Below are 44,750 nucleotides of genomic sequence, written 5' to 3'. Positions count from 1 at the left end.
ATGTATGATCTGTTTTTTATTGACAGGTTTTACTTTTAAAGGAGAGGAAAAAGAAGCGAGGGTAAAGCGCGTTATCGATGGCGATACCTTTGTCATTGAAAATGGAACCTCAAAAGGGGAGAAAGTTAGGCTGATAGGGGTAGATGCCCCGGAAACAAGACGGACAGCACGCAAGGAAATCGGTTACTATGGTCAAGAAGCAAAGCAGTACTTAACAGCAATGTTGAATGGAAAAAGTGTTAAGTTAGTCTTTGACATAGGAAAACGGGATCGATATGGAAGACTTCTTGCCTATGTGTATATTGGAAAGAAATTCGTCAATCGGGATTTGGTTGAACAGGGTTATGCAGTATCCTATACGCTAGCACCAAATGTACAATATGCAGATTTATTTGTAAAATTGGAACGTCAGGCTCGTCAGGAGAAACGTGGCCTTTGGAAATAAATGAATTTTGAATCATGATTTTTGTTTTATTAAGTGTCATCTGCAGCGTAACCGTTGCTGTTTTATTAAAATTGGCAAAACAAAATGGAGTCGAAACTAAACAAGTTATTGTTTGGAATTACCCCATGGCGGTTGCGCTGACCTATTTTGTATTGCAACCGGATCTAAAATCGCTCGTATGGGATGCTATGCCGGTTACGCTGTATACGAGTCTGGCGATACTACTTCCAGGGATGTTTGTTTTTATAGCTTTGTCCATTCGCTATAGTGGTTTGGTCAAGACAGAGATTGCACAACGCTTATCGTTGTTTATTCCCCTGCTTGCATCATTTTTCTTCTTTCATGAAAAAATGGAGGGACATAAGATGCTTGGAATAACCCTTGGTTTATTGGCTATCCTATGTTCTATTGGCTGGCAAAAAAATCAGCATAGTAGCTCGATGGGAGATAGTCGTTATAAAGCGCTTTATCCATTATTGGTATTTATCGGTATGGGTATAATTGATATCCTCTTCAAACAGGTCGCCTTGCATGTTAATATACCTTATATCAGTTCCATGTTTATTATCTTTGTGATGGCGATGTTTATTGCAATGGTGCTGTTGCTGTATTTCCTTTTTGTGGAAAAGCAACGTTTTTCAAGGCAAGCTGTGGGATATGGATTGGTTTTGGGAGTATTTAACTTCTGTAACATCCTATTCTATATGAAAGCGCATCGTGCCCTACCAGACAATCCATCAGTCGTATTTACTGGGATGAATATTGGTGTGATCTCATTGGGCGCTCTAATTGGCGTCTTATTTTTTAAAGAAAGGTTATCATTATTGAATTATTTAGGCATAGCGCTTTCTATTGTTTCAGTTTTAATCATAGCATATCTATGAGTTTATTTGAAGATACTTACCGGACTATTGATGCAAAATACGAGGGAATTTTTAGGGATAAGGGCAGTAAATTTATTGCTTATGCTTTTCCATTTAAATCCGAAGACCAATTAAAAGATCTGATCTTGGAAGTGAAAGCGATTCATCCGAAAGCGAGACACCATTGTTGGGCTTATCGTCTCACGCCAGATCGTGCTGTCTTTCGTGTGAATGATGATGGAGAACCGTCAGGGACAGCAGGACGCCCAATTTTGAACGTTCTCCTGTCGATGGATGTCACCAATGTTATCGTGATTGTCGTTCGCTATTTCGGTGGTACATTATTGGGTGTCCCAGGCTTGATTAATGCCTACAAATCAGCAACGCAAGATGCTTTGACCCAAGCAGAAATTATCGAGCGTACAGTGAATGACCATTATGGTATTACCTTCGATTACCTCCATATGAATGATATTATGCGGATCATAAAGGAAGAGGACGTCGAAGTTGAAAAGCAGGAATTTGATAATCAGTGTTATTTGGAGTTTGAAGTCCGAAAAATGCAAGTCAATCGAGTTGTCGATCGGTTTTCCAAAATAGAAGGTTGTCAGTTAACTTATTTATATACGATATGATCAACGAATCGGAATTGATTTTAAACGCAGATGGCAGTATATACCATCTGAATTTGTTGCCGGAAGATCTGGCAAGTACAGTAATTACGGTTGGTGATCCAGACCGTGTAGCGAAAGTCTCGAAACACTTTGATCGTATTGAACTCAAAAAAGGGAAACGTGAGTTTATTACGCATACCGGCTATCTGGGAAATAAACGGTTGACCGTAATCTCAACAGGTATAGGTACTGATAATATAGATATTGTGTTGAATGAACTGGATGCGCTGGCAAATATTGATTTTGCCAATAGAACCGTAAAGACTTCGCTGACTTCATTGGATATTATTCGCATTGGAACTTCTGGAGCGGTACAACAAGATGTTGAGATGGGAACTATTTTGGCCTCTGCGTATGGAATAGGTCTTGATGCATTGATGAACTATTATCAGGGATCTTACGACGGCGAGGAGCAGGCGCTTCAGGTTGAGCTAGCCGAATATTTTTCCGCATTAAACCTAAAGCCCTACGTTGCAAAAGCTGGCGCAAGCCTTCTGGATCGAATAGCCTTTGATTTACCGAAGGGAGTCACCTTGACTGCGCCCGGATTTTATGCTCCGCAGGGAAGGACTGTCCGATCAACTAATACGATTCCCAATTTTATAAACTTGATCAAGTCCTTTCAATATAAAGATCAGCGTTTCACCAATCTGGAAATGGAAACAGCGGGTATTTATGCATTGGCTAACATGTTTGGACATCAGGCTTTATCCATCAATGCAATTTTGGCAAGTCGGGTAGATGGTCGGTTTTCTTCCGCACCTGAAGAAGTTGTGGATAAAGCTATACAGCTCGTTTTGGAGCGTATTTAACCGTTTATCTGCGCCATGCCGGGGAGTCTTTGGTTTTTTCTCAAATGATACAGTCAAAGAGTTGAGAAGAACTAAATAAGGCTATAAATAGAAAAGGAGTTGTTTTTAGACAACTCCTTTTCTATTTGAATCAAATTTAAGCATGATAAACAGTAAAATGGTGAAACTCCATAAGGATGAACCACCGTAACTGATAAAAGGCAGCGGAATCCCGATAACCGGAACAATACCTATTGTCATACCGATATTGATAAATAAGTGAAAAAAGAGGATGGAGGCTACACCGTATGCATATATCCTGGCGAAGGCTGAACGCTGTCGTTCGGCGATATGAATAATGCGTAGCAGTAAGGTGAGATAGATAAGTAATAAGGTAACCGATCCAACAAATCCCCACTCTTCTCCAACGGTGCAGAAAATAAAGTCCGTACTCTGCTCAGGTACAAAGTTGTATTTTGTCTGCGTTCCCTGTAAGTAACCTTTGCCTAGAAGCTGCCCAGATCCAATTGCAATCTTCGACTGATTCAAATTATATCCTTTGCCTTTAGGGTCTTCCATTTTGCCTAGGATAATGTCAATACGGTCGCGTTGATGGGGTTGTAGCACATGTTCATAGACCAAGTCCACACAGAGAATAAATACAGCACAGGCTGCAAAAAGTATACTTAGATTAATAATGTATTTCCTTCTCTTGCGGTAGTTCCACATGACAAGGCCAATGAGCAATGCTAAAATCAAGATAAGTATCCATGGGTTGACCAATAAAGCAAGGACAAAAAGTAAAATGCAAAGACCGCCAAATATAAGTAGCTCATTATTTACATAGCCCTCACGGTAGAATACAAAAATCAACGAAAAGAACGCAAGGGCAGATCCCGTATCGGGTTGTAACATAACCAAAAATACAGGGAATAAGACAATACCGGCTCCCATTGCCAGTGTCTGCATGGTCGGAGCTTTATTACTTTGAGAACTTAAAAAGTTAGCCAAGAGCAGACAGGTTGAAAGTTTTGCAAACTCAGAAGGCTGCAAGCGGAAAAAGCCTAAGTCAATCCATGCCTGATTTCCGCCGACATTTCGCCCTACAACGAGCACGATGACAAGCAGGACTGCTGTTATACCATAAAATATCGGTGAGGCGGAACTGAAAAATTTAGCATCTATGATCAGAATGGATACTCCTAGAATAATTGCGGAAACAAGATATAAAGATTGTTTTCCATAATTGGTTCCTAAGGTAAAGAAATTGGGTAGTTCAGGATTAAATACAGCCGCACGGATATTGAATAAGCCAATTAAGCATAGCGCAAGCCAAAGAGTGATGGTTAGCCAGTCTATCTTTCCAAAGAAACTAGTTTTTTGATTATTCATATCTTCTCTTTATCTCGCTATGGTGAACAATTGTTTCCTTTGGTTTTGTTAAGGCCGCCAGCTGACGTTTCGATTTTAAAGTGTCGGTTTTCGATTTGACTGAGTCCGTTTTTTTTACTTCTTTGGCCTTTGGATCGACAACCTTTTTTGGTGCAGGAAGAAAATTCGCTTTATAAATGCGGTCCTGAATATATTTTGGTGCAGTTATCGTGTCTTTGAGGTATTTCTCAACCATCATACTTGCGATAGGTCCTGCCCAGGTTCCACCGTAACCTGCATTTTCAACAAAGACAGCAATGGCAATTTTAGGGTTTTCTCGAGGCGCAAAAGCAAAGAAAACGGCATGGTTTTCTCCGTGTGGGTTTTGTGCTGTACCTGTTTTTCCGCACATTTCGATGCCGGGGATACGATTGGCCCAAGCGGTACCTTCGGGTGTATTGACAGCATCACTCATCCCTTGGATAACAACAGGGTAATACCGCTCATCCACGCCGGCACTGACTTTTTCGGTGAATTCCTTCTTGGCAATTTTCTGTGCGCCAATACCTTTAATCAAATGGGGTCTGTAATAAAAACCTTTGTTGGCAACGATAGCCATAATATTAGCCATTTGCAAGGGTGTTATACCCATTTCCCCTTGTCCAATAGATAGGGAGATATTGAAACTTGAACGCCATTTATCGTTACCATAGCGTTTGGTATAAAAATCTGACGTAGGTAGTAAACCTGGTTTTTCACCCGGCAGATCAATGCCTAGTTTATGGCCAATTCCAAACTGTGTTACTGCATTGCGCCATAGATCGTAAGCCTTAGGTCCCGAAAGCCCACGTCCGTCGATCATCTTAGCATAGGTAAATCCATAGTAGGTATTACATGATACAGCTACAGATCGCTGTAATGTAGTTGATCCATGATAGTGCGTACAGCCCATCCAACCGCGTCCACCACCATAGCTATATCCATGCGGGCAGAAAAATACCGTATTGCGATCAATAACACCGGCTTGCTGCGCAGTCAGTGCTGAAACAACTTTAAATACAGAGCCTGGGGGGTAAGAGGCTTGAATAGGACGGTTAAAAAGCGGTTTGGTGTCGTCTTTCAATAATTTCATATAATTATTGCCAGATTGTCTGCCGACCATCATGTTTGGATTGTAACTCGGGCTACTTACATACGCCAATATTTCACCTGTTGCAGGTTCAATAGCGACAATGGACCCCAATTTATTTTTCATGAGGTTTTCCCCTAGAATCTGAAGGTCCTTATCCAAAGAGGAAACCAGTCCTTCCCCTGCAACAGCAAGTGTGTCGTATTTCCCCTCCATAAATACCCCTTTCGGGCGGTTCAGTGCATCAACCATTAAGTTGTTGACACCACGTTTTCCGCGAATAAGGTCTTCATAAGAACGTTCTACCCCACTGCGACCAATATAGTCACCACTACGATAAAAGCCATTGGAACGTTCAATATCTTTATCATTTACCTCACTCACATAACCCAAAAATTGAGCCGCTATGCTATCGGGATAACTTCTGATTGTTCTTTTTTGGACATAGAAACCACGAAATTGATATTGGTATTCCTGATATTGGGCCCATGTCCGTACAGAAAGCTGTTTTTCAAAAATGGATGCACGGTAAGGCGAGTGTACTCTTGCCTTTTCCATCCGTTTAATAAAGCCTTCCTTGTCAATGTCTATCAATTTGCAGAACAAAGCGGTGTCGATTTCTTTCACCTCACGTGGAGTAACCATAAGGTCATATACCGGTTCGTTTTGAACTAATACCTTTCCCTTTCGGTCCAATATAACCCCTCTGGCCGGGTACACAATGACCTTGCGCATGACATTGCTGTTTGCGGAATGTATATAGGAATCGTCTATGATCTGTAAATAGAATAAGCGGGCCACCAAGGTCAATGTGATGGCAATAAAGATTCCCGAAACGACGTACTTACGCGCAAAAAAACTGTTCATAGAAATGAATTTCTATCCATCGATCTACTACAACCGATCTTTCTTTTTGTAGAATAATATGCTAAATAATAGCATGATAATTACTGTAAATATACAACTTAAAACTATACTCAATAAGGTGTATTGGATGTGCTGGAAGGAAAAAGATTCCAAGAGATACAAAAATGTATGATGGATCAATGTTCCGAAAAAGATGTAGGAAAAGAACCAGCGAATATTCATGAACCCCAACATCGGGGTGAAAAAAGATTCGCGTTCTTCAACTTCGAGCGTAATTTTCATGAAGAAAATACGGAAGGCGGCCAATGCAACACAGGCTGCGGTATTGACACCAAGGGTATCATAAAATGAATCTACGGTAAGTCCCGTAAGAAATGCGATCAAATACACCAGGAAATTAGGTGTTCCTGTCGGAAGTAAAAAAATAAATAAGATATAAGGAAATGCAGCGACCAGATTGTAATAACCGATATTTTGAAATAGGAAAACTTGCATGCCTATCAAAACGATAAATCGAATAATATTAAATATTAAAATCCTAGCCATTGTCCTTTGTCGATTCTTCTAGTGTCTTTAATTCTTTATTTAACAGGTCTTTTACAACGTAGACATGTTGCAAATTGGAGAAATTGGTGCTCAACAATAATCTAAGATCCAAAAAAGCATCTCCTGAAGAAATACCTGTCTGAATGACCGTTCCGACAAAAATTCCTTTTGGAAAATGTCCTGAATATCCGGAGGTATACACTTTATCTCCTTTGTTGACTTTGATGTGGTTTGGAATTTCCTTGACCATTGCCGCGCGGTAATCCATGCTATTGCCCCATACCAACGAGCCAAAGACCTCGGTGTGGCCCAGTGTAACGGATATACGCGTATCTGGATGCAATAGGGATTGAACTGTCGAGAAGTTGGGGGAAACATTCAATACAATACCAACTACCCCGTTGGGAGCGATAACACCCATACCTCGCTCTATACCGTCTTTACTGCCTTTATCGAGTGTAATCGTATTTGCCTTTTGGTGAATGCTATTGTTGATGACATTCGCAATAATAAATTCGTAACGCCCAAACTCACTGCTATCGATTGCTGGGACAGGACCGATCTTGATGCTGTCAGTTGATCGATAGGCTTGTAAGTCCTTTCTTAATTGTGCATTTTCCTTTGCAAGTGCATCATTAGTCTCCCCGAGGTGCAGATAGCTTTTCCAGGAATTGACCTTTGCATACAGGCCTCCGATGATACTATTTGAAGAATTTAAAACAGAATTACGTTGGAAAGAATTGTTGGTGATCACCAAAAATAACGAGAATCCAAAAAATAGGATAAACCAGAAGAATGCATTGTATCGTCTCAGGAATAACCAAAGGTTTCTCATTTTTTAATGTGGGTATTTAATAAGCAAGCGATATAATAGTTTTGCATATTATATCGCTCTTTAATAAAATATTGTTATTAATTATCGAACGTTATGATTGCATCAAGAATTTAAATCGTCCAATATTTTTAAGTGCAATACCAGTTCCTCTTACGACAGCACGTAATGGATCTTCGGCAATATGTACTGGAAGTTTAGTTTTCGCTTGTATACGACGGTCCAAACCGCGCAATAATGCACCACCACCGGTAAGATAGATACCTGTTTGATAAATATCCGCTGATAATTCTGGTGGGGTGATTTCAAGTGCTTTTAAGATCGCCTCTTCAATTTTTGATATGGACTTATCTAAACAATGCGCTATTTCCGTGTAGGAAACAGTAATTTGCTTCGGAACACCTGTCATCAAATCACGGCCTTGAACAGCAAAATCTGCCGGTGGTTCCTGCAATTCAGGTAGAGCAGCACCCACTTCAATTTTGATTTTTTCAGCCGTACGTTCACCGATCATGATGTTATGTTGTCTTCTGATGTATTGAACGATGTCAGAGTCGAAGTTATCACCAGCAACACGAATGGACTGGTCACATACAATACCCGATAAAGCGATGACAGCAATTTCAGTGGTACCACCACCGATATCGATAATCATATTACCCATTGGTTCTTCCACATCAATTCCGATTCCTACAGCAGCAGCCATGGGTTCGTGAATTAAATAGACTTCTTTGGCACCCGCAATTTCTGCTGAATCGCGAACAGCTCTTTTCTCTACTTCCGTAATACCGGAAGGAATACAAACAACCATACGTAGGGAAGGGAAAAACCAGCTCTTACCATTGTTTACCAATTTCACCATCCCTCTGATCAGGTGTTCAGCTGCTGTAAAATCAGCGATTACTCCATCACGTAAAGGACGTACTGTCTTTATATTGTCGTGTGTTTTACCCTCCATTTGCATGGCCTGGCGACCAATGGCGATCACTTTGTTTGTGGTGCGGTCAAATGCAACAATAGAAGGTTCATCCACTACTACTTTGTCATTATGAATTATTAGGGTATTTGCAGTACCCAAGTCAATCGCAACTTCTTGCGTAAACCAATTAAATAAGCCCATCTGCTAATCCTTAAGCTATTTTAAAATAATATGCAAACCTACACAAAAAAAATTAATCTTTTTGAGGTTATACATCAAAAAAAACTACATTCTGAAAGTAAATTCTATCTGGAAAAAACTGTCTTTAAATTTAACGAATATAATCTGTAATTCTTACGTCCCTGATGAAGTTATTTTTAATTGGATGCAGTGTTAAATAAGAATTAAGCAGGTGTTTTTGAAATCATTGACCGCGAGAAGAAAGAATCCAATCGGGAAAAGGTGGTTTTGACAACTATCTGGAGAGGGCTGTTGTTTTGAAGTGTTTCTACAGTCTGTTATTACATGTTTTTAGCGAGTGGATTAAACAGGTAAAATAGGGGTGAAAAAAACAGCGCCATTATCGTTTGGGATAATGGCGCTGTCGGGGTATTGAAATAGTTTATATAGACTCCTATTGAAAGTTATTGGGCTGTTTCTGCCTGTTGTTCTTCCGGAGTCGGCTCATCATATTTGTGGAAGATCAAACGCACACCACTGTTTTTGGTGAAAAATTTGACCGACCAGTTTACGAATGTGATCAATTTATTTCTGAATCCATAGATGGACATCAAGTGGACAAACATCCAGGTCATCCAGCCAAAGAATCCATTGAAATGAATTTTTCCCATGTCAACGACAGCTTTATTACGACCTACCGTAGCCATGGATCCTTTGTCGAAATAGTTGAATTTCTCTGTTGGTTGATTGGACATTGTTTGAAGAATGTGTTTGGCAACATATGCCCCCTGCTGTTGCGCTACCGGTGCAACACCAGGTAAGCCACGAGGAAGGTCATCTGTGATAAATGCCGAAACATCACCAATGGCATAAACACCTGGCATATCGATAACACGACATTGATCATCTGTCTGTATACGGTTACCACGTTGGATAATCTCCTTTTTGAAACCATTTGGATATTGCCCAGCTACACCTGCTCCCCAGATAACCGTTTTTGTTTCAATGCTTCTGCCATCGGCGAAAGTAATTGAATTGCCATCATATCCTGTTACCTGAACATTCAATAATACTTCTACACCTAAATCTTTGAGGTACTTTTCTGAATCTTTAGAAGATTTTTCAGATAAGTTAGCCAATACTTTTGGAAGTCCTTCAACCAGGTAAACCGACATCTCAGATTTTTTCAATTCTGGATAATCCTTCTCAAGAACATTGTTTTTGATCTCTGCGATTGCCCCCGAAAGTTCTACACCTGTTGGACCACCCCCAACAATTACAAAATTCAAATTAGCTTTACGATCAGCAGGGTTTTCTATACGTACTGCTTCTTCGAGGTTCTGTAAAACATAGCTTCGAATATTTAATGCTTCTTGTATGTTTTTCATCGGCAAAGCATATTTTGTGATTTGTTGATTGCCGAAGAAGTTCGTCGTAGCACCTGTAGCAACAATTAAATAATCATAGTCAAAATCGCCAACATCTGTTCTTACAATCTTAGCCTCGTTGTCAACGCTTTTTACGTCAGCAAGTCTAAAATGAAAGTTGTCTTGGCCTTTGAACATTTTGCGGACAGGGAAGGAGATAGAGTCAGCTGAAAGAGTACCCGTGGCAACTTGGTACATCAATGGTTGAAAAGTATGGAAGTTATTTCTGTCCAGCAACAGAACTTCAACTTCCTTATTTTTAAGCTTTTTAGCAACTTCAATTCCTCCAAATCCAGCACCAATAATGATTACTCTTGGGAATTTTCTATTTGAACTATTGCTTGGCATATTTTTAATAGTTTGTTGTAAAAATTCGGTACAATCGAATTAAGCTGCAAATATCTTAAATTTTGACTCAAAAAGCTAAAAAATATTTATTTATTGTGCTGATATGTTGTGAATTTTATTGTTAAGTAGCTAATTCTTTCAATAATATGTTTTGTACTCATTTGATTTTTAGTTCTTTATGGTAGATATTGCTATCTCAAAAAAAAATCGATTAATAGTGTTATCATTGTGTATTTTATACACAATGATAACACTATTGTAGCGCGCCTTTTATCTTGATTTTCATACCGTTGTTGCTATTCTGCAGATAAAGCTGACAGGCAAGGCGGCTTTGATCATCGGCATCCGGAAGCGTGTCCAGCATGTCGAGTTCCTGATCACTCGCTGAAGGAAGCGTATCCAGGCCTTCGACAACTTCGACATGACAGGTGGCGCACAGCGCCATACCTCCACAAGTGGCCAGAATTTCATATTCGGATGCCTTTAAAATCTCCATGAGTGAAAGATTGATATCGGTAGGAACTTCCAGCGTATTTTCGGTCCCATCACGATCAATAACAGTGACTTGAATTAAATTATCGTCCATGGCTAGAATGTATTTATACCGTTTACAGTGGTGTATTTGAATGTCAATTTTTGATCTGGGTAGACAAATTTAAAAGCACTCTGACACATCAGGGCAGCCTCATGGTACCCACAGAGAATGAGTTTCAGTTTGCCTGGATAGGTGTTGATATCTCCAATAGCATAGATCCGCTCAATATTGGTTGAGTAATCAAACGTATTGACCTCTATGGCATTTTTATCGATATTTAATCCCCAATCTGCGATTGGACCAAGCTTCGGCGTAAGACCATATAAAGGAATAAAATAGTCTGCATCTGTTGCCGTGACTTCTTTTTCTTTATTTGTTGTTTCAACATGGGACAAGTAGTCATTGCCATGAATATTGGTCAGATTGTGGGACAATAATAAGTTGATCTTACCTTGTTGGGCCAATTTGAAAACCTTTTCAGCCGAGTCTGGAGCGCCTCTGAAGGAGTCACTTCGGTGGATTAAAGTGACCTGTTGCGCAATATCTGCGAGATGGAAGGTCCAATCGAGCGCGGAATCACCGCCACCGGCAATGACGATTTTTTTATCCCGGTACTTGGCTGGGTCCTTTACCATATAATCTACGCCTTTTCCTTCAAAGAGGTGAAGATTTGGAATTTCGGGCTTGCGCGGTTCAAAGCAACCTAAGCCCCCAGCGATGACAATGACCTGTGTATGAACCGCCGTATGATCATTGGTTTCTACAATAAAAGAACCGTCGTCCTGTTTTGTTATATGTTCCACACGCTCGCCTAAGGTGAATGTGGGGTCAAAGGGTTTAATCTGTTCAAGTTGTTTATCGATCAACTCCTGCGCAGTGATACTTGGATAACCAGGAATGTCGTAGATAGGCTTATGGGGGTAAATCTCCGAAAGTTGACCGCCCACTTGGGGTAACACATCAATCAAATGGCAGCGCATTTTTAAAAGCCCAGCTTCAAAAACTGCGAATAGGCCAACAGGTCCTGCTCCGATGATACAGATATCCGTATTTATCATAGCTATTCTATATTTAAATTGTTATATATTGTATTCAAAATTCTTGTGAAAGCTTCGAAATCTTCGTCCGCTAGATTTTCCCAGGCCTTCATACGAATCTCCGTAACAATTGGCGTAAGCGATGCTACTTTCAATTTTCCTTCTTCTGTCAAATGGAGGTATAGACTCCGACGGTCTGTTTCGTCAGTGATCCGCTCAGCCAGATTCTTTTTAAGAAGGATATCTACGATCCGTGTCAGTGTGGGCTGGTCTTTTCCGCAGCGCTTTGCCAGTTCTTTTTGTGAAAGTTGATCTGTTTCGTATAAAGCCTTTAAAACGGTCCATTGGTCTACAGTAATATCAAATCCTTTCTCGGCAAAAGAAGATTGGGCGAACTGTTTTACTTTCTTGGCTGTTTGGTCCAAGATGAAGGAGTAGCGGTCAAATTTTTCGTTTAGCATACAAATATTTAGTACAACAAATATATTTAAAATATTTAGTGTGACAAGTAATTTGAATGCAATAAAAAAGGGCGTTCGAATGAACGCCCTTTTTTATTTTATCGATATCAGCTATTAAGGTCTTACGACTTCAGCTTTTTTAGCAGTATTACCTTCTGCCAAATGCTTTCCTTTACGTAAGTCATATACTGAAGGTGCAGCTAAGATAATAGATGAATATGTACCTACGATAACACCGATTAAGATCGCGAATGAGAATCCACGGATAACTTCACCACCAAAGATAAACAATACAGCAAGAACAAACACGATTGTCAATGATGTAATAATTGTTCTACTTAATGTCGAGTTGATCGCATGGTTTACGACATCGCCAAGATCTTCATTATGTGCATTTGGTTTCGATACGAATTCACGTAAACGGTCAAATACAACCACTGTATCATTCACCGAGTAAGCAATTACGGTTAATATTGCTGCTACAAAGTGTTGGTCAATATCAAGTGAGAATGGTACGATACCATCCAAGATAGAGAATAATCCCAATAAAATGATCGCATCGTGAATTGTTGCAATAGCTGCTCCAACTGAATATTCCCATTTATGGAAACGGATCAAGATGTAAGCTGCAACAATAATGATAGAGAAAATTGCTGAGCTGGTTGCTCTAGATTTGATGTCGGTAGCGATACTTGGTCCAACTTTTTGAGACGAAAGAATCTCATGTTTATTGGAAGCATCTACTTTCGATAGACCTTGGTTTAATTTGTCTAATACTTCTTTATCAGCAGTGTCCGAAGTTTCTTCAATATGGTAAGTTGTTGTAATACGCAATTGATTGGCTGCACCGAATACTTTTACCTCTGTTGTTTTCTTGAAGATATCATCCAAGTTTGTACGTACAGCTTCTAAGTCCACAGGTTTATCATAACGAACAGTATAAGTACGTCCACCTTGGAAATCCACACCTAAACTGAATCCTTTTGTGAAAATTGATGCAGCGGAAATTAACACAGCAACGATTGAAATCGCGTAAAAGATTTTACGTTTCTGCACGAATTTGAAGTTTGCGTTATGCAAAGTGTTTGCAGACCAAGGGAAAGAGACTTTGATTTTGAAATCTTTCGCCAACATCCATTCAAAGATAACACGTGTAACTAAGATCGCAGTAAACAATGAAGTAATAATACCCACCATTAACGTTGTTGCGAAACCTAAGATCGGACCACTACCAAATAAAAATAGGATAATACCAATTAAGAAGGTTGTGATCTGCGAATCCAGGATGGACGGTAAAGCATGTTTGTAACCATCGGCAACAGCCTGACGGATCGATTTTCCTAAGCCCAGTTCTTCACGGATACGTTCATAAATCAAAACGTTTGCATCGACAGCAGTACCCATTGTCAATACGATACCGGCAATACCTGGTAGGGTCAGTACAGCATTTAAGGATGCCAATACCCCCATAATGATAAATACGTTTAACAATACCGCGATGTTTGCTACGATACCCGCCGTATTGTAGTAAGCGATCATAAAGATCATTACCACGATAATACCGATAACAGCAGAGTTTACACCGGCATCGATGGCAGCCTGACCCAAAGTAGGACCCACAACAGCTTCTTCAACGATTTTAGCCGTTGTAGGAAGACGACCTGCCTTCAGTACGTTCGCCAAATCTTTGGTATCTTCTACCGTAAAGGATCCAGAGATTGATGAGCTACCATTTGGAATTTCACCGTTTACAGAAGGAGCAGAATAAACCACATTATCAAGAACGATAGCAATCGCATCTCTGTTTTGAGCTGCTTTTGCTGTAATTTTCTTCCATTGATGAGCACCTTCACTGTTCATTTGCATACCAACCACAGGTTGATTTTTCTCATCAAAGTTTGCTGTTGCGTCGGTGATCACATCACCCGTCAATACAGCACCATTGTCCTGTCCAGACCCTTTAATTGCGTATAATGATAGTTGCTCAGGTGTTTTTTGCTCTGGTTTAACAGCCCATAAAAGCTTTAAGTTTCCAGGAAGGATTGATTTCACCTCAGGACGTTGCAAGTAAGCATTTACTTTTGCCGTATCTTTTAATGAAGCAATACCTACCAATGGGCCTGGGCCAAGTGTTGGCTGCTGGTTTTCGTTTAGATATGCGTTTGCTCTTAAAATTTCAAATAATGGATTTTTCTGACCTAGATTGACAGCAGCACTGTCTTTCTTTGCATCTTTTTTACCACCAGTTAGATTAGACAATAAATCATCTGATTTTTTGCTTGTATCTGCTGCAGCATTTGTCGTAGCAGCTGGAGCAGCTTTTAACGTTGATGCTAAAGTTTTATCAATATTTTCCAGTATTGGATAAACTTCCTGGTTTGTATATGTTTCGTAGAATTCCAATTTAGCCGAACCTTGTAATAGGTTACGAACACGGCTTTCATCTTTCACACCAGGTAATTCGATCAAAATACGGTTTGTACCTTGTTGAATTTGAATGTTTGGAGATGCAACGCCAAATTTATCGATACGTGTACGAAGTACTTTGTATGAATTTTGGATGGCATTGTCTGCTTCTTTTTGAAGGAATGATTCAACTTTGGAGTCTGAATCACCAGGTTTAATTAGAGCAGCGTTATCTTTTGTTGAAAAGAATGTCGAAAGTGGAGTTGTAGCACCGATGGATTTGTACTCTTCCATAAATAAAGCAACGACTGTTTTTGCACTCGTTTTGCTTTTTGCTACTGCTTGCTCCAACGCTTTGTTGAATTTCTCATCTTTTGGATTGTTCGCCAAATTGCGGATCAATTCGTCCAATGAGATTTCCATGGTCACGTTCATACCACCTTTCAAATCCAATCCCAAAGCGAGTTCATTTGCTTTGGCTTCCCGATAGGTGTATTTTGCAAAACCTAAATTGTACACTACTTCACCGGCCATTGAGTCGAGGTAGCTTTTCTCTTTCGCCAAGTCTCCTTTGGCAAAATTCTCAGCATCTCGCTCCACATTGCGGGTCACCCAAGTAAATGATAGGGAGTATAGACACGCTAATGACACCACTATCACTAAAAGTTTAATCAGCCCTTTACCTTGCATCGTCTGTTATAATTGTATTAATTTTAATGTTAAATACTGTTTATGTAATTGATAATTAGTTCTCGTTTAATCACATTTTACCAAGAATGGCAAAGGTATAAAATTTTTGTAGAATGAAAAGTTTTATTTACGCCAATCAGGTCAACGGCATAAAAATAGGAGAATTGAAGAAAAAAAGAAATATTTATTGATTTTATTTATAAAAAAAGGCCCTGCTCAAAATAGAGAAGGACCTTTTATACTGTTTAGTTGTTTTATATTATTTCAATGTGTATTTGATACCAAACGAGAATGTTGAAGCATCAAAATCACTGTTGTGGTTCAATCTCCAGTCAGGTTTCCAGTCTGCGTGGAACGCAATCGGAGCAACTGGAATTTTAAATTCCAAACCTAATTGCGGGCGTAATGCAACGTTTGTAATGTTATCACCTACGTCAATAAAAGTCAATTGTGCACCAACACCTGCATACCATCCCAAACCATTAACGCCTTGGAAAGGTCTTGCATATTGGTAATCCGCACCAACAGCAACAACATGGTCGTCAAACATCACTTGTGCTTGCCCCATGTTGGCACCACCAAAAGATTGCTTATATTGAACACCCCATAAGTCAGTTGTTGTACCATCGAATACAACACCTATCGCTGATCTAAATGGAGACTGAGCTTTCGCTTCCTGTGCGCCAAATGCTAATGCTGCGACGGCAGCTAATGAGAGTAATGTCTTTTTCATAATTATCTTATCTTTATATTTTCATTAATTAAAATAACTTTTCGTGTTACCAAAAGCAAATAGCCTGCCAAAAAATGATAAAGGCCGGGACGTACTCTACGTGAATGCTTAATTCATAACGTTTCTAATTTGTCTTCCGATTGTAATTTGTATCTTTTATTTTTTATTATTGCTTATTTTTCTTAAATTTGCCTGGCAAATAGAAAACCCAATACATATTTGCCATGCAATTAGATCCACAAAAATTCGTAGCAGAAGGTCTCACTTACGACGACGTCTTATTAATTCCAGCTTATTCTGAGATTTTACCCCGTGACGTTGATACGAGCACTTCGCTAACAAAAAAAATCAAATTAAATATTCCATTGGTTTCTGCAGCAATGGATACGGTAACCGGTGCTGATTTGGCGATTGCGATTGCTCAAGCTGGCGGTATTGGTATGTTGCATAAGAACATGACGATTGCAGAACAAGCCGCTGAAGTACGCAAAGTAAAACGTTCGGAGAGCGGTATGATTCAGGATCCAGTAACGTTATTGGCAACAGCAACTGTGGGTGATGCCTTCAATATTATGAAGGAGCACAAAATCGGTGGAATTCCTGTTGTGAACGAAAAAGGTCAATTGGTTGGTATTGTAACGAATCGTGATCTTCGTTTCCAAAAAGATATGAGCCGTCCAATCAACGAATTGATGACTAAGGAGAATCTTGTTGTCGCTCCCGAGGGAACGGATTTGGTGAAAGCGGAAGAGATTCTTCAAAACGAAAAAATCGAAAAACTTCCTGTAGTTAATGAAGAAGGTATTTTGAAAGGCTTGATTACCTTTAAAGATATCCAAAAATATAAACATTATCCCAATGCTGCCAAAGATAGCCATGGCCGTTTATTGGTTGGTGCGGCAGTAGGTGTTACACCAGATACCCTTGACCGCGTTGAGGCTTTGGTGAAAGCAGGTGTGGATGTGGTTACAATCGATACGGCACACGGGCATTCTAAAGGTGTAATCGATAAGTTGAAATTGGTGAAATCGCAGTTCCCTGAGCTACAGGTAATCGTTGGAAATATTGCGACAGGTGCTGCAGCAACAGCTTTGGCTGAAGCAGGTGCAGATGCCGTAAAAGTAGGTATCGGACCAGGCTCAATTTGTACAACCCGTATTATTGCTGGTGTTGGTGTTCCTCAGCTTTATGCTGTATATGAAGTTGCCAAAGCACTTAAAGGAACTGGTGTGCCATTGATCGCAGATGGTGGTATCAAACAAACCGGTGATATTGCAAAAGCAATTGCAGCCGGAGCAAGCACAATTATGGCTGGCTCTTTATTCGCTGGTGTGGAAGAAGCTCCAGGTGAAACAATTATCTATGAGGGACGTAAGTTTAAATCTTACCGCGGTATGGGCTCAATCGAAGCCATGGAAAAAGGATCTAAAGATCGTTATTTCCAAGACGTAGAAGATGATATCAAAAAATTGGTTCCTGAAGGTATCGTTGGGCGTGTTCCTTACAAAGGTACATTGGCTGAGGTCGTTTATCAATATATTGGCGGATTACGCGCTTCTATGGGATACTGCGGTGCTGCGACAATTGAAAAATTACAGGAAGCACAATTTGTCCGTATTACAGGAGCAGGGTTGAGAGAGTCCCATCCACATAATATTTCCATTACGAAGGAAGCACCGAATTATAACAGCAGAGGCTAGATGTTGCTTGGATGATATAAAAACCGATAATCTTGATTATCGGTTTTTTTTGTGTAAAAATATTAGCAAGATAGCCCCAGTGATCAATAGGAAATTTGTACTTTTATACCCTATTCTCAGGTTTTAAAATTTAAGGAGTTAATTTGGATTATTTAGCGGGTTTAAACCCTTCACAACGAGGAGCCGTAGAGCAAACAGAAGGTCCTGTGATGATTGTTGCGGGAGCTGGTTCAGGAAAAACACGGGTAATTACCTATCGTGTAGCACACTTGATTCGAAAAGGTGTTGATCCATTCAATATCTTGGTATTAACATTTACCAACAAGGCCGCCAAAGAGATGCGCGCACGTATCGTTTCTGTTGTTGGAAGCGAAGCGAAAAATATTTGGATGGGAACATTCCACTCGGTATTCGCAAAGATACTCCGTGTCGAAGCAGAATTGATCGGTTATCCCAGAAACTTTACCATCTACGATACGGACGATACCAAAAGTTTGTTGCGTGCCATTTTAAAGGAAATGAATCTCGATGATAAGCTGTATAATGTCAATCATGTGTATGGACGTATCTCACAGGCAAAAAACAACTTGATCTCACCGCAGGAATATAATAAGAATGAAGCCATACTGGCCGAAGATATTTCCAATGGTCGTGGTCAATTGGGGCAGATTTATATGACCTATGCACAACGCTGTTACCGTGCTGGAGCAATGGATTTTGATGACCTCTTGTTTAAAACAAATGTCTTGTTAAACAAGCATCCAGAGGTATTGCATAAATATCAGCATCAATTTCGCTATCTGATGGTCGATGAGTACCAGGATACCAACTTCTCCCAATACCTTATTGTCAAACGCCTGGCAGCAGTCAACGAAAATATCTGCGTGGTTGGTGATGATGCACAATCGATCTATGCATTTCGTGGTGCAAATATTCAGAATATCCTGAATTTCCAAAAGGATTATCCAGATGTGAAGATCTTTAAACTGGAGCAGAATTATCGATCGACTAAGATGATCGTGAATGCGGCCAATTCGGTGATTGCGAATAATCAGAATCAATTGGAAAAAAATGTTTTCTCGGATAATGAAGAGGGCGAAAAGATCAAGGTTTCACGTGCTTTCTCTGACAATGAGGAAGGTAAGATCGTTGCTGACCAGATCATCGAAGAGAAATCGTTAAAAGGACTTAATTATAAAGATTTTGCTATTTTGTATCGTACCAACGCCCAATCCAGGGCAATGGAGGAGGCCTTACGCAAAATTAATATTCCCTATAAAATATACGGTGGTACTTCTTTCTATCAACGGAAAGAAATTAAAGATCTGATTGCGTATTTCAGACTCACCTTTAACCCAAATGATGAGGAAGCACTAAAGCGTGTTATCAATTATCCACGTAGAGGGATCGGGGATACGACGATAGAGAAGATCATGATTGCTGCAGATCAGAATCAATACCGTATATGGGATGTTGTTGCAAATGCAGCCCAGTTTCTAGACGGACGTAGTGCAACTTCTGTCGGTGGTTTTGCACAGATGATACAGAGTTTTCAGGCTCTTGCCAAAAACAATAACGCATTTGATACGGCAATGCATATTGCGCAGCACTGTGGTATTCTGAAAGAATTGTATGAAGACAAATCGGTAGAGGGGTTGGCGCGTTACGAAAATATCCAGGAACTCCTCAATGGTATCAAGGAATTTTCGGAACGGGAAGATATCGAAGAGCGTGGACTTGATGTCTATATGCAGGATATCGCCCTGTTGACAAACGACGATAATGATAAAGATCCAAATGCTGATACTGTATCATTGATGACCATTCACTCTTCCAAAGGACTGGAATTTCCGATTGTTTTCATTGTAGGCTTAGAAGAAAACCTATTTCCTTCCCAGTTGTCGTTGAATTCCAGGTCGGAATTGGAAGAGGAACGAAGACTTTTTTATGTCGCTGTTACGAGAGCTGAAAAAAAATTACTACTTTCGTATGCTACTTCGCGATATCGTTGGGGAACGCTGAATAACTGCGAACCCAGTCGCTTCTTGGATGAATTGAATCCTGCATGTCTTGCATTGGATTTTAAACCACGACAAACTTCTGCCTCAGCCGGAAGTTTTCAAGGCGAACGAATTGCATGGCAACAAAAGGATAGTGATGATACGTTTTCTAAACCTAAGCCTAAGCCGATGGTTAAAACGACATCAATACTACCGAAAGCCCACAAACCTACTGCGGGTTTTGCTCCTTCAGATACATCAAATCTTCAAGTCGGCATGGAAGTTGAACATGAACGTTTTGGATTTGGGAAAGTAGTTAATCTCGAAGGAAACAAAGGAGATATAAAAGCAACTATTTTCTTTAAAGAGTTGGGACAGAAACAATTGTTGCTTAAATTTGCAAAACTTAGAATAATTCAATAATAAAATACCAAAACGGCATCTTGATCGTTTAATTAGGTACTTATATTAGCTATATGAACTTTGACTACAACAGCACTAGACCAAAATTGATCCTTGCAGAATATGGTCGCAATGTGCAAAATATGGTAGATTACATCTGTACTTTACCCACAAAGGAAGAAAGAAATAAACATGCGCAGATTGTAATCGATATGATGGGGGTATTGAACCCACATTTGAGAGACGTGTCTGATTTTAAACATAAACTGTGGGATCACCTACAGATTATCTCTGATTTTAAATTGGATATTGACTCACCTTATCCAATTGCTACAGCGAAAAGTGTGAAACACGAAGTTGAGCATTTGGGCTATCCGCAGCATTCCATTAGATTCAAGCACTATGGTTTTACCGTAGAGAAAATGATTGAAAAGGCTTTATTGGCTAATGACGAGGCTAAAAGAGAGCAGATGGTTATTGGTATCGCCAATTTTATGAAAATGGCTTACCTGACCTGGAATAAGGATTCTGTTTCGGATGAGTTGATCATCCAGGATCTCAAAGAGTTGTCAGGTTATCAATTGACCTTACCAGAAGGTACTGTATTGACCAAACTTGACTTTAAAACTCCGCCTCCAGGAAATCGCGTTAAAGGTCCGGCTAATAGTAACTCAGGCGGAAATAATAACAATAACAATAATAATAATTCCGGTCACCAGTCGAAAGGTGGAGGCAAGCCTCGTATGACAAGTAACAACAACAATAATACGAAGCGCAATAACTACGGGAGCAATAACAACAGCTACAGTAGGGATAACAATAACAACAGCTACGGTAGGGACAACAATAACAACAATAACAGAAACAGAAAGCCGCAGGGTAATTATAATAATAAACGAGGCTAGTTCTTAAAGATTTTGTTTAAAGAAGCAGGCAATTGCGAAGTGATTAACAGATTTCTTTACAATTGCCTTCTTTTTTTAAGAATCGCGCTGTTTTAATAAAAAACAAGGTTCTTTGGTCTCCGATCCCTGTATGTTAGGCGGAAGGCTGAATATCCCAAGGCTAGTACAAGAACTGGGATAAGATACTAAGAAGATATCACTTATATATAAATGAACGCATTTGAAATAATCGGTGGAAAACCGTTAAAGGGAGAGATTATTCCTCAAGGAGCAAAAAATGAGGCCTTACAGATCCTTTCTGCAGTTTTACTGACAGAAGAACCTATGACCATCAGTAATATCCCAGATATTAAGGATGTCAATAAGTTGATCGATCTATTGGCTGCTTTAGGTGTTAAAATTGATCGCATAGATAAGGACACATACGTTTTTGAAGCTAAAGATATAAATATAGACTATTTCCAGTCACCCGAATTTAAAGAAAAAGGTGGTGGATTGCGTGGCTCTATCATGATTGTCGGTCCTTTGTTGGCTCGATTCGGAAAAGCCGCTATTCCGAAACCGGGGGGTGATAAAATCGGACGTAGACGATTAGATACCCACTTTTTGGGCTTTGAAAAATTGGGCGCCAAATTTGTGTACGATGCGACTACCCATTTTTTTAACGTTGATGCAACGGAGTTAAAAGGAAGTTATATTCTTCTGGACGAAGCTTCTGTAACGGGTACGGCGAATATCGTGATGGCTGCTGTATTGGCAAAAGGGACAACAACGATATACAACGCTGCTTGTGAGCCTTATTTACAACAACTATGTAAGATGTTGAATCGCATGGGGGCTAAAATATCCGGTATTGGATCTAATTTGTTGACCATCGAAGGAGTAGAGCGTCTGGGGGGAACTTCACACCGCATGTTGCCTGATATGATTGAAATAGGTTCTTTCATCGGACTTGCAGCAATGACAGGCTCAGAAATCACCATTAAAGATGTCTGTTTCGAAGAACTTGGCGTTATTCCATCTGTATTTTCGCGCTTAGGCATCAAGTTTGAATTACGTGGTGATGATATTTTTATTCCGGCGCAAGAATCGTATGAAATCGATACATTTATCGATGGATCTATCCTGACGATTTCAGATGCACCTTGGCCAGGTTTTACGCCCGATTTATTAAGTATAGTACTTGTTGTGGCGACTCAGGCAAAAGGAAACGTATTGATCCACCAAAAAATGTTCGAGAGCCGTTTGTTCTTCGTGGACAAATTGATCGATATGGGGGCTCAGATTATCTTGTGCGATCCGCACCGCGCAACCGTTATTGGACTGAATAAATCACACCACCTGAGAGGTATTGAGATGACTTCGCCAGATATTCGTGCCGGGGTTTCTTTATTGATTGCAGCCCTATCTGCTAAAGGAAAATCTGTGATCCACAATATCGAACAGATTGAACGTGGCTATCAAGATATCGAAGAACGCTTGCGTAAATTAGGAGCAGATATTAAACGTATCGATGCCGAACCAAAAGGTCATTAATTAAGAGAATAGCCTATGTGCTAGTGTAAGATAAAAGAAGCTCCGGATATAAATTCTGGGGCTTTTTTTGTGATATCTGCGTCAAATAAGGTAAATTTGTCTATACTACATTTAAACAGCGATAGATATGAAAAAATATCTAAAAAAGTACGCCTTAGTTTTCCCATTATTAGGCATAGTACTTCTTTTTCACAATTGTCAATCCTCTACACCTAAAGAGGTTAAGCTACATGAAGAATCAAATACAACAACGGATATCCGCTCTTCTAAACGGATCAATGCTGCGGTAATCGTACAAAAAGTTACTTTTCCCAATATGCCTTTTGCTGAACTAATCAGGTTGATGAATCTGACCAAAGATAGATCACCTGCTGCATTGTGGAAGGCAATATCCACGCTACCCCAGGCGGAACAAATGAAGAAAGATAGCTTTGATATTGAAAATCCCCTGCAGCGTATGGAGCTGATGCTTGCCCCTTTACGTAAGATGGAAATTAAATTTGATCAACAACAGGCGAAATCTGATGCTGCGGGCCTGACGTACCGCCTGGAAAATTATGTGAATTATAGCAAAGGTTCAGGCGAGGCTTTTTTAGCAAATAGTGGCAACGAGACTATCAATGTAGGACTGAACTATCCAGAAGGGAAACTTAATGGATTGGCGAAAGTGCAGATACGAATAAATCCCAAAGAGTATATGATCGATAAGACCGGAAAAACAAAAGTAATTGCCGGAATTACCTGTCAGCAGGCCATTTACAATAAAATTGATGCAATGGATAAAACGCTCCCTAAATTTGTCGTTTGGAAGAGCCCACGGATTCCGAAAGGAATCAATCTGCTGCACCCCTATGTGTTTGATGAAAACGAAGGGATTCTTGAAATTGATGCCTATCTCAATGAAGATGAAAATTCCCTATTGCGCTTTACAACCACATCTGTCGTCGAAAAGCAATTTGAACCCAAAGAATTTGAAGTTACAAAAGCCCATGCTAAACTTGACGGGGCCAAAGATCAAAACAGCATCGAAAAAAATGTACTTGATGTCGTGTTTCATTAGAAAACACCATAAAAAAGGAGTTGATCACATGATCAACTCCTTTTTTATTTGGGATATATGTAAAAGTTTACATTAAAGGAGCAGGTGCTTCTTCTTCAAATAAAGGGAATTCCTTGATAATGTTATACCATGTGATAACCTTTTTAATATCCGAAGAATAAACACGTGATTCATCATGGCCAGGAGCTACTTCACGGAAGAAATCTCTTAATGTTGCGCCATCAGATTTTGTATCTGGCAGAGCGATGCCTTTCTCTTTGATTGTTTCAAAAATATTCAACAGACGAATTTCTTCTTCTTCACCATAGATGGTGATATCTTCCAAAGTCGCCATTTTTGTAGAAGATAAACTTACTACAGTTTTAATTTTTGCCTGATCAAGGGTTTCTAAAATAAAACCACCTTTATTTTGTCCAACCAATTTGAACAATCCTGGTTTACCAGTTACGGATACTAATGCTCTTAAATTCATTTTAATACTATTTAAATCTCCAAGAATTAATCTTCGATAACTTCAATTGATAAAATACGGTCACCTTGTCTGATATCGTCAACAATGTCTACGTTTTCGATAACTTTTCCAAAACAAGTATGGTTACGATCTAAGTGAGCAGTGTTGTTACGGCTATGACAGATGAAAAATTGAGAACCACCAGTATTACGGCCTGCATGAGCCATAGACAATACACCTCTATCGTGGTATTGGTTTTCGCCTGTTAATTCACAGTCAATTTTATAACCAGGGCCACCTGTGCCAGGGATTCCTGCAGCTCCTTCACGTGAATTTGGACATCCACCTTGGATAACGAAATCAGGGATCACACGGTGAAATGCCAATCCATCATAATATCCTGATTTAGCAAGTTTGATAAAATTGGCTACTGTATTTGGAGCATCAGCTGTGTAGAACTCCACAGTCATGTCGCCTTTTTCTGTTTTAATAATCGCTTTACTCATATTCAAAAATTTTTATGAAATACAAAGATAACGTTTCAGAGTGAAATGTGAAGTAAATCCCTATTGCCAATTTTTTTTAATTGATAGATTGTGTATTTCTCAGGATATTAAGTAACAGTATTTTTGTATATTTATGTACGCTAGCCAATTATAATTAACTGTAGATGTCAAATCCGTACAAATTAGTCATTCGGGAGTGGGCAGAGGCCGATCGTCCGAGAGAGAAACTATTGAGCCAGGGCCGTAGGGCGCTTACCGACGCCGAATTACTGGCTATCTTAATCGGATCTGGTTCCAAAAATGAAAGTGCTGTTGAATTATGCCGGCGCATATTGGCCGATGTCAATAACAACCTGCAGACGCTTTCGATGATGGAGGTTTCAGAACTGAGCATGTATAAAGGGATAGGCGAGGCAAAAGCCATCGCTATTCTTGCCGCATTGGAACTCGCACGCCGGAAAAACGATCTGCCCGCAGAAGAACGTAAGCTCGTAAATAGCAGCCGCTTCGTTTACAACTTTATGAAACCCATACTTCAGGATCTGCCTCATGAAGAGTTTTGGACTCTGTATCTCAATACGGGGTATAAAATATTAGACAAACAACTGATCGGACGCGGCGGTAATGATTTTACGCCAGTCGATGTCCGGATTATATTACGATCTGCACTTAGCCTTAAAGCACATGCAATTATATTAGTTCATAACCACCCCTCGGGCACCTTGTATCCAAGCAATGCTGACAAAATTCTGACGCAAAAAATTGTTGAAGCCTCTAAAATTATGGATATTAGAGTTGCCGATCATTTAATCTTTACCGATAACGGATATTATAGTTTTAAAGATGAAGGTATAATCGACTAGTTACAGCAATTCTTAGTATGAACAAAAACAGTATTGATAGATTCACAGACAGGGTTGTCGATTACGAGAAATTTAGACCTTGTTATCCAAAAGAGATTATTCAGGTGCTTAAAGAACAAATAGGGCTGGATAAAAAATGGTTGGTTGCCGATATCGGTAGTGGTACAGGGCTATCTACGCAACTTTTTCTCGAAAATGGGAATGACGTTTTTGCTGTTGAACCCAATCGGGAAATGCGTGAATCTTTACTGCATCATTTTAAAACCTATCGGAATTTAATCGCGCTGAATGCGACTGCCGAAAATACATCTATTGAGTCTGGATGCGTAGATCTCATTTTTGCAGGGCAATCGTTTCATTGGTTTGACCGGGAAGCATGTAAAAGGGAGTTCGCTCGCATTCTCACAGAAAATGGACGTATTGTACTGGTCTGGAACCAGCGTGATCCCGGCGACGCTTTTCAACAGGAGTACGAAGATTTTCTGCTCAGTCATATACCAAGTTATCAATCTGTCAGTCACAAAAATATCAGTGATGATGATCTCAAACAATTTTTTGGATCACGCTTAATGACCAAGGTAACCTTACCAAATCAACAGATATTGGACCTTCGGTCGTTTTTGGGAAGAGTACGTTCATCATCCTATTTTCCAAAAGAGCAGGCTGAAAACAAAACGCTCTATGACGATCTCCGTACACTTTTCGATAAGTACGCAATCTCTGAGCGTATCGTATTCAAGTATATTACTGAAATTTATATCAGTTAACTAAGAAATAGGAATTTGCAAAGCTTCTTTCGTTGCATTTTTTCTCTTCCAGTCGAAAACTCTTCGTATAGGCGAAGAATGAAAAGGGAAGATTAAGATGAATAACGTTAGGATTACCCCGATAATAAATAGCCCGGAGTAGGCGTCGCGTATGGATAGTAGCGAGGCTTGGACTTGGACCGATTTCATTATATTTCCTCTTTGTAGCGCCAAGCTATTTGTTCGATCGATTATACCAGCAAGATTATTGGCATTAAGGATCTGTAGGTGGTAATACCAATTAGTAATGATGTTTGACCAGACTACAGGCACCAAAAATGAACGTGTAAGAATCAAAAATACTAAGCCAGAGAGGTAATATTTGCTGGGAATATTACCGGCCATATATACACCTATTCCAATGTAGGAAGTGATCACACCCATTCCTCTTAATGTCAAAGGGAGATAGAACAAAGCCGTGTTTGTTTGTTGGTCGATAATCCTTGCAAAGAAAAAGCAAGATAGGGCATAACACGCTGCGGAGAATGCCAAAATGAACTTGCATTTCTTTGTTATTTTGAAATATATATAAGCGATTACTGCGCCGATCATATAACCAGGAATTACATAGGTATTTATTTCGGCGACTTCCAAGGGGTTTGTACCAAGCGTAATTCCCAAAAGGGAGGAGTACAGCGAGGTCGAGCTATAAAAAATGCCGAAAATAAAAATTGTTCCAATGGAGATAGGCAGAATCCGTGTTGAAAAGGCTTCAAAATTTAAGAGTGATTTTCGGATTAGTACACTTCTATTTATAAAAAGTATAAAAAAACAGAGCGATGCGATTCCGGTGACCAAAATAAACCTGGAATGAAACCAATTTTGTGTCAGACCATATGTGCTGAAATAGGCAAAATTCAATAATGAAATACAAAGTAAAATACTTCCAAACCAGTCATATTGATACAGAGGTACCTTTTTAAAATCTGACGATTTCATAAAGATAATGCAGATTAACAACGCTACTGCAAGTAGCATATTTTGAAATAAAAAGACAGTTTCCCAATAGAAACGTGTTGCAAATAGAACAGATACATAACTTGCCAAGGCAGGAATGATCATTGTCATGGGGTAGTAGACCGCATATAATTGATACCGTTCTCCACGTGGCATGAGAAAAGGGATCATTTCCCCAATGATAGCCATAGTGACAATAATCTTGGCACTCCCGATAAAAAATGAGGCCATACAGATGTTGACACCATTATTGGCATGTTCCAAAACCGCATTGGAAGCGAGGATAATGAAGATAGACACGATTAATATCGTCTTTTTGGAAAATAATTTCAACAACCTAAATACCAGTGGTATGGCACATACCATTCCAGCATAATAACAATATGTAGCCATACTCAAATCTGCGGTGATACCGGCGTATCCATTCATGACATACGTGTTAATGGATGTTGGGATTCCATTATTGAACGAAAATAGAATATTGAGTACAAACAGAAAGAACAATTCCCAACCTGAACTCAACCAATCTCTGAATATACGATCTTTCATGATTATTTAATACGTATGATAGCATTCATACCTACGCGAAGCATGGCGAGATCTTTTGGGGTATTGGATGCTGTAAAATTAATTCTAACCGGAATGCGCTGTTGTACCTTAACAAAGTTCCCCGTAGAATTGTCAACCGGAACAGCAGAATATTTAGATCCTGTTGCTTCGGATATGGCGGTTACTTCACCTTCAAATGTCTTCCCGGCCAATGCATCAATTTCAATGTTGACTTTTGCCCCGAGGGCAATATTTTTTAGTTGACTTTCGGTATAATTTGCGGTAATCCATTTCTGCTCATCACGTACAATATTGACCAATGGCGTGCCGTTTTGTACCAATTGGCCCTCTTCTATCGTCCGCCGTCCCAATACCCCGTCGTACGGTGCAGTGATAACCGTATACGAAAGGTTTAACTTGGCTAGATCAATCGCAGATTCGGCCTTTAGCATTGAGGCATCATTGATTGACAGCTTCTGTTCAGACTCATGTGTGTTAAGTTTCGATACACGCTCTTGCGCCAAAAGTGCCTTATATTTGGCTAACATGGCCTCATAATCTGCTTTTACCTGATCGAATTGATATTGTGTTACTGCTTCATCTTTCACCAGACTCTCGTAACGCCTATAATTCAATTCCATATTATCTAGCCGGGCTCTCATCTCATCGATATTGGCATTTGCTATCGCAGTACTATTGCCGGCAATGGCAATTCCAGATTGCGATATTGTTTTACTTGCTTTGGCATCGGCAAGAGTGGCTTGTGCATTTTGTAATAAAATTCTGTACTCAGCATCATCAATAATGACGAGTGTATCGCCTTTGTGAACTTTTTGATGCTCATCAAATCGAATTGTTTTGATATAACCGCTGATACGCGAATTTATAGGGGTAATATGGGCATCTACCTGGGCATCATCTGTATAAACAGATTCGTTGATGTGGAAAAAAACTAAGATACCCCAGATAATTGTTACCACAATGACGACCGCAGATAGGATGTTGATGATCCATATCTTCCGCCTTCGTTTTATTTCTTTCTCACTTAATGTTGAATTGCTCATGACTCAATTACTTATCTTCTTTTTTCTGAAAATCAAGGCTCCCGATACTATTGCTTATCAATAATTGCGGTCAATTTTTCGAGAGTTTCTGTAATTTCCAATACTTTTTTTTCTGATATCTCCTGCAGGATCACACGGTAGAGGTCTTGCTGGACAGGGTCTAATAATGTCCTATATTCGTCTCCCTTTACCGTTAATTCGATTAAATTATTTCGTCTGTCATTGGGATCGCTGACGCGTTTAACCAGATCCCGTTTACAAAGATTATCGATCAGCGGAGTGACACTTGCTTTGTTCTTCTGTATTGCTGTGGCTATATCTTGCTGATTCATTTGCTCCTTTTTCCACAGTGCTGCCAATACTTGCAACATTTCATAGGTGATATCCAATTGCTGTTCCTTTATTTTCTGGATATAGTATTGTTTTAAGCTCGTTCGCAAGGCAATGATACTATCCACTAAGGGTTTTACTGGATTCATGGATTCGTTTTTCATAGTACAAAGTTAAATATAAAACAGTTAAATATCAAACTAATTTATTTTAGTTAAAAATGTGTTAAAGATGAGTGCTTTATAGAGAGATGGCATTTTATTTGGAAGCACTTAAACGAAAGGAAAAAAAGATATGTTAAGAGTTGAATTAATCTTCTTTAGACGTTGCCTACTGCCACTGCTGATTTTAGGAGGTGGGATAAGTGTTGTAAGGGCACAGCAAATGCATGCTTTTAATAACTTAGAAACCGATTATCATTTTGTATATCGGTGGGTAGATCCATTCTTCCCTTTAAGCCCACAGGTCGATGTGATGACCTTGGACGTTGCGCCGATTGATAAAGAGCCCGAGCAGCAGGAGAAAATAAAAACGTCAACGGGAAAACAGCGTTTTACCGGCAGGGTGAGTGAGCGCGTATATGAAGGTTCGGAAGTAATCGTTAGCCCTGGAGAATCGGTTGGCAATATAACCTACAGCTCCACTAGCTCCCCCACCCGGTATCGTGTTGCCATTGATCGACGCAGTAATGAGCACTACCATGGAAAGCCCGTATTTATAGATGCAAAGGGGGTAAAATATATAATTGATTCGAAATTTAGAAAACAAGTTGTCGAATAATTCCTTGGCTAAGTTAAAAATTTGTTAAACATATTTTTTCAGGTAATTAAATCGAAATATGGCATTTGTATTGTACTTTTATTTACAATTATTTAAATAACAATTGAGTTATGAAAGCAATAAATCGTTTCAAAAAAATCACAGCTGCATTAGCTTTGATCGCTGCAATGGGATTGGGACAATCCTATGCACAAACGGCTCCTAAAAAAATGGAAAAAGAAGCCAAAAAGTCTGAACAAAAAGCAAAAGAAGTAAAGACTAAAGCCAACGAGGCCGAAACGAAAACGAAGGCAGCGCCGGTGAAAGCTACAGCGAAGAAGGAAGCTGCTGTCAAGGAAAAGTCAGCGCAGACGAAAAAGGTGGCTGATACAAAAACAGCGCCAGCAGCACCAATGGAAGCGAAGGAAAAAGCCGTGAAAAAAGAAAGCGCTAAAGCTGAAAAACAAGCCGCTGCTGTTAAAAAGGATGCCGTAGCTACAGCTGATAAAGCAACAAGTGAAAAATATAATGGACATACAGTTTATCTCGGTCCAAAAGGTGGCAAATATTATATCAACGGAAATGGTAACAAGACGTACATTTCTGACAAAAAGTAAAGAGCAGCTGAAAACGAATTATATCAAAAAAAGGGGACATCGATCGATGTCCCCTTTTTTCATTTCAATAGTTTAGCGTAGCAAATTCATTAAATAGCTTTTGTCGAGATAAAAGACATCTAAACTTCCGCCGTCATCCAGAATACTGTTGCTAATCTCCTTTTTATGTTGCTGTAAGGTTTGAATTTTATCTTCGACCGTGTTAGGGCTGATTAATCGGACTGCGGTGACCGTTTTTTGTTGCCCCATGCGATAGATCCTGTCGATCGCCTGTTGTTCAACAGCAGGATTCCACCAGGGGTCTACCAGGTACACGACATCGGCCGCGGTAAGATTAAGTCCGGTACCACCGGCTTTTAGGCTAACCAGAAAAACGGGGATATCCTTGTCGGATTGAAAATCACTAACCAATTTACCTCGATTTTTGGATTGGCCTGTGAGCATTAACGCGCGAATACCCTGTTTATCCAAAGCCTCTTTAATCAGGTTGAGCATGCTGACAAACTGTGAAAACACGATCATTTTGTGCTGGTCTTTTTTATGCTGAATCTGCTCGATAAGCATTTCGATTTTGGCAGAGTCCGCAGCGCTAGTCAGATCTTCGTTTTGGAGCAGTTTGCTTGAATTACATATCTGACGCAATTTTGTTAGACCTTTTAGGACATGCATGGGGCTTTTCTTGATTTCATCGCCATCTTTGGCAGAGATAAAATCCCGAAACTCTTTTTCATAAAGATCATAAATTCGCCGTTGGGCAGTTTTCATCTCACAGTAAAGGACCAGTTCATTTTTTGCAGGAAGATCACGTAATACATCCTGTTTTGTTCTACGGAGAATGAAAGGCTTTATTTTCTCTTTTAGCATTTTTTTTCTCTTGCGGTCATGGAAAGCATCAATAGGAGTCGTATAGACATCTTTGAAATATTTTTTGCTTCCTAGTAGACCCGGCACAATAAAGGAAAGCTGGGCATAAAGATCCATCGTATTATTCTCGATAGGAGTTCCTGTTAAAATAATGCGATTTCTTGATTTTAATAAATTTACCGTTTTGTATCGCTGGGAATCCGGGTTTTTAATTTGCTGCGATTCGTCCAATATGACATAATTGAAGGTTATTTTTTTTAACGTATTAATATCCGTCAGGAGGTTGTGATAAGAAATTAAAACAAGGTCATATTGTTCAAACTGCATCCCTTTTTCTATTCTATTTGGACCATCTAAAACCAACGTTTGAAAAGATGGAAGAAATTGTTGTATTTCATGCCGCCAATTAAAAATTAAGGTCGTGGGAAGTACAAGTAATGTTGGTGCAGGTTGTCCCTTTGCTTTTTGAGTAGCCAGAAAGGCTAATATTTGGATCGTTTTGCCAAGTCCCATGTCATCGGCAAGACAGCCACCAAAATTAAGCCCATCCAAGAAATGCAGCCATTGTAGTCCTTGTTGCTGATAAGGGCGTAAGTTTCCGACAAAAGTTGGTGGTACCTGGACCTCGGATAGCGAAGAAAAATTAGCGAGCTGCTTTCTCAACGTGCTGATCTCCGCCAACACGATAGGGTCTAACTCAGCCTGATCAAACAGGTGATCGATTTCATTGAATTTGTATTTTGGAATTTCAATGAAATCATCAGCTATCGATTCTGCTGCGTTAAAATAGGCCTCAAATTTATCGAGCCACTGTTGCGGTAAAATGCCCTGAGTGCCGTCATCCAAGGTGATAAATTGCGAGCGGTTCCGTACTGCCTTTTCAAGTTTTTTTAGGGAGACACTTTTGGGGCCAAATTTGACCTGTATATTGGCATTGAACCAATTTTGTCCACTGAGGACCTCCACATGTATTTTTCCCTTAAAACGGCTTAATTTATTTCCACGTAACGTATTAAATCCGATGATCTGTATACCCTGATGCTGCCACTCCTCAAAAGCATCCAGAAACCAGTTGCTATCCAGAAAGTATTTGCGATGCAAATAAAAATGCTGAAAGCTTCCCTCATCCATTTGCTCCTGAAAATAGGGATGCTGCTTCAGTAGCAGGGAAATAACTTTTGTTTCAGCTTCACGTTTCCGATCGACCAAAAATTGTGTACCCTTGCTGTCTGTACCAAATATATTCCGCTTACTTAAAATAGGAATTTCGACCTCACCATAACGCATGACAGGAATAAGGTTGACAAAATCTTCCGATTCTTCCAGAAACAAAAGTGGCTGCATGTCCTGATAATACAGATTTTCCTTCAGCTGTGGCTTGCTTGCTTTGGGAATATCTTTAAAATTTAACTCCACGGAATGTGCTATCTGTTCCAAAAACAACCTGTTGAATTCTTCGAACTTACGCTGATGGATCAACAATTGCTCACCTTTGTTGCCAAACAAACGGATCAACTTGAGGTGAAACCTATTTTCAATCAGAAAAAGCTGATTTTTGATGAGAATGAAATGGTCCAAAAGAACGACTAAATCCTGTAAATTGTAGGCTATCGTATGAATATGAATTTCTCCTTGAATGGTATAAAATGCACCTTTTTTTGAAATAAAGAGCTTAATATCACCTTTGTTTAGGTTAAATTGAACCGGCGATAAGGTGGAGGCTGTTATATTGTCGGATTTTTCATAGTCATGTAGATAAAAATCGAGGTGTAATGGGTTTTTTGCAACCGCCTTCAGACTGGAGCTGATTTCGATATCCTGTTGCATAGCTTGAGAAAATTGGTAAACAGCGGTGTAAAATTGCATTTCCTCAATCGAGCTGCTTTGCCAGATACGTGACTGGCTCTCACTGGCGGAAATCGGGTTTTTAGGTAGGCCGGATTTCGTCATTGGAGCTTGACACAGGAGTATTTGTAGATTTTTGTAATACCGGTTGCGCGTTAACACCACAAAATGATGCTGCTGTTCGGCTGTCGTCTTGACCTTTTTTGGGGCAAGAGATTCCTCTACTAGATCAAAGTCATCAATGGAGGTTAGCTGTTTGTCTTTTAACAGAAACTCCAGCTTCCCTGCTTTGATCTGCGCAGCAAAATAGTTTTCTAAAGACGGTTCCTTTTCCAGTCCATATTGTGCCGCAACCTTCTTGAGGAGATGCTGATAGCGGTTGTGATCAAAAAAAGCCAGCCAATTCTCCTGTGTAAATAGTTTACCTAAAGCCGCCTTTTGATGACGGCAGAATCCTGTTTGTGGACAATTACAAAAAACGGCTGTTGTGGGCAATGTATGGATGATCATCACTTCAAAATCGGTATAATTCTCCAGTACCTGAAAAGTTGCCTGATTGACCTCCATTTCCATCGCATTAACCTGAAAATGGGCCAATGTCAGGTCCATCCAAGGAAAATAAGAATAACGGCTCACCTTGGTGAAATCGATATCGGTCAATGTATACTGATGGAAGTCCATAATGCTTGGTTAAAAGTTAAAACTCATTCCGCCATAATAATTGCGTAAAGGGGCAGGATTAAAATACCGTCCTCCAAAAGCATTGATATCGTTTCCAAGACTATATTTTTCATTGAGTAGATTGTCGGCCCCAACAAAAAATCTGATTTTATGCTGTGAACAGACAGATTTGCTCCAGGATAATTTGCCTTGTAAAAGATGATACCGTTTGGCATAAACAGTGTTTGCATCATCCAGTGGTATGGCTGCTGTTAAATTGGAAAGAAGATCCAACTGGAATTCATTCGGGAAAAGTATATTCAACGAATTTACCCATACCGTTTTAGGAACCGCAGGAAGTTTATTGTTCTTATAGTTTTTGTCGCCTACCTGATAGGATTTGAAACTGTAGTCATTGAGGGAAAAATTGCTGGTCAGCTGTAGGCTACGGACCATACCGGTTGTTTGAGGCCTGATCAAATACATGAATAGCGAGGCTTCCAATCCCTTTTGGTTTATTTTACCCGCATTTTGAAAATATTCAGCACCATTATCCCGTACCTGTCGGATGATGGCATTGTTCATTTGATACGTGTAGGCCGCTGCATCTAAAATAATCCGGCGATTCCACAAATGCCAACGAAGCCCAAATTCATGGTTTGTACCTGTTTCTGGTTTCAGCATCGTATTAATTGTATTGTCTGACGAGCGGACTTCAGCAACAGTTGGTGCAGAGAAACCTTTAGAAATCGATGCTCTAAGTGCAAGCATTGGAGTGATCAAATAGGATAGTGCTGCTCGTGGCATCCATGTACTCCCGAAATCAATATTTTCTTTGTTTTCTTGTGCGACAGGATAACGTTGCTGGTAGCCAATTTTATTCTCATTTAATCCGAGCGACAGCTCTACCTGGAGACGCTCTAGCCACTCCAGTTGGGTGCGTGCAAAAAATGATTGCTGACTGTTTTCCAATTTGTCCTTGGCCTGAGGATCGGTAGCGACACCTTGGGCGTTGTCATAATTGTCAATAGCATACCATCCCTTTTGCGCTTCCAAGCCCAGTTGGACTTCATATTTTAAATCTTGGCTCAACAGATCGACATAAGATAAATACAGGCGCGTTCCTAAATTCTTTTCATCTCTTTTCTCGTAATTGGTGATGAAGGGATTTTTGATCTGATTGGATGAACCAAATACACTAGCGAATATGGTCATCTTAGAACTGAGATGCGTCTGGTTGCTCAGTCCACCAAAGAATGTTTTATCGTAGATTGCTGCTTTTTGTTCAGCAGCACCAGGATTTGGTCCGCCCTTAGGCCGGGCCTGCCTGCGGTCGCTCTCCATTTGTGCTGCGGTGAGCCCTCCCGGAGTTTGGTAACCGAGATCCGAATAGAAACCGGTGAATTTTAATTCGGATGTTTTTGCATATTGCCAATTGTAATTGAGTTGGATATTCTTTTTGTTTAAGGCTGAATTCTGGCGATAACCGTCACTTCTTGTCCAACTTTGATTGATAGCAAGTTGCTGAGTCTGGTTGATGGGTAATATTGCATTGAGCTGTTCCTGAAAAAGACCGTAGGAGCCCCCCGTTAATTGGAGGTTGACTTCAGGTTTGTCAGATCGATCAAATCCTTTACTATAAAAGGAGAGGACACCGCCTGAATTGGCCCCATAGATCGATCCATCTGGACCTTTCAATATATTTATCTGCCCTATTGCGGAGGGATCTATCAAGTTAAGGTAGGTGTTCCCGCCTGCGTCAGTAAAAGGAAAGTCGTCCAGGTATATTTTGACATTGCGAACACCAAAAGGTGAACGGACCATACTCCCACGGAGTGCTAGCCGGTAACTCCCAGGGGAACGTTCTTCCATGCGTAAACCCGGCACCCTGTTCATTGCTGAAACAAAGGAGGGCGACTGCTGGGATTGGATCATTTGGCTGCTTAACACAGCTGCAGAAGATGTCAATCGCAATAGCGGTTGTTTATTGAAGTAGGCTTTAACTTCGACTTGTTCTAGCCGATTAGTCGTAGTATCCACTTCCTGCGCATATAATTTGCTACATAAACCAAGGGTAGCAAGTAGGTAATATCTTTTCATCGTTAAGGTTTGGTCGGCTTAGTCTGCAAATTCCTGACTGAAATAAATTTCAAAAATCTGCTTTTTCTTATTGTATTTTAGGCATTGAAAATTCGCATATACGGAGCTGGTCGGTACACAAAGACTGTTGGCCATGGCTTCTTTTGAGAATTTTTTGTTCAGACATCCCCGCTGCAAATCAAAGTTTTTGTTCGTCGAAATATCGGTTACATCAAAGGAATTGTCGTCAATCAGGTAATTTGAATTGTTTAATCGAATATAATCCTCTTGATAAATCAGTTCGGAAGCAACGAGATAATCGAGCGATCCAAAGCTGGATGAACAATCCAGATTTTGAAGGGTATTGACAACTTTTAACTCTTTATACAGTGTGTTGTATGTATTGTTTTTATGATCGAACAAGGTGATCTCGATGTGATGATTATCTTTGTTGTACAGCATATACCCAAAGTCTCCGGGGCCATTTTTGAAGATATTCCCTTTCGCGATCGCTAAAACAGTCAAGTTAGGATGCCCAAGAAAATAATCTTTCTGGTCTGCACTTAGTGTTGTCGTTAACTTCTGGTGAAGTTTATCGAAGAGGCCGGCATCGTTCATTTTCATTAACTGCTGCGTTTGTTCCTTTATTCTGTCTGAAAAACGCGGGCTATCGTAGCTCGAAGTATCCGATGGGAGTGGTGGTGATGCAGGAGGGACTACCTGTTCTTTCTTTTGTTCGTCACTCTTTGTTGCTATTGGCGTCTTTGTCTGATGACAGGAAACAAGACCTGATAATAATAGAATGTATAGAAAAAAGGTTTTTAAATTCATGATGAAGTATCGTCAATGCCAATTCAGTTACTCTTCGTGAATAGAAAGAGCAACAACATCGGCTAATTTAGTTATTTTATGGCAAACAAAGCTGTCGCAATCTGGAATTAGAAAGCTTCATTCAGCCCCAAAAAGAAACCACGGGAACCATATTTTCCAAAGGCATAGTCCAGACATAGATTTGTGCGTGTTGCTTTGTTAAAGAGTACCCGTAATCCGGCACCACCCCCAGGTTGCCACCTTTCAAAAAGTTTGGTGCCCAGTTCGTCGCTGGCAGTCTGTAGGTTAAAAAAAGCAGCTCCGCTCAAAAAGCGATTCTTTAAAATTGGGAAGCGGTATTCTGTTTCGGCATAACCGAAAGAAATTCCCTTGAAATAACCAATGGTGTAACCGCGGCCGCTTCTGACGGCGACGTCTCTTCCCGTTCCGGGGAGATCAAAATAGGGGAGTGTACCACCGAGTTTATAGGAGCCCCAATACCAGAAGGCAAGTACATGAGCCGGGTCGGACTGAGATAAACTAAAGTATTTTCGAAAGTCGGTGGTAAGCTGTACAGCACTTTTGCTACTGCCCAACAGCGTTGTGTTCCATCGCACACCGATATCCGAATAGATACCCTTGTAAGGCCTATTGGGGTTGTCTCTTGTCATGTATTGCATATTGAGCAATAGTCCATTGGAATTATAACTGTCGGGCTCGAAGCCATGTTTTTCGGTGTAGATGGTATTGGGCGTAATGTTGCCATTGGGGCCACTGCTGGTTATTTTTCGTCGTAAGTCAAACGCCAATCCGGCTCCAACAAATAGTCCGTCGGCGATCCGTTTATAGACTTTTTCATTAAATGTAAATGCGTTATATTTTGCTCCGTATTTTTTATGGTCCGGGTTGGCAAGGATCTCTTCATCGGCATTGTTCCATTTTCCATGGGGAGTCATACCCAAACCCGCATCTAAAGCGACCATTTTGACAAGTGCAAAAGCGCCCTGAAAATTTAGTTTATTGTTGGGTGTAAAGATATTATGGCTAATATAGAAGACCATGATGTTTTTTGTGGTGATTGAGGCGGATGTCGCTGCGATCGACATGGTCGTTGTTTTGGGGTCACCCAATACTTTCCCCGCGACAGCCTTGATTCCGATCTGACCACCAATGGTTGGGTTGTAGGCAATGTTGGGCATTAAGGTGATGGGAGAGCGTTTACTCGCATGTTCCTTTTTTCGTTTGGGATGGATTATTCTTCCGATTAGATCCGATATATCGTATTGACTGGCCAAGGCCGAGTCACGCTGATGTTTGTACTGTGCAAGAGAGTCTGTTTTTGCATCGGTTTGGGCAGCGAGCAGCGTAGGGATTGAAATTAAAAGTATTCCTAAAAAAGCATGTCGGAAGAAATCGTTAAAACGTAAAAGTTGATGCATACATTCGGGTCTATCTTAAAACTAAACGTCAAAAAAAATAAAATGTTTTCTCAAGTACTCGGAGCCTGTCTTTTTTTGATCTCTGAACAAATGCAAATGTGGTATTGTGTTGAAGAAGTTTATTTTTCTTGTGGAGCTGGAGAATTAAACTTGCAAATCACAGCAAATTTATCTTAGTTTGATTATTTAAACTAGGATATGATAGGACGCACTATATTTAATTATGGATTGACTTTGCTTTTATTGACAGGGGTAGCTCATGCGCAAGAACTGTATACCCCAAGAAATATTCAGCAAGCGATCGAAAAAGGAACCCGTACCAAAACGGGTCTACCAGGAAAAAATTATTGGCAGAATTTTGGCAAGTATGATGTGCGGGTGCAATTGGATCCGGCCACAAAGATGGTGAGTGGAACAGAGACTATTCTGTACACAAACAATAGTCCCGATACATTGAAACGCTTGGCTATCCGATTTGTGAACAATGTGCACAAACCTAATGCGGTACGTGCGGCATACGCTTCGGACGACTACCTGACTTCGGGCCTAAAGATTAAATCGTTTAAACTGAATGGTCAAGTTTACGACGTAAACAGCAAGGACTGGGGAACGGTGAAGTTAGGTGATTTTGGGCAGAAAATCCTTCCGGGAAGCACTGCAACATTGGACATTAGCTGGGAATATCCGTTATCTGTCGAAAGCGACCGTGAAGGGCTATTGAATGCTTCCACCTTTTATTGTGCTTACTCTTATCCGCGTGTGTCTGTATACGACGATTACAATGGCTGGGATCTTCTGGAACATAATGGCCGACAAGAATTCTACAATGGTTTCAACGATTATCAATTTGAGATATCTGTTCCGAAGAACTTTGTTGTATGGGCGACAGGTGAATTGACAAATGCGGTTGAGGTACTGCAGAAACCTATTCTGGACCGTTTCGAAAAATCAAAAGTCAGCGATACGCCAATAAATATCGCGACAGATGCCGAAATGAAAGCGGGGAAAGTGACAACACAAGAAGCCTGGAATAAGTGGAAATTCAAAGCAACCTATGTGCCTGATTTTTGTTTCAGTGTGAGTGATAATTATATCTGGGATGGCGGGAGTGTAGATTTGGGAAGTAAGCGCGTGAGTGTGCAGTCAAGCTATGTCGCCGGAACGCCAGATTTCGAACAATACATTGGTTGGCAGCAATATTGCATTGACTGGTTTTCTAAAAATTGGCCTGGTGTCACCTATCCGTACCCAACAATGACAGCCGTTCAGGGGTTTGCAGATATGGAATATCCGATGATGATTAATGATTCGAGTGTCCCAGATAATCTCGTGGATGCACGGCAAACAGCAGACCATGAAATTGCACATACCTATTTCCCTTTTTACATGGGTATCAATGAGACGCGATATGGTTATATGGATGAAGGCTGGGCTACTGCATTGGAATTCTGGATTGGAAATGCGGAGATTGGTGCCGAAAAAAATAAAGAACTTTTCAAAGATGCCCGTGTAAAGCGCTATATCTTTGACCCCTCTACAGAAGAAGACCAACCCTTGATTACCATGACCTCTCAGTTGAATGGTTTAGGGTACGGCAACAATGCCTACATCAAGGCCGCATTGTCTTATATTGCGTTACGGGATTATCTTGGCGATGAATTGTTTAAAAAAGCACTACACCATTACATGGAGCTATGGCATGGAAAACATCCGACGCCTTGGGACTTCTTTTATAGCATCAATGCTGGAGCTGGGCAGAATTTAAACTGGTATTGGAAAAATTGGTATTTCACCAATAATTACATCGACCTTAAAGTGAATGGTTTTAAACAGCTTGCCGGTAAAAATACACTTACGATTACCAATGTTGGGGGATTTGCAATTCCGTTTGATGTATTGATTACCTATACGGATGGATCGGTGGAGACAAAACACCAAACTCCGTCAATTTGGCAACACAATGAAAAACAGGTAATCCTGACTTGGACTTCGACTAAAAAGGTGAAAAATATTACCTTGGACGGTGGCATTTTTATGGATTACACAGCCAAGGACAACAGCTGGGACGTTATTAAATAACCCGATCGATCGTGTCAGCCTTTATGTTTGAAAAGGTTGACACGATTAATGACTGAATGCTGTTGTGAAGTCTACCTACAAATAGGTGTCCATTCCTGTAAGCCTTACCTTGGGCCTGTAAGACTACAGCTGATCAATGCTTCGAAATGTCAGATTAATTCGTGCACTGAACGCTTTTTTTGTCGGTGGAAGCCGATGCAGCCAATACGTTTGTGTAAGACCTTTCATCACCAATAAACTTCCATGACCCAAGATGATGTCTATTTTTTCTTTGCTCGTTTTGTGTTTAAAGGCAAACTTTCGTTCAGCACCAAAGCTTAAAGAAGCAATTGCTCCATTTTTTTTGAGGTCTTTTTCACCGTCGCTGTGCCAGGCCATTCCCTCGTCGCCATTGTGATATAGATTCAACAGGCAGGAATTATACGTCTCCTGTGTTTGTTCTTCGGCAATCTTTTTCAGTTCAAGAAGCTCTTTTGTCCAGGGAAGCGCCCTTTTAGTGGTGTTGGAATAGCTATATTCGAAAGCCTGATCGCCATACCAAGCCACTTTTCGTTTGGTGACGATTTCGTTTCCAAAAATAATAGCACGGTCATTTACCCATTCGATCGAGTCCATGAGTATATCAAAATAGTGGTTTGCTTCCAGTGGAGGCAGTATTTTACCATAATAATTGACAGTTCCATCGTAAGGAAGTAGATTTCTATTGCCATCGAAGAGATTGTCGAAAAGTTCCATGTGATCGTATTGTGTGTATTTACTAAATTGCCGTATGTAAAGTCTCCCATCCGATCATCGCTGTTTTCCGCATTGGATCCCATCGGTAACCACCAAATATACCGCTGTTTTGTATAACACGATGACAGGGGATAAGGTAAGCTATCGGATTGCTTCCGACAGCTGTGCCGACAGCACGGGAAGCTTTGGGGTTTCCGATTTGAGAAGCGATAGCACCGTAAGTGCTTAAGTTACCCATAGGGATTTTTAATAAAGCTTCCCAGACTTTCAATTGAAAATCAGTGCCTTTTAAATGTAATTTTACCTGACGGATATCTTTATCTTGGGGATTTAATGCGCTGAGTGCATTCTCGTGCATGCTGTTCCCCTGTTGTAGGTATGTTGCGTTCGGAAATCGTTGCTGAAGAGCGTCAAAAGCTGTTATGTTATCATCCGCGTAGGCAATATGACAAATACCTTTTGAGGTGGATGCAATTAGCATTGTGCCGAATAAGCTCTGATAATACGCGTAGGAAATCAATAAATTGGAGCCTTCATTTTTATATTCAGCGGGAGTCATCCCCTCAATGTTGATAAATAGTTCATGAAGTCTACTGCTGCTGGAAAGGCCAAGCTGGAATGTTGTTTCAGCAATGTTATTTTCCTTGAGCAATGATTTTGCATAATTTATACTTACGTACTGTAAGAATTTCTTGGGACTTGTACCTGCCCATGCGGTAAACATGCGTTGAAAATGAGCTTCACTCATGTAAACATGAGAAGCGATCTGACCCAATGTAGGTTGAGACTTAAAGTTTTCCTGTAAGAAATGTATGGCCTTGGCGATACGTTGAAAATCTACTTCTTGTTGAATAGTCATGATTGTTCATTTAATTTATACAAAGTTGCTAATAAGAAGAAGTCTTTAAAATCCGATTTATGCTAAATTAAATGTTGGATGAAGGAGATTTGTCCGAATGACCTAAGGATTTATCTGGGGCGACCAGATCACGGATCAGTTGTTTGAGTTCTTTTATTTCGGGGAATCGACCGGCTCTTTTTCGATCGAATATCTCCTTATCCGCTACCCGTACTGTATAACGGCCTGCAATTTCGCTGGGGACCAGCATCACTCCATGGATCTCATCCGTGAACGAACTCAGTACCTCCTGCGCCATATAGGCGGCGCGCAGCATCCAATTGCATTTTGGACAATATTCAATTTCAATAACAGGTTTTGTTGCCATGAGTTAAGTTCAAGTACGTTGTTTTGTTTCAAACAAATTTATCAATCCTAGCGCTGCAATCCTAACGCTTTTTGTCATGGAAATTTCGAGATTATTTCCGACTCAGCGGAGTACTGTATACAACAAGCCCATTCCATTGGCCTTTTTCTCGGTTAATGGAATGGGCTGGTATTGTTGGATATTCCTGATAGGTATGCCGGAGGCTTAACCGATTTTCAAAGAGGTCATGGTCAGTGATCCAGCCACTGAATTGTCGTTGAAGAGAAACAACTCATCATTTTTCTCCTGTAAACCCAAGGTATAGATTAAAGGGAGGTAATGTTCAGGAGTTGGAATTGCCAAGTCGAACTCTTTGCCCTGTTTTTTGAAATCTATGAGCGCCTGATGGTTGCCGTTCTGAATAAATTTCTTCATTTTTTCATTGGCTATAGTAGCCCACTCATACGCATAGCCTGCCGTATCGAGTTTGTCCCAGGCGACCATCCGTAAGTTGTGCACCATATTGCCGCTACCGATAATGAGTACACCCTTTTTTCTTAGCGCGTTTAATTGCTGTGCAATTTCATAATGGTATGCTGCAGGCTGTGTGTAATCGATGCTCATTTGAATAATAGGAACGTCTGCATCAGGGTATAGATGTTTGACTACAGACCATGATCCATGGTCCAGCCCCCATTTGTCGTCGAGATGAACGTCTGTTTTGCTGACAATACGCTGTGTTTCTAAAGCGAGCGCCGGGCTGCCTGGAGCTGGGTATTGGACATCAAATAATGCCTGAGGAAAACCGCCAAAGTCATGAATGGTGGCGGGATGCTCCATCGCTGTGACAAATGTTCCACGTGTTTCCCAGTGTGCCGAGACAACAAGAATCGCCTTCGGTTTTTCGAAAGTTTGGCCAATTTTTTTGAATCCCCGGACAAATTCGTTGTCCTCTATGGCGTTCATGGGACTTCCATGTCCTAAAAATAAGACCGGAAATTTGTCCGTTGCCTCCAGTTCCTCGGAAAATTTATATAAAGAGTTTGCTTTATGAGCTACTCCAGCTAATGGTAATGTTGCCATAATTTTAATAAAATCCTTTCTACGCATTTGATATGATGTGACTGCGTCAATTTTTATTACAAAGGTAAGGGATGGGTTTGGCTAGGCGGTATCATTATCCTGTCAATCTGTTGTACTATTCGGAAATCTGTTGTACGCTATTCGGAAATAAGTTTTTGGATCTCATTTCTAAATTCCGAAGGCGTCATGCCTGCTTTCTTTTTGAAGACATTGGTAAAGTAGGCTTTATCTTGGTAACCGAGTTCAAAACCAATTTCCGAGATCGTTTTAGTCGTTGTCAACAAGAGGTTTTTTGCTTCAATAAGTTTCCGTGTTTCGATAATCTCAGAAACGCTTTGTTGTAATATGCTCTGACAAATTAAATTTAGGTTTCGTGTCGACATAAAAAGCTTCTCCGCGTAAAAATTAACGCCTTCGGGACGGCGGTAGTTCTCTTCCAGTATAGATAGAAAGCTTGTGAACGTTGTACTCTGATTTTTCAATTGCTGTTGGCTGTCTGGAAATTGCCTTTTCCGTTCAGATTCAATCATGGTAAAGATGGTGCTCAATAGCTGCTTGATAACCGCATAGTCTACGCTAGTTTGTAAGCATTCCTGCTGCATTAGCTCACACAAAACTATCAATCTCCCGAAGCAGTTGGGGCTGGCGAAGGTCAATGTCGCATTTTCATGAAAGTGGGCGTAGAGCTGGAAAGTCGTTTCGGGGATAAATTCACTTTTAAATCGAATGACCCAAAATTCAATGTTATTATTATGCAGAAGAGGTTTGACGCGGTGGGTTTTGCCCTGAGTGACAAAACTTATAAATGGAGCGGTGTAGATTTTTGTTTTAAAATCGATAAAATGTTCGAGTTTTCCTGCCACACCAATAATCAATTCCTCGAAATCATGTTGATGTATTTCGTTTTTGGATTGTTGTATGCGCAGTGCCTCATCGGCGTCAACTTTGTAAATTTTGAAAAGTCCGTTCAAAATAAGGAAGATTTTAATTTGCTATTTACGAATATACGGTTTCATTTACATATTGTTTGTCAAAGACCATTTGGCTTTTTATATTGCTATTTTAGCTTGTTTCAGCGGCAGTTTTGACAAAAGGGGAGGCCTGTTGTTACGTCGCTTAGGCTCAAATTGTATACTGATTTGTAATTAACAGCACTATAGTACCGTTTTAACAGGGGGTTAATAGGGGTTGT

The 44,750-nt window shown here is 40.2% G+C and carries 40 protein-coding genes; 15 read left to right on the top strand and 25 right to left on the bottom strand.

Features of this window, described 5'->3' with window-relative positions; translation table 11 throughout:
- The 4 genes from ACHWSC_RS21835 to ACHWSC_RS21820 all read left to right on the top strand — a co-directional run.
- The coding region (locus ACHWSC_RS21835; protein ID WP_394678162.1) for a thermonuclease family protein at positions 1-445 on the top strand (445 nt) is incomplete at its 5' end.
- A 14-nt stretch (positions 446-459) separates the two neighbouring features.
- The gene (locus tag ACHWSC_RS21830) at positions 460-1,329 is read left to right on the top strand and encodes an EamA family transporter (protein ID WP_120333376.1); all 870 of its coding nucleotides are present in this window, start codon (positions 460-462) and stop codon (positions 1,327-1,329) included.
- Positions 1,326-1,943, top strand: coding sequence for an IMPACT family protein (locus ACHWSC_RS21825; RefSeq protein ID WP_394678161.1), 618 nt, complete (start codon positions 1,326-1,328; stop codon positions 1,941-1,943). The genes ACHWSC_RS21830 and ACHWSC_RS21825 overlap by 4 nt, the downstream gene beginning before the upstream one ends.
- Positions 1,940-2,794, top strand: a complete 855-nt coding sequence (locus ACHWSC_RS21820) for a nucleoside phosphorylase (RefSeq protein ID WP_394678160.1) — start codon at positions 1,940-1,942, stop codon at positions 2,792-2,794. Before ACHWSC_RS21825 ends, ACHWSC_RS21820 begins: the two co-directional genes overlap by 4 nt.
- A 105-nt stretch (positions 2,795-2,899) precedes the next feature.
- Here ACHWSC_RS21820 and rodA read toward each other — a convergent pair whose 3' ends face one another.
- The 11 genes from rodA to ACHWSC_RS21765 all read right to left on the bottom strand — a co-directional run bounded on the left by rodA (position 2,900) and on the right by ACHWSC_RS21765 (position 16,254).
- Positions 2,900-4,165: a rod shape-determining protein RodA gene (gene rodA, locus ACHWSC_RS21815; RefSeq protein WP_313187295.1), complete on the bottom strand. Its 1,266-nt coding sequence runs from the start codon at positions 4,163-4,165 to the stop codon at positions 2,900-2,902.
- Positions 4,158-6,140 (bottom strand): penicillin-binding protein 2, encoded by a 1,983-nt coding sequence (gene mrdA, locus ACHWSC_RS21810; protein ID WP_120333379.1) that lies wholly within the window; start codon positions 6,138-6,140, stop codon positions 4,158-4,160. The genes rodA and mrdA overlap by 8 nt, the downstream gene beginning before the upstream one ends.
- A 27-nt stretch (positions 6,141-6,167) precedes the next feature.
- Positions 6,168-6,686: a hypothetical protein gene (locus ACHWSC_RS21805; protein WP_046671817.1), complete on the bottom strand. Its 519-nt coding sequence runs from the start codon at positions 6,684-6,686 to the stop codon at positions 6,168-6,170.
- Entirely contained in the window at positions 6,679-7,521 is an 843-nt protein-coding gene (gene mreC, locus ACHWSC_RS21800) for a rod shape-determining protein MreC (RefSeq protein WP_075993981.1), read from the bottom strand. The genes ACHWSC_RS21805 and mreC overlap by 8 nt, the downstream gene beginning before the upstream one ends.
- Before the next feature lie 91 nt (positions 7,522-7,612).
- Entirely contained in the window at positions 7,613-8,638 is a 1,026-nt protein-coding gene (locus ACHWSC_RS21795; protein WP_046671815.1) for a rod shape-determining protein, read from the bottom strand.
- 443 nt (positions 8,639-9,081) lie between these two features.
- Entirely contained in the window at positions 9,082-10,392 is a 1,311-nt protein-coding gene (locus ACHWSC_RS21790) for an NAD(P)/FAD-dependent oxidoreductase (RefSeq protein ID WP_088162765.1), read from the bottom strand.
- A 253-nt stretch (positions 10,393-10,645) separates the two neighbouring features.
- Positions 10,646-10,978 (bottom strand): 2Fe-2S iron-sulfur cluster-binding protein, encoded by a 333-nt coding sequence (locus ACHWSC_RS21785; RefSeq protein WP_120333380.1) that lies wholly within the window; start codon positions 10,976-10,978, stop codon positions 10,646-10,648.
- Positions 10,979-10,980: 2 nt separating this feature from the next.
- Positions 10,981-11,985, bottom strand: coding sequence for an NAD(P)/FAD-dependent oxidoreductase (locus tag ACHWSC_RS21780; RefSeq protein ID WP_394678159.1), 1,005 nt, complete (start codon positions 11,983-11,985; stop codon positions 10,981-10,983).
- A 2-nt stretch (positions 11,986-11,987) separates the two neighbouring features.
- Complete coding sequence (locus ACHWSC_RS21775; protein ID WP_075993977.1) at positions 11,988-12,425, bottom strand: MarR family winged helix-turn-helix transcriptional regulator; 438 nt, start codon at positions 12,423-12,425, stop codon at positions 11,988-11,990.
- 114 nt (positions 12,426-12,539) lie between these two features.
- On the bottom strand, positions 12,540-15,521 hold the full coding sequence (secDF, locus tag ACHWSC_RS21770) for a protein translocase subunit SecDF (protein ID WP_394678158.1): 2,982 nt from the start codon (positions 15,519-15,521) through the stop codon (positions 12,540-12,542).
- 259 nt (positions 15,522-15,780) lie between these two features.
- Positions 15,781-16,254 carry a hypothetical protein gene (locus ACHWSC_RS21765; protein WP_070565992.1) on the bottom strand — a complete coding sequence of 158 codons (474 nt, stop codon included), beginning with the start codon at positions 16,252-16,254 and terminating at the stop codon, positions 15,781-15,783.
- A gap of 224 nt (positions 16,255-16,478) precedes the next feature.
- Between ACHWSC_RS21765 and guaB the strand changes: the two genes are divergently transcribed.
- From guaB to ACHWSC_RS21740, 5 genes are all read left to right on the top strand, one after another.
- Entirely contained in the window at positions 16,479-17,954 is a 1,476-nt protein-coding gene (gene guaB, locus ACHWSC_RS21760; RefSeq protein WP_075993975.1) for an IMP dehydrogenase, read from the top strand.
- A 143-nt stretch (positions 17,955-18,097) separates the two neighbouring features.
- Positions 18,098-20,377, top strand: coding sequence for an ATP-dependent helicase (locus ACHWSC_RS21755; protein ID WP_070565989.1), 2,280 nt, complete (start codon positions 18,098-18,100; stop codon positions 20,375-20,377).
- Positions 20,378-20,430: 53 nt separating this feature from the next.
- Positions 20,431-21,261 carry a DUF4290 domain-containing protein gene (locus tag ACHWSC_RS21750; RefSeq protein ID WP_070565986.1) on the top strand — a complete coding sequence of 277 codons (831 nt, stop codon included), beginning with the start codon at positions 20,431-20,433 and terminating at the stop codon, positions 21,259-21,261.
- A 210-nt stretch (positions 21,262-21,471) separates the two neighbouring features.
- Positions 21,472-22,797, top strand: a complete 1,326-nt coding sequence (murA, locus tag ACHWSC_RS21745; protein ID WP_070565984.1) for a UDP-N-acetylglucosamine 1-carboxyvinyltransferase — start codon at positions 21,472-21,474, stop codon at positions 22,795-22,797.
- Between the two features lie 127 nt (positions 22,798-22,924).
- Positions 22,925-23,857, top strand: a complete 933-nt coding sequence (locus ACHWSC_RS21740; protein WP_394678157.1) for a hypothetical protein — start codon at positions 22,925-22,927, stop codon at positions 23,855-23,857.
- A gap of 67 nt (positions 23,858-23,924) precedes the next feature.
- Here the strand turns inward: ACHWSC_RS21740 and ACHWSC_RS21735 are convergent, their stop codons facing one another.
- Complete coding sequence (locus ACHWSC_RS21735; RefSeq protein WP_075993972.1) at positions 23,925-24,329, bottom strand: DUF5606 domain-containing protein; 405 nt, start codon at positions 24,327-24,329, stop codon at positions 23,925-23,927.
- Positions 24,330-24,355: 26 nt separating this feature from the next.
- Entirely contained in the window at positions 24,356-24,814 is a 459-nt protein-coding gene (locus tag ACHWSC_RS21730) for a peptidylprolyl isomerase (RefSeq protein ID WP_046671802.1), read from the bottom strand.
- A 164-nt stretch (positions 24,815-24,978) separates the two neighbouring features.
- Between ACHWSC_RS21730 and radC the strand changes: the two genes are divergently transcribed.
- Entirely contained in the window at positions 24,979-25,677 is a 699-nt protein-coding gene (gene radC, locus ACHWSC_RS21725) for a DNA repair protein RadC (protein ID WP_120333384.1), read from the top strand.
- A gap of 17 nt (positions 25,678-25,694) precedes the next feature.
- The gene (locus ACHWSC_RS21720; RefSeq protein ID WP_394678156.1) at positions 25,695-26,444 is read left to right on the top strand and encodes a class I SAM-dependent methyltransferase; all 750 of its coding nucleotides are present in this window, start codon (positions 25,695-25,697) and stop codon (positions 26,442-26,444) included.
- Here the strand turns inward: ACHWSC_RS21720 and ACHWSC_RS21715 are convergent, their stop codons facing one another.
- Genes ACHWSC_RS21715 through ACHWSC_RS21705 form a run of 3 tightly spaced genes read right to left on the bottom strand, consistent with a single transcriptional unit; the run spans position 26,445 to position 29,547 of the window.
- Positions 26,445-27,989 carry an MFS transporter gene (locus ACHWSC_RS21715; RefSeq protein ID WP_394678155.1) on the bottom strand — a complete coding sequence of 515 codons (1,545 nt, stop codon included), beginning with the start codon at positions 27,987-27,989 and terminating at the stop codon, positions 26,445-26,447.
- A gap of 2 nt (positions 27,990-27,991) precedes the next feature.
- Complete coding sequence (locus tag ACHWSC_RS21710) at positions 27,992-29,053, bottom strand: HlyD family secretion protein (protein WP_394678154.1); 1,062 nt, start codon at positions 29,051-29,053, stop codon at positions 27,992-27,994.
- Positions 29,054-29,100: 47 nt separating this feature from the next.
- Positions 29,101-29,547 (bottom strand): MarR family winged helix-turn-helix transcriptional regulator, encoded by a 447-nt coding sequence (locus ACHWSC_RS21705; protein WP_333627229.1) that lies wholly within the window; start codon positions 29,545-29,547, stop codon positions 29,101-29,103.
- 130 nt (positions 29,548-29,677) lie between these two features.
- On the opposite strand from ACHWSC_RS21705, the gene ACHWSC_RS21700 reads away from it, so the two are divergent.
- Positions 29,678-30,163, top strand: a complete 486-nt coding sequence (locus ACHWSC_RS21700) for a hypothetical protein (protein WP_394678153.1) — start codon at positions 29,678-29,680, stop codon at positions 30,161-30,163.
- A gap of 110 nt (positions 30,164-30,273) precedes the next feature.
- Complete coding sequence (locus tag ACHWSC_RS21695) at positions 30,274-30,759, top strand: hypothetical protein (protein WP_394678152.1); 486 nt, start codon at positions 30,274-30,276, stop codon at positions 30,757-30,759.
- Between the two features lie 72 nt (positions 30,760-30,831).
- Here the strand turns inward: ACHWSC_RS21695 and ACHWSC_RS21690 are convergent, their stop codons facing one another.
- From ACHWSC_RS21690 to ACHWSC_RS21675, 4 genes are all read right to left on the bottom strand, one after another.
- Positions 30,832-34,149, bottom strand: a complete 3,318-nt coding sequence (locus ACHWSC_RS21690) for a DEAD/DEAH box helicase (RefSeq protein ID WP_394678151.1) — start codon at positions 34,147-34,149, stop codon at positions 30,832-30,834.
- A gap of 9 nt (positions 34,150-34,158) precedes the next feature.
- Positions 34,159-36,228: a TonB-dependent receptor gene (locus tag ACHWSC_RS21685; protein ID WP_394678150.1), complete on the bottom strand. Its 2,070-nt coding sequence runs from the start codon at positions 36,226-36,228 to the stop codon at positions 34,159-34,161.
- Positions 36,229-36,246: 18 nt separating this feature from the next.
- Positions 36,247-37,038: a hypothetical protein gene (locus tag ACHWSC_RS21680; RefSeq protein WP_394678149.1), complete on the bottom strand. Its 792-nt coding sequence runs from the start codon at positions 37,036-37,038 to the stop codon at positions 36,247-36,249.
- Between the two features lie 107 nt (positions 37,039-37,145).
- Positions 37,146-38,456 carry a BamA/TamA family outer membrane protein gene (locus ACHWSC_RS21675; protein WP_088162749.1) on the bottom strand — a complete coding sequence of 437 codons (1,311 nt, stop codon included), beginning with the start codon at positions 38,454-38,456 and terminating at the stop codon, positions 37,146-37,148.
- A 198-nt stretch (positions 38,457-38,654) separates the two neighbouring features.
- On the opposite strand from ACHWSC_RS21675, the gene ACHWSC_RS21670 reads away from it, so the two are divergent.
- Complete coding sequence (locus tag ACHWSC_RS21670) at positions 38,655-40,535, top strand: M1 family metallopeptidase (protein WP_394678148.1); 1,881 nt, start codon at positions 38,655-38,657, stop codon at positions 40,533-40,535.
- Positions 40,536-40,658: 123 nt separating this feature from the next.
- On the opposite strand, the gene ACHWSC_RS21665 is transcribed toward ACHWSC_RS21670, so the two are convergent.
- The 3 genes from ACHWSC_RS21665 to ACHWSC_RS21655 form a co-directional block, all read right to left on the bottom strand.
- Positions 40,659-41,270 carry an alpha-ketoglutarate-dependent dioxygenase AlkB family protein gene (locus ACHWSC_RS21665; RefSeq protein ID WP_394678147.1) on the bottom strand — a complete coding sequence of 204 codons (612 nt, stop codon included), beginning with the start codon at positions 41,268-41,270 and terminating at the stop codon, positions 40,659-40,661.
- A gap of 22 nt (positions 41,271-41,292) precedes the next feature.
- The gene (locus tag ACHWSC_RS21660; RefSeq protein ID WP_167512264.1) at positions 41,293-42,129 is read right to left on the bottom strand and encodes a methylated-DNA--[protein]-cysteine S-methyltransferase; all 837 of its coding nucleotides are present in this window, start codon (positions 42,127-42,129) and stop codon (positions 41,293-41,295) included.
- 67 nt (positions 42,130-42,196) lie between these two features.
- Positions 42,197-42,496 (bottom strand): SelT/SelW/SelH family protein, encoded by a 300-nt coding sequence (locus ACHWSC_RS21655; RefSeq protein WP_120333397.1) that lies wholly within the window; start codon positions 42,494-42,496, stop codon positions 42,197-42,199.
- Positions 42,497-42,572: 76 nt separating this feature from the next.
- On the opposite strand from ACHWSC_RS21655, the gene ACHWSC_RS21650 reads away from it, so the two are divergent.
- Positions 42,573-42,704, top strand: coding sequence for a hypothetical protein (locus ACHWSC_RS21650; protein WP_394678146.1), 132 nt, complete (start codon positions 42,573-42,575; stop codon positions 42,702-42,704).
- Here ACHWSC_RS21650 and ygiD read toward each other — a convergent pair.
- Both ygiD and ACHWSC_RS21640 read right to left on the bottom strand, forming a co-directional pair.
- A complete protein-coding gene (ygiD, locus tag ACHWSC_RS21645; RefSeq protein ID WP_394678145.1) occupies positions 42,701-43,558 on the bottom strand; it encodes a 4,5-DOPA dioxygenase extradiol in 858 nt (285 codons plus the stop codon). The two genes, ACHWSC_RS21650 and ygiD, sit on opposite strands and share 4 nt — an antisense overlap.
- 137 nt (positions 43,559-43,695) lie before the next feature.
- On the bottom strand, positions 43,696-44,529 hold the full coding sequence (locus tag ACHWSC_RS21640; protein WP_394678144.1) for a helix-turn-helix transcriptional regulator: 834 nt from the start codon (positions 44,527-44,529) through the stop codon (positions 43,696-43,698).
- Positions 44,530-44,750 lie beyond the last annotated feature (221 nt).

The organism is uncultured Sphingobacterium sp. (genome assembly GCF_964277905.1).
In the GTDB taxonomy this organism is placed as follows: domain Bacteria; phylum Bacteroidota; class Bacteroidia; order Sphingobacteriales; family Sphingobacteriaceae; genus Sphingobacterium; species Sphingobacterium siyangense.
Note: the sequence above shows the minus strand (reverse complement) of the source record. Positions and strands in the feature narration are given on the sequence as shown.

Excerpts from the sequence above, each read along its gene's own strand:
- ACHWSC_RS21830 (WP_120333376.1), top strand. The coding sequence starts at position 460 with ATGATTTTTGTTTTATTAAGTGTCATCTGCAGCGTAACCGTTGCTGTT.
- ACHWSC_RS21825 (WP_394678161.1), top strand. The coding sequence starts at position 1,326 with ATGAGTTTATTTGAAGATACTTACCGGACTATTGATGCAAAATACGAG.
- ACHWSC_RS21820 (WP_394678160.1), top strand. The coding sequence starts at position 1,940 with ATGATCAACGAATCGGAATTGATTTTAAACGCAGATGGCAGTATATAC.
- rodA (WP_313187295.1), bottom strand. The coding sequence starts at position 4,165 with ATGAATAATCAAAAAACTAGTTTCTTTGGAAAGATAGACTGGCTAACC.
- mrdA (WP_120333379.1), bottom strand. The coding sequence starts at position 6,140 with ATGAACAGTTTTTTTGCGCGTAAGTACGTCGTTTCGGGAATCTTTATT.
- ACHWSC_RS21805 (WP_046671817.1), bottom strand. The coding sequence starts at position 6,686 with ATGGCTAGGATTTTAATATTTAATATTATTCGATTTATCGTTTTGATA.
- mreC (WP_075993981.1), bottom strand. The coding sequence starts at position 7,521 with ATGAGAAACCTTTGGTTATTCCTGAGACGATACAATGCATTCTTCTGG.
- ACHWSC_RS21795 (WP_046671815.1), bottom strand. The coding sequence starts at position 8,638 with ATGGGCTTATTTAATTGGTTTACGCAAGAAGTTGCGATTGACTTGGGT.
- ACHWSC_RS21790 (WP_088162765.1), bottom strand. The coding sequence starts at position 10,392 with ATGCCAAGCAATAGTTCAAATAGAAAATTCCCAAGAGTAATCATTATT.
- ACHWSC_RS21785 (WP_120333380.1), bottom strand. The coding sequence starts at position 10,978 with ATGGACGATAATTTAATTCAAGTCACTGTTATTGATCGTGATGGGACC.
- ACHWSC_RS21780 (WP_394678159.1), bottom strand. The coding sequence starts at position 11,985 with ATGATAAATACGGATATCTGTATCATCGGAGCAGGACCTGTTGGCCTA.
- ACHWSC_RS21775 (WP_075993977.1), bottom strand. The coding sequence starts at position 12,425 with ATGCTAAACGAAAAATTTGACCGCTACTCCTTCATCTTGGACCAAACA.
- secDF (WP_394678158.1), bottom strand. The coding sequence starts at position 15,521 with ATGCAAGGTAAAGGGCTGATTAAACTTTTAGTGATAGTGGTGTCATTA.
- ACHWSC_RS21765 (WP_070565992.1), bottom strand. The coding sequence starts at position 16,254 with ATGAAAAAGACATTACTCTCATTAGCTGCCGTCGCAGCATTAGCATTT.
- guaB (WP_075993975.1), top strand. The coding sequence starts at position 16,479 with ATGCAATTAGATCCACAAAAATTCGTAGCAGAAGGTCTCACTTACGAC.
- ACHWSC_RS21750 (WP_070565986.1), top strand. The coding sequence starts at position 20,431 with ATGAACTTTGACTACAACAGCACTAGACCAAAATTGATCCTTGCAGAA.
- murA (WP_070565984.1), top strand. The coding sequence starts at position 21,472 with ATGAACGCATTTGAAATAATCGGTGGAAAACCGTTAAAGGGAGAGATT.
- ACHWSC_RS21740 (WP_394678157.1), top strand. The coding sequence starts at position 22,925 with ATGAAAAAATATCTAAAAAAGTACGCCTTAGTTTTCCCATTATTAGGC.
- ACHWSC_RS21735 (WP_075993972.1), bottom strand. The coding sequence starts at position 24,329 with ATGAATTTAAGAGCATTAGTATCCGTAACTGGTAAACCAGGATTGTTC.
- ACHWSC_RS21730 (WP_046671802.1), bottom strand. The coding sequence starts at position 24,814 with ATGAGTAAAGCGATTATTAAAACAGAAAAAGGCGACATGACTGTGGAG.
- radC (WP_120333384.1), top strand. The coding sequence starts at position 24,979 with ATGTCAAATCCGTACAAATTAGTCATTCGGGAGTGGGCAGAGGCCGAT.
- ACHWSC_RS21720 (WP_394678156.1), top strand. The coding sequence starts at position 25,695 with ATGAACAAAAACAGTATTGATAGATTCACAGACAGGGTTGTCGATTAC.
- ACHWSC_RS21715 (WP_394678155.1), bottom strand. The coding sequence starts at position 27,989 with ATGAAAGATCGTATATTCAGAGATTGGTTGAGTTCAGGTTGGGAATTG.
- ACHWSC_RS21710 (WP_394678154.1), bottom strand. The coding sequence starts at position 29,053 with ATGAGCAATTCAACATTAAGTGAGAAAGAAATAAAACGAAGGCGGAAG.
- ACHWSC_RS21705 (WP_333627229.1), bottom strand. The coding sequence starts at position 29,547 with ATGAAAAACGAATCCATGAATCCAGTAAAACCCTTAGTGGATAGTATC.
- ACHWSC_RS21700 (WP_394678153.1), top strand. The coding sequence starts at position 29,678 with ATGTTAAGAGTTGAATTAATCTTCTTTAGACGTTGCCTACTGCCACTG.
- ACHWSC_RS21695 (WP_394678152.1), top strand. The coding sequence starts at position 30,274 with ATGAAAGCAATAAATCGTTTCAAAAAAATCACAGCTGCATTAGCTTTG.
- ACHWSC_RS21690 (WP_394678151.1), bottom strand. The coding sequence starts at position 34,149 with ATGGACTTCCATCAGTATACATTGACCGATATCGATTTCACCAAGGTG.
- ACHWSC_RS21685 (WP_394678150.1), bottom strand. The coding sequence starts at position 36,228 with ATGAAAAGATATTACCTACTTGCTACCCTTGGTTTATGTAGCAAATTA.
- ACHWSC_RS21680 (WP_394678149.1), bottom strand. The coding sequence starts at position 37,038 with ATGAATTTAAAAACCTTTTTTCTATACATTCTATTATTATCAGGTCTT.
- ACHWSC_RS21675 (WP_088162749.1), bottom strand. The coding sequence starts at position 38,456 with ATGCATCAACTTTTACGTTTTAACGATTTCTTCCGACATGCTTTTTTA.
- ACHWSC_RS21670 (WP_394678148.1), top strand. The coding sequence starts at position 38,655 with ATGATAGGACGCACTATATTTAATTATGGATTGACTTTGCTTTTATTG.
- ACHWSC_RS21665 (WP_394678147.1), bottom strand. The coding sequence starts at position 41,270 with ATGGAACTTTTCGACAATCTCTTCGATGGCAATAGAAATCTACTTCCT.
- ACHWSC_RS21660 (WP_167512264.1), bottom strand. The coding sequence starts at position 42,129 with ATGACTATTCAACAAGAAGTAGATTTTCAACGTATCGCCAAGGCCATA.
- ACHWSC_RS21655 (WP_120333397.1), bottom strand. The coding sequence starts at position 42,496 with ATGGCAACAAAACCTGTTATTGAAATTGAATATTGTCCAAAATGCAAT.
- ACHWSC_RS21650 (WP_394678146.1), top strand. The coding sequence starts at position 42,573 with ATGGAAATTTCGAGATTATTTCCGACTCAGCGGAGTACTGTATACAAC.
- ygiD (WP_394678145.1), bottom strand. The coding sequence starts at position 43,558 with ATGGCAACATTACCATTAGCTGGAGTAGCTCATAAAGCAAACTCTTTA.